This window comes from Bacillus badius NBRC 15713, assembly GCF_001591605.1.
Lineage (GTDB): Bacteria > Bacillota > Bacilli > Bacillales > Domibacillaceae > Pseudobacillus > Pseudobacillus badius.
In genome coordinates, this window is sequence record NZ_BCVF01000001.1 from 56,981 (window position 1) to 111,659 (window position 54,679).

Sequence of the window (54,679 nt, forward strand, 5' to 3'; positions counted from 1 at the left end):
GATACGGTCATTCAGGGATTAGAGGAAACGAAGGCCTGCATCATTATTTCTGATTTTTATGAGGAAATGTCCGATGTTATTCTTCATCGTCTTGGAAGGGGAACCACCAAGCTGAAAGGAAAAGGCGGGTTTACAGATTCGGAAAAAGAAGTGATTTATGTAGTTGTCACCCGGCTGGAGATCACCAAGCTCAAAAGCATTATCAATGATGTGGATCCGGATGCTTTTCTGACGATTATGAATACCCATGAGACAAGAGGCGGCCGTTTTAAGACAGCGATCCATTAACCAAGCCGGAGCTGCCAGGAGGCAGTTCCGATTTACTTTTCTTATTAGATGTTGTATACTTCATTTGATTTACAAATCGTAATCATTCTTATAAAGGAGACACTTCAATGAATCAACCACCTGTCATTGAAATTAAAAACGTGTCCTACCGTTATGACCGGGATAATGTGTTAGAGAACATTCAATTATCTGTCCCTAAAGGGGCTTTTTTAGGTTTAGTAGGTCCGAATGGCTCAGGAAAATCCACTTTGCTTAAATTAATTTTGGGCCTGTTAAAAGTGAAGGAAGGGGAAGTTTTCCTGTTTGGCACCCCTCAGAAGAGTTTTAAAAACTGGGATCGGATTGGCTTTGTCTCGCAAAAAGCCAATTCATTTAATACGGGCTTCCCTGCAACTGTCTATGAGGTAGTAGCGAGTGGCTTAACGAAGAAGCTGGGACTCTTCCGGCGGCCGGGAAGCAAGGAAAAGCAGGCGATTAAAGCGGCTGTAGAAGCAGTAGGGATGGAGGCGTTTCTTACCCGGAATATCGGGGAGCTTTCCGGCGGACAGCAGCAGCGGATCTTTATTGCCAGAGCGATTGTATCCAAACCGGATATTCTTATCCTCGATGAGCCGACTGTTGGAGTGGATAGCAAAAATGTCGAATCATTTTATAACATGCTTGCTTATTTAAATCAGCAGATGGGAATTACACTTTTGCTGGTGACACATGATATTGGCATTATTAGCGATAAAGTGACCCATGTGGCTTGCTTAAATAAATATTTGCATTTTCACGGCAGCATGCAGCAGTTTGAAACACTCGATGAAGAGGATTTGTCCGACTTATATGGACACGGCATTCATCTCCTTGACCATCATCACGAGCATCAGGGGGCAGATGTATGATTGAAGCAATCGGACAATATGAGTTTCTTCAAAATGCTTTTTTGACGGGCATGATTATCGGAGTGATTGCGCCGCTTCTAGGTGCGTTTATCGTTGTAAGACGGCTGTCGCTCATCGCGGATGCTCTTAGCCATGTAACGCTGGCCGGGATTGCGGCCGGATTGTACTTTAGCCAGACATTTACTTTTCTCGCCTGGCTTAATCCTATGTATTCGGGAATGGTTTTTTCGATTATCGGCTCTTTGTTCATTGAACGGCTGAGAACGGTTTATAAGCATTATCAGGAATTGGCCATACCGATTATTTTGTCGGGAGGCATAGGCGTAGGTGTGATCTTTATTTCATTGGCGGACGGCTTCAACACAGATTTATTCAGCTATTTGTTCGGCAGCGTCAGCGCTGTCAGCCGTGAAGACTTGTGGCTGATCTGCCTCATTAGCCTCATTGTGATAGCAACCGTTTATTTATTGTATAAGGAATTATTTTTACTGTCATTTGATGAAGAGCATGCTAAAGCTTCAGGCATACCGGCCAAGTCTATCCATTTTATATTTATCATTCTTGTGGCGCTTGTGATTGCAGCCTCTATGAGGATTGTCGGTGTCCTGCTTGTATCCGCGCTGATGACATTGCCGGTTGCTGCCGCTATGCGGATGGCCAAAGGCTTTAAGCAGACCATTGCTTATTCTGTCTTGTTTGGTGAAATCGCGGTGCTTGCCGGATTGGTTAGTGCCTTTTATTTGGATCTGGCTCCGGGCGGAACGATTGTTGTGGCCTCTATCCTGATTTTATTGCTCGTCATTGCGGCTAAAAAGTTTACAAAGGCGGGGTGAGAAAGCATGAATTTAACGGAAGCGGTTGAGCTTTTAAAGAAAAGGGGATATAAGCAGACCGGCAAGCGCGAAGATATGCTGGCGCTATTTGCGCGCAAAGATAAATATTTAACAGCAAAAGAAGTGCTGGAGGAGATGAAGGACAGCTATCCAGGACTTAGCTTTGACACGATTTATCGGAACTTAGCGCTGTTTGTAGAGATGGGGATTCTTGAGGAAACTGAATTATCTGGCGAGCGGCATTACCGTTTCACTTGCTCGCATAAGGAGCATCATCATCATTTTATTTGCCTCACTTGCGGCAAGACCCGGGAAATTCATTTATGTCCCATGGATCACATTCATGAGCTTCCCGGATATGAAGTGTCCGGCCACAAATTTGAAATTTATGGGTTGTGTCCGTCCTGCTCGCCAGCAAAAGAGGCCTAAAACCGCTGAATATCAAAAAAAGGATGCAAAAAAGCTTTATGCTTCTTTTGCATCCTTTTTCTATTGGTTAGCTTCTGTTGAGGGGAAGCGTTTTTTCTGTATGGACCCATTGATCCACCCACTGCTCTGCCTGTGTCCAATTATTGACGCGAATGACTCCCTCAGGCACCGGGTCCTGGTTATAGGGAGTATTGAATAAGAGCACAGGAATACGCAGTTCTTCATGAATGCTAACTGCATTATCATGTTTATCTTCAAAGAAAATGTCCACTCCATATTGCTTGGCTGCCTTGATTTTATCATGAGAGCCAATTAGCTCAATGCGATCATAAAGAATATCCTGCTTTTCAAACCATTGTTCAGTAATATCCATCAGGTGGCTTCTGCGGGCACTAATAAAAAACAGCTGAAATTGTTTTTTCCACTTTAAAAGGACTTCTTTCGCTCCTTCTGCAAGGGGAGAGCTGGAATAAATTGCTGGTTCTTTTTTGTTGAACCAATCGCTGAAGCGTTCTGCCGGAATATCAAGTGCTTCGGATAAATCGTATTTCTTTATATCATCAAGCGTAATATTTAAAGAAAAGTCCTCGTTAATGAACGGGATCAGACTCGTTGGACAAGTAACTGTTCCATCGATATCGATGCCAAACCGTTTTTCTTTCATCGTTCTTTGCTCCTTACGTTGTGAAATCTTTATCAAAGTGTATCATATTTTGGTGAAGATTGTTATGAAAGACCTTGGCGATCGGAATAATTTTAACGAAAATGCCAATACTATAAAGGCTCCTTAAATGATGATAGTGAGGGGATGAGTAGCAATGGATGATAATAAATTTGACAGAGACCCAATGCCCGCAGGCGAAACAGGGATGTATGAAGAGACAGCTGCTGAACTGACTGATCCGATTCCTTCACGTATCGATGATGAGGAAAGGATAGATGATGGAGAGGATAGAACTACGGGCGGCCGCGGTTTTGGATATGCCGGTTTAATCGTTTCTGTTCTCGCGTTGTTTATTATGCCGGTTCTGTTGGGGATTGTTGGCATCGTTCTCGGTTTCTTTGCAAGGAACAGAGGAGAGAGAATGCTTGGTGCTTGGGCAATTGGCGTAGGAGCTGCTGCTGTGATTATGGGGCTATTCGTTTTACCCTTTTTTTAGATAACACAAAAGCCTGGCATTTGCCAGGCTTTTTGCATGTTATGCATTTTGCGCTTCTGCTTCTTGTTTCCGGTAATATTCTTCAGCAATTTTGTCAATTTCTTTCTTCAGCTCTTCGACCATTGTTTCTTCCGGCACTTTGCGGACAATTTGTCCTTTGCGGAATAACAAGCCTTCCCCGCGAGCGCCAGCGATACCGATGTCAGCCTCACGCGCTTCTCCTGGTCCGTTGACAGCGCAGCCAAGCACCGCCACTTTAATAGGTGCTTTAATTTTCTGGATGTATTCTTCTACTTCATTAGCAATGCTGATCAAATCGATTTCGATCCGTCCGCAAGTTGGACAGGAAATTAAGGTTGCAGCATTGGAGGAAAGGCCAAAAGCTTTTAGCAGCTCTCGAGCTACTTTAATTTCTTCAACAGGATCTGCGCTTAAAGAGATGCGCAATGTGTTCCCGATGCCTTTGCTTAAAATGGCTCCAAGACCTGCGGCGCTCTTTACAGTTCCTGCAAATAATGTGCCGGATTCTGTAATGCCGAGGTGAAGCGGATAATCAAAGGCTTTAGCTGCTTTTTCATACGCTTCGATCGCCAGGTTTACATCTGACGCTTTCATGGAAACAATAATGTCATGGAAGTCAAGGTCTTCCAGAATCTTAATGTGGTGCAGTGCACTTTCTACCATTCCATCAGCTGTCGGGTAGCCGTATTTTTCTAAAATGCGGCGTTCAAGGCTTCCTGCATTGACGCCGATACGAATCGGAATGCCTTTCGCTTTGGCGGCATTCACTACAGCTTCCACTTTTTCGCGGCGGCCGATATTGCCCGGGTTAATCCGGATTTTGTCAGCTCCGCCTTCAATCGCTTTTAATGCGAGCTTATAGTCGAAATGAATATCGACAACGAGTGGAATATTAATTTGTTTTTTTATATCTGCGATGGCATTGGCCGCACGCTCATCAGGACAAGCAACGCGGACAATTTGGCATCCAGCTTCTTCAAGGCGGTGGATCTGCTCGACCGTTGCCTTTACGTCGTGAGTTTTAGTCGTTGTCATACTTTGGATAAATAGTTCATTGCTTCCGCCGATGGTTAAGTTTCCAACTTTCACCGGACGTGTATTTGAACGGTGGATAATTTCACTCAATGGTGATTCGCCCCTTTTCATTCTGTTAAAAAGCTGCTTCAGTCATCAATTGTACCAGTAATCGGGCAGGTCTGACAAGGAATTGACAGCGGAAAACGCTTTTCGCTTGCTGCCGTTTGCAGAACTTGGCTCCTTTGCTTTTTGCAGCCGTTATCTCCGGCCTTCATACAGAGGAAATTTGTATTGTTCGCCCGTGCGGATGCTGTCCGGCGAGATGCCTTGGTTTAATTCTTGAAAGTCAATAATGGCTGTTTCAATGTCTGCCGGAAGCTTTCCGCGATGCAAGTCGGCCAAAATGGAAAGGACCGTATCCCCCTGCTCCACCTTCATTTCTTTATAAGGAAGAGCGGGCAGTTCCTTCCTTTCTGCCTTCACTTTCTGCTGCTGCGGTTCTTCTATATGGGGCAGCGAGCCGTTGGTCAAGTCGTTCCAGAGACCGGCTGCGACTAGGATACAAGCAATAAAGATCAAGAAATTTTTCATCTCTCCACCTCTTTTTAGTACTATATGCTTGTCCTAAAGAAATAGAACAATAAAAGAGGCGGCAGATAGTTATTGTGCTTCCGGCTGCTTTTTCGCTTTTGGGAGCGGAATGGAGCGGACAGCAAGAAACAGCATCAGCCCCGTTAACAACCAATCAATAAGCAAGCTGAAAGGAAGAATAATGCCGGCTATGTGCAAAAGCGAAAAGAGGACAATCGCAGGCGTCATAGCATAAGCGGCCAGCCGCCAGCTTTGCCGGTAAAACAGCTTTCTGCCTGTTAGCTGCTTAAAAAGCATGCCGATAGCAGCAAAAATGGATACTTTGATAAAGTAAAGAGCTGCAGTGAATAAATAATAAATGATAAAGAGAACAGGAAAAATAATAGCCGAGTAGGCTTGAATGGACTGGATATAATCGATGATATCCTCTTTATGAATTGTTCCGATGCCTGGGAAATTATAAGAAATCGTTTGTACCTGCCCTCCGATGGATAAGACCAGTTCTGTCTTTAAAAGTCCCATGGCTTCGGTTTTTTTTGCGACATCCTCTGCTGACACCGTACCTGCAGGATCAAAAACGATATCAATCGTTCCTTTTTTCATCCAGATCGATTCCACTTCATTAGCCGTCAGCTGGCCTTGTTCGATCGTAAAGGGCGGCAGTTCTTCCTTTACCGCTTCTTTCAAGGATGACAGGCCGCTTGTTGCCAGCAGGCTGAATTGAATAATAAATGGCAGAGAAGCGATCAGCGTTAATAAAAAAACATAAGCGATGGTCTTGCCTATTCCTTGAAACCGAAAAAAAGAAATCATTTTGGGAGAATAGAGACTCTTCCATAGCTGCTGAAAAATATTCATATGTGAATCCTCCTTCTCGTTATTCTATTCTTAATTCTCTTCATTTTTCAAGCGCAGCGTCCTATTTTCTCTCTCTTTTTGTAATGAAAATGTAACATAACTCACCTAATGTTAATCAATTGTAAATTTTTCATTGAGAGCATTTACTTCTTCCTTGCAATTTATTAATAATTGTAGAGGGTTTGCAAGTTTTGTCGAATTCATTTTGATTAGGAGTTGAAAAGATGGGGATTAACGTCCAAGAAATGCTGTTCCAGTTTCTAGGAGGACTTGGTATATTTCTGTATGGGATAAAGCTCATGGGGGATGGACTGCAGCAATCTGCTGGGGATCGTTTGCGTGACATTCTCGACCGCTTTACGACTAACCCTTTGATGGGAGTTTTAGCGGGGATTCTTGTTACTGTCTTAATTCAAAGCAGTTCCGCCACTACGGTTATTACCGTTGGATTGGTCAGTGCCGGGTTTATGACTCTAAGGCAGGCAATCGGCGTTATTATGGGGGCTAATATAGGTACAACAGTTACGGCCTTTATTATTGGGATCGATGTGGGAGCTTATGCTTTGCCTATTCTAGCGCTTGGCGCCGTATTTATCTTCTTCTTTAAGAGCAAGAAGATGCATAATATGGGAATGATTCTTTTCGGTTTTGGTTCTTTATTCTTCGGTTTAGAGTTAATGAGCGACGGCATGAAGCCGCTGCGTTCACTAGAAAAGTTCCATGATTTAACAGTTAATATGAGTTCCAGCCCTATCTTAGGTGTCGTAGTCGGAACGATCTTCACTGTGATCGTTCAAAGTTCCAGTGCGACGATTGGAATCCTTCAAGGCTTATTTTCAGAGAATTTGCTTGATTTAAATGCAGCTTTGCCGGTTCTGTTCGGCGATAATATCGGAACGACCATTACAGCTATCCTAGCATCGATTGGGGCTTCAGTAGCGGCAAGACGGGCAGCGGCCACTCACGTATTATTTAACGTGATTGGAACGGTTATCTTTTTAATCATCCTGCCGTTGTTTACACAATTTATCCATTACCTAACCGGTATGCTGGATCTAGAACCCAAAATGGTCATCGCCTTTGCGCACGGTACGTTTAATGTGACGAACACATTAATTCAGCTTCCGTTCGTGGGAGTTCTTGCTATGATTGTAACGAAGCTGATCCCAGGGGAAGATACTGTGATTGAGTATAAAGCAAAGCATCTTGACCCAATCTTTATCGAACAATCTCCTTCCATTGCCCTTGGACAGGCGAAAGAGGAAGTGATCCGCATGGGACAATTCGCCGTGAAAGGGATGGAGGAAGTCCAGTTATACTTAAAAACAAAAAATCAAAAGCATGCTGATACGGCTACTCAAGTAGAAGAGGCTTTGAATAATTTAGATAAAAAAATTACTGATTATTTAGTTCATTTATCAGGCACCTCGCTTTCAGAAGCGGAATTAGAAAAGCACAATATGTTAATCGATGCGGTCCGGGATATTGAGCGCATCGGCGATCATTGTGAAAACATTGTTGAGCTGATCGACTATCAGCAGGCGAATAAAGTGAAAATCACCGATCAAGCAATGGCGGATTTAGAGGAAATGTTTGCTTTAACGATTTCCGCTGTGAATAAATCGGTGAAAGCGTTAGATGAGAACGACTTAAACTTGGCTAAAGAAGTAGCACAAAAAGAAGATCTAATTGATAAGATGGAGAGAAAGCTGCGCAAACAGCATATTCTGCGCATGAATGAAGGGCTTTGTACAGGACAAGCAGGCATCGTGTTTGTTGATATTATCAGTAACCTTGAACGGATGGGTGACCACGCTGTGAATATTGCAGAGGCAATTCTCGGAGTGAGAGATCTGTAGAGCAGCGACCATCTGAAAGGAAGCAGGAGCAGTCTTTTCCTTGAACAGGAGAAGGCTGCTTTTTTACTTATCGGCAAACATTATGGCCGCTTCTGTTCCAGCCTTTAAAGATCGTATGTTTTGCAAATGCATCCGGCAGGGGAAAAGAGTTTTCTGCGGGGCTGTAAGCTTTATTATTGATTAGCGCTTTCAGTTTTGTTACTCTTATTATTGAAAGTAGAGAAACAAATATTACATAGGGAGGAATTTATTATGGCATTTCAATTACCTGAATTACCTTATGCATATGATGCACTGGAGCCTCATATCGACAAGGAAACAATGAATATCCACCATACGAAACATCACAACACATATGTAACAAACTTAAACAAAGCACTTGAGGGCCAGGAGGAATTGGCAAGCAAGTCAGTTGAAGAAGTAATTGCCAACCTGGATGCTGTTCCAGAAAACGTACGCACAGCTGTACGCAACAACGGCGGCGGACATGCGAACCACTCTCTATTCTGGCAAATCCTTTCTCCAAACGGCGGCGGGGCGCCATCTGGCGAATTAGCTGATGCCATCAGCAGCAAATTCGGCAGCTTCGACAAGTTTAAAGAAGAATTCGCTGCTGCGGCTGCAGGCCGTTTCGGTTCTGGCTGGGCTTGGCTTGCTGTAAACAACGGTGAATTAGAAGTAACAAGCACACCAAACCAAGATTCTCCAATCATGGAAGGCAAAACACCGATCCTTGGCTTGGACGTTTGGGAGCATGCGTACTACTTAAATTACCAAAACCGTCGTCCTGATTACATCAATGCTTTCTGGAATGTTGTTAACTGGGATGAAGCAGCTAAGCGTTATCAAGCAGCAAAATAATCAATGCAAAAAGCGAGCCGGAGAACCGGCTCGCTTTTTTTGAATAACTTTGCCCTTTTCTCCAAACGCTATAATGGAGAAAGGGGGATGCATCTTGTCGATCATTCGAGAGAGGTTCCGCCACTTAGCGCTGTCGAAAGATCTTGGGCTGCTGCTGCTTATTGGTGGCTTGTACTCCCTGAGCGTGGCGTTGTCTAACACGTTTGTAAATATTTTTCTTTGGAAACAGTCGGGTCGATTTATTGATTTAGCTATCTATAATCTGACGGCGGTTATCTTTGAGCTGCTGGCATACATTGCTGCTGGTCAATGCGCCAAAAAGGTCGATCGTATCGTTGTATTGAGAATGGGCGTGTTATTTCTCGGCTTTTTCTATATAGCGGTCTTGTTAATCGGCGGCCAAGCTTCGGAATGGATTGTGCTGCTTGGTGCACTGCTTGGTGTCGGCTACGGTTTTTATTGGCTTGCTTACAATGTGCTGACTTTTGAGATTACAGAACCGGAGACAAGAGATTTTTTTAATGGATTTTTCGGCTCGCTGCTTTCTATGGGGGGAATGATTGGGCCGATCGCCGCTGGCTTTATCATTAGCCGTTTTACTTCGAATACGGGGTATTTTATCATTTTCGGCATCTCTCTTGGCTGCTTTGTGGCTGCTGTTTTATTAAGCCTGCTGTTAAAGCGCCGCCCTTCACGCGGCCGATTTCAATTGTTGGAAGTATGGAAGGAACGAGACCGTCATCCCGATTGGCGGCGGGTGCTGAATGCTCATTTTTTTCAAGGGTTGAGAGAGGGCGTATTTGTGTTCGTCATTTCTGTCTTTGTTTTTGTGACCACTGGAAGTGAGCTTGCGTTAGGAACGTATGGATTGGTGTATTCGGGTGTTTCATTTTTTAGTTACTCGCTCGCGGTCAAGCTCGTAAAGAAAGAACACCGCAAGAAAGTGATCTTTGCCGGCGGCGTCGCTCTTTTTCTGTCGCTGTTTTTAATCATTGTGAATTTGACATTCACAAAGCTGCTGATCTATGCGGCCATCATTGCGGTAGCTTATCCGTTCTTGCATGTGCCTTACGTGTCCATGACATACGATGTCATCGGGCGAAGCAGGGAAGCAGCGGAGAGAAGAGTGGAATACATCGTTCTCAGAGAAATCTTTATTAACGCCGGCCGGACAGTGTCGATCCTATCCTTTATTGCCGCGATCACCCTCTTTGACGAAAAAGTAAGCATTCCGGTGCTGCTCCTGATTCTCGGCGCCGGCCATAGTCTCATTTATTTATGTATTAGAAAGGTGAATACACAGCCTGTTAGAGACTTGGTGAACTAATCCAAGTCTCTTTTTAGGCTTGGATGTAGAAAAAAAGGAGGAAGTTGTTTAAAATGAGGAGTGAAGAATAATAGATTTTTAATAGAGAGGATAGTGAACGGTGAAAAAAACAAAGAGAAAGAAGAAGACACATGTTCCTTTTCGGATGAACATGATGTTTTTTGTTGTCTTTTTGCTTTTTTCGATCTTAATTTTCAGACTGGGGATTGTGCAAATTGTCCAGGGGGAAGATTATCAGCGGAAAATTGAGCGAACAGAAGACGTAACAGTAAATGCAAGTGTGCCGCGCGGGAAAATCTTTGATCGCAATGTCCAAGTTGTAGTAGACAATGTTCCGCAAAATGCGATCACGTATACACGGAAAAAAGGAGCTTCACAAGAGGAGATGCTGAAAACAGCGGAAAAGCTTGCGAAGCTGATTGATAAAGAAACGGATCAAGTGACTGAACGGGATAAAAAAGATTTCTGGATCTTAAAAAATGAAGAAAAAGCTAAAGAAAAAATTACCGATAAAGAATGGCAAAAGGCTCAGGAGAATGAAATTTCTTCGAAAGAGCTTTATCAGATGCAGATTGATCGGATTACGGAGAAAGATTTAAAAACACTGACAGAGGAAGACTTGGAAGTGCTGGCGATTTACCGTGAATTTACGTCCGGTTACGCTATGACTCCACAAGTGGTGAAAAACAAAAATGTAACGGAAGAGGAATATGCTATAGTTAGTGAAAACTTGGCATCGCTGCCAGGGGTAAACACAACAACGGACTGGGATCGTTCATATGCTTATGACAATACACTGAAAACCGTGCTCGGCAATATTTCTTCCTCCCGTGAAGGCCTGCCGAAAGAGATGGTAGACTTTTACCTTTCTAGGGATTACAGCCGCAATGACCGTGTCGGCAAAAGCTACATTGAATATCAATATGAGGAAGTGCTGCGCGGTCAGAAGACAAAGGTGAAAAATTTGACTGACAAGTCCGGAAATGTTCTTGATTCCCAAGTCGTACGGGAAGGTCAGCGTGGAAATGATTTAGTTTTAACGATTGATATGGACTTGCAGCTGGCAGTTGAAAAAATTATTGAAGAGGAACTCGGAAAAGCAAAGAGCCGAGGCGGCCATCCGCTGCTTGACAGGATCTTTGTGACGATGATGGACCCAAATACAGGCGAAATATTAGCGCTTGCCGGAAAGCAATATGAAGTGAAAAACGGCAAAGCGGAAATGAATGATTTTGCGCTTGGAAATTTGACGACTTCTTATACGATGGGCTCTGTTGTCAAAGGAGCAACAGTGTTAACCGGCTATATGACTGGAGCGATTCATCCAGGAGAAAGCCTTGTTGACCAGCCGTTAAAGTTTGCCGGATCAGGCGGAAAATCAAAAAGCTCCTGGTTTAACCGAGGAGGAGCCATGAGCATTAGCGATACATATGCTTTAATGCGTTCCTCTAACGTATATATGATGAAGACAGCAATGAGAATCGGTGGTGCCAAATATCGTCCGAATGGCCCTTTGAAGATTTCTCCGGACACGCTGCCGACGATGCGGCGCTACTTTGGCCAATTTGGTCTCGGTGTCCGTACTGGAATTGACTTGCCGAACGAGCAAATCGGCTTCCAAGGAGAATTGACACAGCCGGGTCTCGCCCTCGACTTTTCCATCGGACAGTTTGACACATACACGCCGCTTCAGCTTGCACAGTATGTATCCACGATTGCCAATGGCGGCTATCGGATGGAACCGCATATTGTGAAAGAAATTCGCCAGCCGATCGCCGAAAATGGAAAGCTGGGACCGGTAGTGGAAGAAATTAAGCCGGAAGTATTAAACCGCATTGATGCGACACCAGCACAGGTTAAACGTGTGCAGCAGGGCTTCCGCATGGTAATGCAGAGCTCTCAAGGAACCGCTCAAAAGTATTTCAGAGGTGCACCTTATAATCCCGCGGGTAAAACCGGAACAGCAGAAGGATTATATGACGGTCCGCAGCGTGAGAAATACATCGAAAGAGGCCAAGAGGTGCCGATGACTTGGAACGTTACCCTTGTTGGTTATGCTCCTCACGATAATCCGGAAGTGGCTTTTTCCGTTGTCGTGCCATGGGCTTATCAGCGCGGTGCCAACTCAGCATCTATCAATAATATTGTCGGCCGGAAAGCCCTCGACAAATATTTTGAGCTGAAAGCTGAAAGAGCGCAGGAAGAAAAGTCAGATGTTGTCATTGAAAAAGATATCCGAGCAAAAGATGAAGCTGACAATAAAGAGGATACAGACAATCAATAAAATGAGGATGAAGGAAAAACAGCCGGCTCATAGACGGCTGTTTTTTTGCAAGCCTTGTGGAAAGTGAGATTTACAAAACGTTAACATTCTATTAAAACCTGTTTAATAGTTCTCCGTTAATCTGTTTATTGTAAAGAACAATAAAATCTGACAAGTTAGCAGGGGGAGAACAGAATGAAAAAGATAAAAGTGTTGACTGGTTTAGCAATGATGAGCACCGCATTAGTGCTGGGTGCATGCGGCAGCACGAACGGTGAAGGAAAGGCTGAACAATCAGCAGAAGAAAATAAACAAATGCAAGGAAACATTCAAATCGACGGCTCCTCTACTGTTTTTCCGATTATGGAAGCTGTTTCTGAAGAATACATGATGGAAAAGCCTGACGTTAAAGTAACAGTCGGCTACTCTGGAACAGGCGGCGGATTCGAAAAGTTCATTGCTGGTGAAACACAAATGAGCAACGCGTCCCGCCCGATTAAAGATGAAGAGAAAGCATCTTTGGAAGAGAAAGGAATAGATTTTACTGAATTCAAATTAGCTTATGACGGTCTGTCCGTCGTTGTTAATAAAGATAATGATTGGGTCGACAGCCTGACTGTTGACGAATTGAAAAAGATTTGGGTAGATAACGGCAAAGCAAAGAAATGGTCTGATATTCGCAAAGGCTGGCCTGATAAAGAAATTAAGCTGTATTCTCCAGGAACAGATTCAGGCACCTATGATTACTTTGATGAAGTGATTCTTGACGGTGCGCAAATCGACAAAGCCGCTGTTCTTTCTGAAGATGACAACGTCCTCGTACAAGGCGTAACAGGAGAGAAGAACGGAATCGGTTATTTCGGCTATGCTTATTATCTTGAAAACAAAGACAAGCTAAAAGTTGTGCCAATTGACGGTGGAAAAGGTGCCGTTGAGCCGACAAATGAAACAATTAAAAGCGGCGAGTATGCGCCATTATCAAGACCATTATTCACTTATGCAGCCAACAAAGCTGTGGCAGAAGATGAAGCAGTTTATGATTACCTGAAATTTACGCTTGAGAATGCCGGCACGTTATCCGAAGAAGTCGGTTATGTGAAACTTCCAGAAGAAGAATATGAAAAAGCATTGAAAACGCTCGAGGGTTTAAAAAAATAATTTGAGAATAGATCTACAGGCGCAAGCGGGATAGAGACGATCTACCCGCTTGTCCAAGGTTGAAAGGAGTTTTCGTTTTGAAAGCGAACGAGGAGCAAAAGAGCCCGGTCCAACGCCTGCTTGACAAAAAAAATAAGAACGGTTTTTTAGGAAAGGGAGAAAAAGCCATCCCGGTGATCCTTTTTCTAATGGCGGCTGTCTCCGTTGTTACAACGATCGGAATTGTACTTACTTTAATTGTTGAGACATTTACCTTCTTTAAACAAGTGCCGTTAGCAGAGTTTTTAACGGCCAAAGTTTGGTATCCATTTTCAAAAACAGATGCTTCATATGGGATTTTGCCTTTATTCATCGGTACATTAAAAATTACTTTAATTGCGGCTTTAACAGCTGTTCCGATCGGCTTGGCCGTAGCTATCTATTTGAGTGAATATGCTTCCGAGAAGGTGCGGAAAGTCATGAAGCCGATATTGGAAGTGTTAGCAGGGGTGCCAACGATCGTTTACGGATTCTTTGCTTTAACGTTTGTTACTCCCATACTTCGGGCAGTGTTTCCTTCATTGGAAATGTTCAACGCCATCAGCCCGGGAGTCGTTGTTGGAATGATGATCATTCCGATGATCGTATCGCTTTCAGAGGATGCTCTGTCTTCTGTGCCTGACTCGGTGCGCCAAGGTGCGCTAGCGCTAGGAGCGACTAAATGGGAAATGACCTGGCGGGTTGCCTTTCCAGCGGCCTTGTCTGGGATCATTGCTTCTATTGTGCTCGCACTCTCCCGCGCAATTGGTGAGACAATGATTGTTTCCATTGCCGGCGGATCGACACCGTCTGCTTCGTTGGATTTAACCACTTCTCTGCAGACCATGACTTCTTACATTGTTCAAGTGAGCACGGGCGATGTGGGCTTCGGCACAACGATTTACTACAGCATTTATGCCGTCGGTTTTACACTGTTCTTGTTCACACTTGCTATGAACATATTGGCACAGAAAATCTCCAGAAGGTTCAGGGAGGAGTATTAATGGAGAACGTTCACAAAAAAATTCATACAGACGAGATGATCGGTAAAATTCCCGGCCGTTTGTTAAAAAATAAACTATATAAAGGACTCTTTTTCCTCGCTTCTTTTTTCACTTTTATTCTTTTAGTCGTGCTGCTTGCCAGAATTTTCTCGCAGGGTGCTTCGCATCTATCGCTGGATTTCCTGCAAAATTTTGCGTCAAGACGCCCGGAGCAGGCGGGAATTAAAGCAGCCATGATCGGTACGCTGTGGATGATGTCGGTCGTTGTCCCTGTTTCGTTGCTATTAGGGGTAGGAACGGCTATTTATCTGGAAGAATACGCGGGGAAAAATCGAATGACCCGCTTTATCCAAATGAATATTTCCAATCTGGCTGGTGTTCCGTCAGTAGTTTTCGGTTTGTTGGGGTTAACTCTTTTCGTTCGCGTCCTTTTTCTCGGCAATAGTGTCCTCGCCGCAGGACTAACGATGAGCCTGCTGATTCTTCCTGTTATTATCGTTGCTTCTCAAGAAGCCATTCGGGCGGTTCCGAAAGAGTTGCGGGAAGCGTCCTATGGGCTCGGAGCTACAAAGTGGCAAACGATTTTGCGTGTTGTGCTGCCTTCTGCTTTAGCCGGCATATTAACGGGAAGCATTCTCGCTTTCTCCCGTGCTATCGGGGAGACAGCTCCGCTAGTGGTCATCGGCATCCCGGCATTCGTCGCTTTTTTGCCTAAAAGTGTGTTTGATCAATTTACGGCCTTGCCGATGCAAATTTACAACTGGACGAGCAGACCGCAGGAGGAGTTTCACTTTCTTGCTGCCGCCGGAATTATCGTCTTGCTTATCATATTAATTTTAATGAATTCGGTGGCTGTATGGATTCGCAACCGTTACGAGAATAAGTACTGAGTGGACAACTGAAAGCAAACGAGGAGGAAATAAAATGGGAATAGTCGCCTTAAAAACAAAAACGAAAAAAATAAATGAACAGCCGCTTGTTGAACGCCAAACCGTGTACAGCACAAAGAACTGTAATCTTTGGTATGGGAACCACCATGCTTTGAAGAATATTAATCTGGATATGAAAGAAAGGGAAGTAACGGCTATCATCGGTCCTTCAGGCTGCGGGAAATCTACTTATATCAAGACGCTAAACCGCATGGTCGATCTTGTTCCAAATGTAAAAACAGCTGGAGTGATTGAATACCGGGGAAGAAATATTTTCAGCAAGGACTTTCATGTAGAAGAACTGCGCACGAGAGTGGGTATGGTATTTCAGAAGCCAAATCCTTTTCCAAAATCAATTTTTGAGAACATTGCTTTTGGTTTAAGAATTCATGGCATCAAAAATAAACAACTCATTCATGAAACGGTGGAGAAGAGCTTGCGCCAGGCAGCGATCTGGGATGAAGTAAAAGACAGACTTCACGAATCAGCTTATGGATTGTCCGGCGGACAGCAGCAGCGTCTTTGCATTGCCCGCAGCCTCGCGCTGGAGCCGGATGTGCTGTTAATGGATGAGCCGACTTCGGCCTTGGACCCTGTATCAACGTTAAAAGTAGAAGAGCTGATTCAAGAGCTGAAAGAAAAATACTCCATCATTATTGTGACGCATAACATGCAGCAGGCTTCGCGAATCTCCGATAAAACAGCTTTCTTCCTTAATGGAGAAGTGGTGGAGTACGATGATACGTATACTATCTTTAATCATCCCAAAGATCATCGCACGGAAGATTACATTACAGGCCGATTTGGCTAAATCGGCCATCAAAAAGGTTCGGAAAGAGCTCTTTCCGAACCTTTTCTGCTTTTTAATGGTTGTCAAGAACTTAGAGAGAATGGGAAACCTCGCTGAATAGAATGATTGTCCGAGAGCCTCTTCCTTCCTCGGAATGCTCTGCTGGTTGCTTTCTCTCTATTATGTAATGCTGCCTTCTTCATCATTAGTCATGTAAAGGAACAAGACCTGATGTTTGTCTGCGGAAAGCGAAGCCTCTGAAATGGCAATCAACCATTCTCCCCCACAAGCAAAACAAAAGAGGCTGCCCTTTAAAGGGCGGCCTCTTTACTTCGTTGTTAGAACGATAGCGATTTCCTTCATAGACATCGACTGGTGAACGGTATGCTCGCCCAATTGGAGCTTTTCCGCATAGCCGTTTTCTGTTAAGTAATCATTAAATGCTTGGCTGTCTTCGATGATTCCTGCTTTTTCAAGGAGCTGTCCGGCCTCAGAGGAAGACATGCCTGATTTGATATGCAAAGTATACGATTTTTTCTTCTTTGCGCTTGTTTTTTCTTTCGTTCGTTGCGGCGCTTGCTTGCCGTTCTCGGCAGTTAATTGGCTGAGTTTCTGCTGCAGCTTTTCATTTTCTTGCTTTTGTTTTGCCGCTTGTGCAGACGTCAGCACCACATACTGTTCTTTTTCCAGCTGTTTAATCATCGCCGTTTCAGACAACGAGGAAAAGCCGGTCGCTTGGGTGTAAATAAAGAGGGCAAGTGCAGCGGCCAGAAGACCAAACGCAAAGGCTCTCATTGTTTGCTGATTCATGCTATCATCCTTTTCCTTCATTTAGATAGGGAGTTAAAATTTGCCGGACCTGTGAAAGAGAAAGAGACGATTGTCTGGCGATATCTTCAAGTTTCACTCCTTGATAATAAAGGGAGATTACCTGATTCTTCAGTATTTCGTTGACAACGGCTGCCGTTTCGTCAGCGGCGGCTGTTTTCTGCAAAGAGGTGACGGGAGGCCCGATTAACAACTCTTCTTCCAGAACTTTAATTTTTTTCTTTAACTGATAAGTCTCTTGCAAAAACTGCAAGGACAAGTCTTCTACTTCTTTTTCCAGCAGGCGGGAGCGATCTTTAACGAAGAAGGACAGCAGTAAGAAAACAATGCCTGCCGCAGCCAGCCCAATGATTAGTCCATTCATTTCTTATTCACCTCATTGTTTATTATAACGTGATTGAGGGGGCATTCAAACTAGTTCTTTGCGGTGTTGGCTATCTTTTCAGCTGTTAAAAAAGAATTTTTGATTCAACTGCCGAATAGCAAAGTCGGACTAGCATTTGTACAAGAAAAGTGCTATTATAGAAAAGTCGTAAAGAAGATACAAATGTATTGAAAAGTTTGGAGGGAAAAAAAGATGCGCGTAAATATCACTTTAGCATGCACTGAGTGCGGTGATCGTAATTATATCTCTACTAAAAACAAGCGTAACAATCCAGATCGTCTTGAACTGAAAAAATATTGCTCTAGAGAAAAACGTGTTACTGCACACCGTGAAACAAAGTAAGCAGCGGGGATTTATTTCCTGCTGTTTTTTTGTGCGTATAATGACGCCCAGAAAGCCGCCCCCAGCAGGATAGACACGATACATAAACAAGCAAAAGAAGGAGGCTGTCTCTTGGTAAATAAACAAATTGTCAGGCGGCAAATAAAAGAAAAGCTGTCCATGCTAAATAAGCTGTCCTATGAGCAGCACTCTTTTCAAATTGCCCGCCAGCTGTTTTCTTTGAAAGAATGGAAAGAAGCAAGGACAGTCGCGGTGACTGTATCCAATGTTCCGGAAGTGGACACATGGCAGATTATCCGCCAAGGCTGGCTTGAGGGGAAAGAGATGGCGGTGCCAAAATGCCTGCCGGCTGAAAAGAAACTAACCTTCCAGCTGCTGTCCTCGTTTGCCGAATTAGAGAAGGTCTATTTCGGCTTGTACGAGCCTCGGATCGAGAGTACACCCCCGGTGGACCGCTCGCAGATGGATTTGATTCTTGTTCCGGGCCTGGCTTTCAGCCGTTCAGGCGGCCGGCTCGGCTTCGGAGGCGGCTATTATGACCGTTTTTTAACGGGCTATAGCGGAAGAACAGCTGCGCTTGCCTTCTCAGAGCAGCTGATCGCTGAATTGCCTACAGAGCCTCATGACCTGCCTGTTCAGCGGATTATCACAGAACAAGAAGTAATTGTTTGCGATTCGGCAAGTACACAGTCGTAGTCTGCGCTTTGCATTCACTTTTTCTATTCGTTATAGTTACTGTAATAAGAAAACGAATAAAGGCAGTGGTGAAATGGGTTCTTATGAAAACAACTTGTTTTGGAAGCTGGCGTATTTTCTGATCGTGGAGCAGGATTATCGAATTGTCCGGATGGAAGAGAATTATCAGGAGATTTTGTTTGAAAACTTATCTAATAAGCCGGCGCAGATCATTCGAATGGCATACAGCGAATTGGACTGGAGCAGCAAAATGCGCCGGGATATCGAAAGAGTGCTCACTGTCGGAGAAAGCATTCGCAAACAGTTGGGCAAGCGGGAATTAACGGTCGTCAACTTATGCTTGTCCCCCTATCCGCCAGTTGATGAATATGAAACTTATTTAAAAGAGCCGGCCTACTTCCCTAAGGGAGGACGGACGAAAGTGATCTCTATCTTGTTTTCCGAGGGACATAAGCATGAAGCGGCAAAATCATTGAGCGGCTTATTTCCAGGGGATTTGGAGGCGGCTTTTTTTGAACCTGGGTCTGAGGAAGAGACCGCTGCTTACCGAAGAGCTGCTCTCGTTCATTCAGTCAAAAAGAGCGAAGAAGAAAAGAAGGTGTTTCATGCTTCGGCTCCGTTCTTTTCCTACTTATTTATTGCTGTTCAAATCATTGTATTTTTTCTGCTGGAATTGAGCGGCGGCAGCACAAACTCAGCAACGCTTATCTATTTTGGAGCAAAATATAATCCGCTTATTCTTGAAGGAGAATGGTGGCGCTTTATTACACCAGTTTTTTTGCATATCGGTTTTTTGCATTTGCTCATGAATACTTTTGCTTTATACTTTCTTGGAACAGCCGTAGAAAAAATATATGGCCGCTTTCGGTTTTTGTTCATTTATTTATTTGCCGGGTTCGCGGGAACATTAGCCAGCTTCGTTATAAGCCCTAGCCTGTCAGCTGGAGCAAGCGGAGCAATCTTTGGCTGTTTTGGCGCCTTGCTTTACTTTGGGGTGATTTATCCGCGTTTGTTTTTCCGGACCATGGGCATGAATATCATTGTGTTGATCGTGATAAACCTGGTATTTGGTTTTTCCATGCCGGGAATTGATAATGCCGGGCACATTGGCGGTTTGATCGGCGGATTTTTAGCCGCAGGCGCTGTTCATGTTCCCGCTAAGACAAAACCTTTGATGCAGCTCGCCTTTCTTGCAGCGGCGCTTTTATTAACGATGGGCGGTCTTTATATCGGATTTTCCGTATAGCGAGCCATGCCCGGCAGCAAAAAAAACAACAGATAATTCGACAAAAAATAACAAAGGAGCTGTTGAACAAGTTGAAGACGATGTGGGATGTACAGCAGCTTTTAAAGCGGTATGGTATTTTTGTATATGTCGGCGACCGTCTGGCCGATTTAGAGCTGATGGAAGCGGAATTGAAAGATCTATATGATTCGAAGCTGCTTGATATAAAGGATTTTCAGCAGGCGCTGCTCATTGTCCGGCAGGAGCACAGGCTGGAAAGGGAAAAGAGAGGCTGCTAACAGCGACGATGGGGGAAATCAGCAGCTTCCATGCTGGAACCGCTGATTCAATAAAAAAGCAGGGCTTTCCCCTGCGTTCAGGAGCCGTTTAAAGCCGGTTCCTTTTTTATTGTCCAAAACCTAAAAAAATGGAACTTTTTTCTTTTGTGAATCGTATGATAAAGAGGAAGAAAAGGGGGAGTCTAAACTATTATTCTACAAAATCTCTGTTTTCTCTCGTTTGCTTTTTTGTAAAAAAAGTATTAAGATTAGCTATGATGTTTTTACAGTGAACGGTTTTTTATACAGAGTGATCGGTACGGTGTGTATTAAGGAGGTTATTGAATGAAAGGAACCTTACGCAACAATGTATCTTTAATCGCTGTTGTCGTTTTGTTCTTATGGATGAAAACGTATATTATCTATCAAACGAGCTTTAAAATGGAAATCGAAAATACATTGCAGGCATTTATACTCTTTATCAACCCATTGAGCTTTATTATGCTCATTATGGGGATTAGTATGTTCTTTAAGAGTGAAAAAGCTAGAAACCGTTATTTAATTATTGCAAGTTTCTTGCTTACTTTCCTGCTTTATGCAAACGTAGTGTTCTACCGTTTTTTCAATGACTTTATTACGATGCCGCTTTTATTTCAGACAAGCAACTTTGCGGATCTGGGCAATAGTGTCACGGAAGAATTTAAATGGTATGACATTTTCTATTTTATCGACTTGATTGTGCTCGTGGTGATCTTAAAGGTGAAGCCAAAGCTCGTAAACTTCGGTTCCATGACTAAAATGAATCGTCGCGCTTACTTTTTGGCTGCTGCTGCGATGTTCTTTTTAAATTTGGGTCTTTCTGAAATTGAACGCCCGCAGCTTTTAACGAGAACATTTGACCGCGAGATGCTTGTGAAGAACATTGGAACATTTAACTATCATATTTATGACGTGATTTTGCAATCGAAGTCGTCTGCACAGCGTGCGCTTGCCGATGGCAGCGAACTGGCGGATATTGAAAACTATTCAGACGCCAATTATGCGACGCCAAATGATGATTTGTTCGGCGTGGCGAAAGGCAAGAATTTGATTATGGTTTCTGTGGAGTCTACTCAGGAATTCGTGATGAATAATAAAGTGAACGGCCAGGAAATTACGCCGTTTATGAACCAGTTTGCTAAGGAAAGCTTGTACTTTAACAACTTTTACCACCAAACGGGCCAAGGGAAAACATCTGATGCGGAATTCCTGACTGAAAACTCGCTTTACCCGCTTAGCCGTGGAGCTGTTTTCTTTACTCATTCAGGCAATGAATTTAATTCTATGGCCGAAAAATTAAGTGAAAACGGCTATTTCTCCAACTCTATGCATGCAAACAACAAGAGCTTCTGGAATCGGGACATTATGTATAAATCTTTAGGCTATGAGCGCTTTTATGAAGCCGGGGATTATGATATCAATGAAGATAACAGTGTCAACTGGGGAATGAAAGATGTTCCGTTTTTCCAGCAATCTGTCCAGCATATGAAAGAGATGCCGAAGCCGTTTTATTCAAAAATGATTACTTTAACGAACCATCATCCGTTTTATTATGATGAGGAAGACAAGTTCATTGATGAATTTACTTCCAACAGCGGCACGCTGAACCGTTATTTCGTTACCGTGCGCTATACAGATGAGGCGTTAAAGAAGTTCGTGGAGGACTTGAAAGCTTCCGGACTTTATGAAAACTCCGTCATCGTTCTTTACGGAGACCATTATGGGATTTCAGAAAATCATAATGAAGCAATGAGCCAATATTTAGGCAAGGAAGTTACGCCGTTCGTTTCCACTCAGCTGCAAAAGGTGCCATTTATGATCCATGTTCCTGGCGTGAAAGGCAGAGTGATCGACAAGGTAGGCGGACAAATTGATGTTCGTCCAACGCTTCTTCACTTGCTCGGAATCAATACAAAAGATGATTTGCAATTCGGACAAGATTTGTTGTCTGAAGATCATGAAGACTTTACTGTATTCCGCGATGGCCGGTTCGTAACGAAAGATTATGTCTATGCTGACAACAAATGTTGGAGCAAAGCGACCGAACAGCCGACAGAAAAGAATTATTGCACGCCTTACATTGAAAAGGCGGCAACAGAGCTTGATTACTCAGACCGAATTATTTATGGCGATTTGCTTCGCTTCTATGATCCGGACTCTGCCAAAAAGCAATAAAAACATCCCTGCCGTTAAGCGGCAGGGATGTTTTTTTATTGCTTACTGTTGAATTCGGCGTAAAAGAAAAAATCCTCTGCTGCAAAAAGCAGCAGAGGATTCCGTTAAGAAAGTCAATTATCCGGCAGGGTATCCTTGGTGGATCACAGTCATAACTGTAAACCATCCGAATACTCCCAACGTGCCAAGTCCGAAAATAATGCCCAAAAGATTTTTGTTTTTCAAAGCGCTTACTGTGCTGAATAGGGCAAGAAGAGCTACTAGGGCAAAGATAATTACTAAGCCGTTCATAAACTAAACTCCTTTCTTAGATCACTCGATAATCATCCTTTAGAGATCATTATGTAAAATCAGTACATATTCATCACTATTCTATAGTTTTTTTGATTGTTTGTCGAGTTGAAAAATCATTGTTCTTTAAAAAGACACGATTGGCTGGTACGATAATGATAGTCACAATGAAAGGCAGGAGAAGGAATAATGAATTGGACGCAATTGCCGTTAGGCCCGCTGCAAACGAATTGCTACATATTGTCCGGCGAAGACGGAGAATGCATCGTATTTGATCCCGGAGCAGAAGGAGAGAAGCTGGTTCAATGGTTAAACGAAAATCGCTTACAGCCGCTGGCTGTTTTGCTGACGCATGCGCATTTTGATCATATTGGCGCAGTCGAGCAGGTAAGGCAGGCATTTAACGTTCCTGTTTACTTGCATAAAGAAGAAGCAGAATGGCTGACAGATCCCTCATTGAATGGCTCTGCCCGTTTTCAGTTTGGAGAAATCAGCAGCCAGCCAGCCGATCATCTCTTAGATGAGGAAGAATCGTTGACAATCGGAAGATTTTCTTTCCGGCTGTTCCATACACCTGGACATTCTCCCGGCAGTATTTCTTATTTTTTTGAGGAGGGGAATGCGGTATTTGCCGGCGACACGCTGTTTATGGGAAGTATCGGACGGACGGATTTACCGGGAGGCAATCACGAACAGCTGCTTCAGAGCATTCACAATCATTTGTTGACATTGCCGGAGGAAGCGATTGTCCTGCCTGGCCATGGTCCGGCCACTATGATTGGTGACGAAATGGAGCGCAATCCATTTTTAAACGGCTTCTAAAAATATAAAAGCTGTCTCTCGCATAGGCTGAAGACCTGAAGAGACAGCTTTTTTGGCATATTCTTAAATAAAAGAAAGGCATCCCAATGAAAAAGCCGGCCATAGCGGCCGGCTGGCAGTGCCATTGATTAATGGCCTGCTCCAGGAGTTACCATAAAGGTAGTCCAGTAGCTGTATCCACAGAAGAATACAGTTAAGTATGCTGCGAAAAGATACACGTACATACGTTCAGTTAAGTTTAAAAAGCCTACAATTAAGAAGAAACCTGTCTGGCCGAGGAATAGCAGCGCTGTTTTATTCATGTCGCCAAGATAGAACATGACAGCAAAGATTCCAGTCCAGAATGCTAATACGCGGAACATGCGATCCATTATGTATCCCTCCTTTATTCGTCACTCCATCAGTATCTTATTATAATGGAATGGCGCTAGTATTGTAAATATAACTTTCATACACTTTGTGACGATTAAGTGATATCTCTATCATATCATGCCGCTCCTCTTTATGCATATTCAAGAAAAAGGCCGTTATTTGGCTATGCGGCTGCAGCATTTGTCTTTTCTGAGGTTAATAAGCAGGAGGAAGCAAAAAAAGTTAAAAAAGAAAAAGGAATTTCTTCTATGTTGTCGAATAAAAACTAAGTGAACCGGAAAGAAAGGTGGTGAAAGCAACAACAATGGCAATTGAAGAAACGGTGGAACAACTTTTGCAAGAAGCTATTTCCCTCGATTCGACAGATATCCACTTCATCCCCCGCAAGCATAGCTACGCTGTCCACATTCGCTCCCACAGCCAATTAATTCCCCACAGTCAATTTTCAGTTCGTGAAGGAGAGAGACTCATCTCTCATTTTAAGTTTATGGCTTCTATGGATATCGGGGAGAAGAGAAAGCCCCAAAGCGGTTCGTTTCAACTTCAGATTTTAGGTTGTTTGATTTCTTTGCGCATTTCCACTTTGCCTACCGCCCTCTCAAAAGAAAGCCTTGTCATCCGGCTTCTTCCGCAGCAAGGAGTTCCGGATTTGCTTCAGCTTTCTTTGTTTCCTCATTCGGCAAGAAAACTGCTTGCCCTCCTGTCGCATTCGCATGGATTAATTGTTTTTACCGGTCCTACGGGCAGCGGCAAAACGACCACGCTTTACTCCTTAATCCAGCATACCGCCAGCCAGCACGGCCGCAATGTGATTACACTTGAAGACCCTGTAGAAAAGCAAAATGACCAATGGCTGCAAGTGCAGGTGAATGAAAAAGCGGGTGTCACTTATTCAGCTGGGCTAAAAGCCATTTTAAGGCATGATCCCGATGTGATTATGGTCGGGGAAATCCGCGATGAAGAAACGGCAAGGATAGCCATTCGAGCCGCCTTAACAGGGCATCTGGTTTTAACGACATTGCATACGCGTGACGCCAAAGGAGCCGTCATTCGCCTGCTGGAATTCGGCTTAAAGTGGCATGAGATTGAGCAAACCTTAATCGCCGTAACGGCCCAGCGTCTTGTCAATCTGTTATGTCCGGCGTGCGGGACAGCTTGTTCTTCCCGCTGCCTGTCAGAGAAGCAGCGCAAACAGGCGACTATTTATGAAATCTTAAGCGGGTCTAATTTAAAGGCGGTATTAAATGAAGCAAAAGGAGAAAAGAGCTTCTATCGCTATCCGCTGTTAAAACATTTATTAGGAAAGGGGATTGCCCTTGGGTATCTCTCTCAAAACGAATATGATCGCTGGGTATTTGAAGAAGAGAAGAGCAGGAAAATATCAAGGTGAGTTTATTTTAAGGCTGGGAGAGATGCTGAAGCAGGGGTTCCCGATGAGTGCGGCTCTTGAATTCTTGTTAATCAACTTTGACCGCAATCATCGTGAATCTATTCACTCCCTTCGCGCTGAATTGAACGCCGGTACACCTCTGCACGAGATTCTTCATTTGCTTGATTTCCCATCGATGATTTGCCTTCAAGTGTATTTTGCTGAAAAGCATGGCCGCCTGCCGGAAACGCTCATACAAGCTGGGGAGCACTGGAAGAAAACAGAGCAGGCGAAGGAAAAGTTAACTAAGCTGCTTCAATACCCGCTTTTTTTGCTTTTTCTTTTATTTTTGCTGTTGTTTTTGCTAAAGCACTTTTTAATGCCCCGGCTGGAAGACCTCTATGCGGCCCTCAATTTTTCTCCCGAGGGCAGTACGCTTCTTTTCATGGCTTTTCTGCAGAAAGGGCCCTCTCTGATTCTTCTAGCTGCTGCTGGCTGCGCAGCAGCTTCTCTTTCGTATTTCTTCAACTACCAACGGCAAACTCCTCAAATAAAAATCAATCGGCTAATGAAAATTCCAGTCCTCTCTACTTTCTTTGCTTTGTTTTTTCCCCGATTATTCGCTAAAGAAGTGTCTTATTTATTGGAAAGCGGTTTTGCTGTCAATGAAGTATTGCTGATTTTGCAAGAACAGACCGTGCACCCGATGATGAAGCATGTGGCGGCGGGGATAAATGGCTATTTAGTAACCGGGCATTCTTTGGCTGAAGCTGCCGAACAGGTTTCATGCTTTGTCCCCCAACTGCCGCGCATTATGCGGCATGGCGAGGCAAACAGCCGGCTTGCACAGGAACTGCTGTTATTTAGCCAATTTTGTGAGACGCTTCTCGAGAAGAAAATCAAGAAAGGACTGGCTATTTTGCAGCCGGCTATTTTCTTGTTTGTCGGCCTTGTAGTCATCGCTATCTATTTGTCGGTTATGCTGCCGATGTTTCAAATGATCGGTTCCGTTTAAAAAAGGAGGAGTGAGTTTGTGAAAAGAAAGCTTGTACGACAAAATGAATCAGGCTTTACGTTGATTGAAATGATGATCGTGCTGCTTGTTATTTCCGTCTTGTTATTCATTGCTATTCCAAATGTAGCTAAACAGAGCAAGAACATTAACAATAAAGGCTGCACGGCGTTTAAACATATGGTGCAGGGACAAGTCCAGGCTTACCGGATTGATTTAAAGAAATATCCGGCCTCAATTGCTGAAATGGTACAGGATGGCTATTTAAGAAACGATGAAACCGCTTGTCCGAACGGAGAACAGTTAAAAATTGGCGAAGATGGGGAAGTGTCGGTTGTTCAATAAAATGAAAAAAGCTATCAAGGAAGAACAGGGCTTTACAATGATTGAAACAATGGTTGTTCTTGCGGTTGTGCTCGTTGTGCTTTCGATCACTGTACTTTCATTTTCAAGGGGAGCAGCTGAGTTTGAAAAACGGCAATTCTTGAACCAGCTGCGGGCAGATCTTTTTCTCGCCCAGTCTCACGCCATAGCCAAACAGGAAACCGTCGAAGTAAGGTTTGCTTACGGGGGGAACCGTTATACGGTCCGCACACTTGCTTCGTCTTCTTCCTTTCTTGTCCAGCGGAATATACCCGATGCGATTCAATATATGGATGGTTCACTGGCGAAGCTGTCTTTTTTGCCCAATGGCAATACGAATAGTTTCGGCACTGTCTACTTTAAATATGGAGATCGGTACCTGTTCCTGGTTTTTCAAATTGGTAAGGGGAGATTTTATGTTAAAGAACAATGAAAAAGGTTTTACTCTGGCAGAGAGTCTGCTGTCTTTAATGATTATGGCAATGATAGCTGCTTTTATCTTGCCGCTGATGGTCCAAATGACCGGCCAGTCCAAAACGCTGTGGGAGCGCGAAAAAGGAATGAGGCTTTTATATGAAGAAAGCGGAAAGCGGCTGCAGGAAAGAGCAGATTTTTATGTTGCTTACGAAGGAGAGAGACAAAGCTATGAAATTTCCTGGGAAACAATCAGCGGCTCCGCCTGCTTTGAAGTGTCAGGGCGGGCGACATGCATCCGCAAACAATAAAGGATTCACGATGGTGGAATCGTTGCTTGTCCTCATGATCTTCATCAGCATTGCCGCGCTTTTTCCGCTGGTGTATGGAGCGCTTTATCGGACAGAAGAACAACTTGATCCGGAAAGAAGAGCAGAGTGGGAATTATTTATTTTACAGCTCAGGAAAGAAATGCACCTGTCGCACTCTCTGCAAATAACAGAAGAAAGGATTACCTTTGTCCAAGGGGCTGACCTCGTTTCCATTGAAAAATATCAAGAAGGAGTGAGGAGAAGAGTAGGGGGAAGGGGACATGAAATTATTTTACAGGAAGTGGTATCTATCCGTTTTTATTCATGCGGTTCGTTATTATGTGCAGAAGCGGCTTTTGAAAACGGCGAAAAGGAAGAGGCGCAGCTGCATTTATACCGGGGAGAGGCTATATGAAAGGCTTCGCTTCAAATGAAGATGGGGCAGTGCTGCCCTTTACGCTTCTGCTTTTTATGGTCGTGTGCACAGCAGCCTTATTTGGGACCGGCATTTTTGTGAGCAAGCAGCAAACCGCTTTGCTGTTAACAGATTATTATGAAACGAAAGTGATCGAGTTAATGGCTCTGCAAGAAATTCTTCCTCTTTTAGAAGGTGGAGAGGCTGTCTCGGGCAGTTATCGGACAGATCGGGGAGAGGTTATTTATGCGGCTGCCCCGAATGAGGGGGAAGAAGCGGTTGTGATTCATTTAAAGACCAATAAGCCGGAAACTTTCTTCACAACGAAAGTGGTGTACCATTTGACGGAACGCCAAATTATTAAGTGGATCGAATAAGATGCGTTTAAAGTGAAAGAAAGTTGGAGAAAATGACACCGACTGCAGGAGGCGGTGGGCATGAGCGAGTATATCAAATATTTTATGGAGGCATTTCTTGGTTATTTCGATGAACCGAAGCAGATAAGGAAAGAAAAACGCCGCCAAAGACAGGCGGAGCGCCCTGGCTTTTCTTTCCGGTGGTTCGGGCTGCTTCCTTGGGCGCTGCGCCAGCTCTTTCATAAAAGATGAGGGCTGGCGCCTTTTTTGTTTGCTTTGTGAGTGAATCATCTTTTTTCCCTATCGTTTATTCAAGAATGCAGATAAACAATGCCTCCATTGATAATACTGACATGAATCTTGGGGGCATACTGTTTCTCTAAGGCCGCTTTTTCAATAAAATAAGCTTCTGGTTTTTCCTCTTCTTCATAAAAATAATCAAGCAGCAAAAGATCCTCTTCCCATTCTTTTCGAGCTCTTACCGCCCAGTCATGGTTTTCTTGTTCGAGCCGGGATATTAAAAAACGCTGAAGCCGTTTCACACCGCTTTTAGGCTTAATTAAAGGGGTGATCGTAAACGAAAAATCAGGGATTTTTGATACGAGCAGCTTCCGGTTGAGCACATTCATAAATTCTTCCTGAATCGCTCCGTGAATTAAGCTGAGGCCCAGTGAATAGAAGATATCTTTTTTATGGTTCGCTTCATAAGACACCTTTATGTTGACGAGCAGCCAAGGATGAAGCGGCTGGCGGCTGCCTGATTTCCTTTGTTCGTAAAGCCGGATAAATCCCGTATGCCCTTTGGCCGATTGAAAGATTTGATGCAGCCGGGGAGTGCCGAAATGAATGCTTTCTCCTTCAATCTCTCCAGGAGCTTTGATCGGATCTGTTATAAGTGTTAAGGAAAGCGGCTCGCCTTTCATGCCGGTTTTTTCTGCATAATGCCAGTAAAAGGGCCTGTTCATCAGCTCTTTATCAATTTCGGGTGTCAGCTTAACGCTAAGAGAGCCTTCTGTAGATTCTAAAAAGGTGCATTCTGCCGCTTTGAAATAATTTTCAAGAAATAGATGAATTTCGTTTTTCATGCGATGTATCCTCCTCTTCTTGCCATTCATTTGCTAGTTCCATGACTGCTTCAAGGTTCTTCATTTTTACTCGAAGCTCGCCTTCGGTTCTTGAATGCTGGAAAATATCTGTAAGGTGTTCTTGCATGTTTGGAATATCCATTCTCTCTAAAATGGCATCCAGCTGGCCGACAGCCTGTTCAAATAAATGGATTTTTTCATAAAGAAGCTGTAAAATCCGATCTTCAATCGTGTCTGCAATGCTGAAATTATAAATTCGCACGTCTTTTGTTTGTCCAAATCGGTGAACACGGCCGATTCGCTGCTCAAGGCGCATAGGGTTCCATGGAAGATCAAAGTTAATGACGTGATGGCAAAATTGCAAGTTGAGTCCTTCACCGCCCGCTTCCGTGGCAATTAAAACTTGGGCATGCTTTTCAAAAAGCTGTTTCATCCAATCTTTTTTCCCGCGCTTAAATCCGCCGCGAAACGGAACGGAAGAGATGCCGTTTTGTTTAAGAAACCATTGCAGATAAAGCTGTGTAGCCCGGTATTCAGTGAAGATAATCACTTTATCGTTAATCGTTTGAATAAGTTCCAGCGCCTTCTCTGCTTTTGAATTGCGCGAGATCGCTTGTATATGCGTTAAAACGTCTTGAAAGCTCTGAGGAAACTCCAACTGGCTGCCATATAGTTTTTGGGCCATGTTTTTCAGTGTGAAAAAAACAGCTTCTTTGCTGCTGCACGCTTCCCGCTGCAGCGTGAGCAAGGAGAAAGAAGAACGCACCTCGTCGGGCTGGCTGCGAACAAAGGATTCGAGAGCCTGATAGAGCGAGCGCTCTTCCTCAGTGAACGCTACTTTTACTGACTCTACTTTTCTTTCTGTCCACTTCACTCCGGTATCCTGGCGGCGATTGCGAATCATGACTTTATTCATCAGCTTGATTAAATGATGGTGGTTTTGCACTTGGCGGTCCCCTTTTTTGAAGCGCTCCGTGAACTGTCCTTCGTTTCCGAGGTGGCCGGGTTTTAGCAATGAAACAAGATGAAACATTTCATCCAAGCGATTCTGAATCGGAGTCGCGGTTAAAAGCAGGCAGAATTTCTTTTTTAAATGGCGAACGAACTGATAGTTTTTAGTTTTATGATTTTTTAATTTATGAGCTTCATCGATGATGACTAAATCATATTCTTGTTCGTAAATTTTTTCTTTATGCGGGCTGCGTTTTGCTGTATCGATCGAAGAAATCACAATGTCGTGCTGATCCCAAGCATAAAACTTTTTCTGGGCGACAGCGGGAATATAAAACTTGGTAGCCAGTTCGCTCGCCCATTGAGAAACGAGAGAAGCAGGGGTTAAGATTAAAACTTTTTTGACAAGGCCCCGGATCAAGTATTCTTTTAATACCAGTCCGGCTTCAATTGTTTTTCCAAGACCAACCTCGTCGGCCAAAATTGCTTTTCCATTCATTTCTTCTACGACTCTCTTGGCTGCCTCAAGCTGATGCGGCAGAGGATTAAGCTCCGGCAAAAAGCCAGGAGCTAACAATCCTTCGAAATTCGGCACCATCATTCGTGTTTCCATATTTACAGTCGATTGAAAAAGCGGCCAATTTCCCCAAGGTCCGTCCTGTTCAATTCTTTTCTCTAATTCTTCTTCCCAGGCGTGATCAAAATAAATATCTACATTCATGTGAAAAACTCCTTTATAAAATAGGTTGCCGAAACCATGACTTTAATGGTAGGATGTAAGTGAACAAAATATTGTGTCTTTTTGTAAAAAAACGAACATTATTGATTTTTGCTAATCATATGTTCATAGTATGCCCATTTATCAATTAAATATAGCGAATGAAGGTAAGGGGAGAGACTGTATATACAGCGCCGAAGGAGCAAGCAAATTTTTGTGAATCTCTCAGGCAAAAGAACTCTTGCTGGACGCGGCTCTGGAGAGTGTTTCCCGAGGAAACCACCAAAGAAGACAGCCTGTTCGTCAGGTTAAACTTTCAGGTTCAAGGACAGAGAACAACTTGTATAAGCTGTTCTCTGTCTTTTTTTATGGAAAAATAACGAATTGAACCATCAGAATGACAAGGAAAGGGGCAAGAAAATGGGAGAATTAAAGCGTACGCCGCTATTTGAGCTGTATCAGCTGCATGGAGCAAAAACGATTGATTTTGGCGGCTGGGAGCTGCCTGTTCAGTTTTCGAGCATTAAGGAAGAACATGAGGCGGTTCGTACAAGAGCAGGCTTGTTTGATGTTTCACACATGGGAGAGATCGTCGTGAAAGGAAAGGAATCGCTGTCTTTCTTGCAAAAAGTGATGACAAATGATTTGTCAAAGCTGCAGCCCAATCAGGCAATCTATACGATTATGTGTAATGAAAAAGGCGGCTCGGTGGATGACTTGCTTGTTTATATGCTGGCTGAGCAAGATTATTTGCTCGTTGTCAATGCCGCTAATACAGATAAAGACTTTGCTTGGCTAAAGGAGCATCAAACAGAGAACGTCCATATTGAAAATGTATCAACAGACTGGGCGCAGCTTGCCATTCAAGGACCGGCAGCAGAAGAGATTTTGCAAAAGCTGGTTGAAGATGTGAATTTATCTGAGATCAAGCCGTTCAAATTCCGTCAGCATGTGCAGATGAACGGTGCAGCTGCCCTTGTGTCACGTACCGGCTACACGGGGGAGGATGGTTTTGAAATTTATAGCCGGAGTGAAGAGGCTCCTAAGCTATGGAAAGACCTTTTAGAAGCAGGCAAGGAAGAAGGGCTCCTTCCTTGCGGCCTTGGCGCACGGGATACGTTGCGCTTTGAAGCGAATCTGGCATTATATGGACAGGAATTGGCGGAAGATATTTCCCCTATTGAAGCTGGCTTAGGATTTGCTGTGAAGCTGAACAAAGGTGAGTTTATCGGCTCGGAAGTGCTAAAGGAGCAGAAAGAACATGGCCCGCAGCGGAAGCTCATTGGCCTGGAGATGATCGACCGCGGCATTCCGCGCCATGGCTATCCTGTTTTTTCAGGTGAAGAACTAGTGGGACATATTACAACAGGTACACAATCGCCAACATTAAAGAAAAACATTGGCCTTGCTTTGGTGAAGGCTGAATGGGCTGTGCCGGATCAGGAACTGTCCGTAGAGATTCGCGGCAAAAAGCTTGTAGCTAAAACTGTAAAGCCGCCATTTTATAAACGCTCAAAATAAGAGAAGAGGGAAGGGAATAGTATGAAGCATCGTTACTTGCCGATGACAGAGACGGATAAAAAGGAAATGCTTGCAGCAGTAGGTGTCCAGAGCATCGATGAATTATTCGCGGACATTCCGGAGAAAGTGCGCTTTCAAGGGTTATATGATATTAAGGAAGCTAAAGCTGAACCGGCGCTGAAAAAAGAATTGAGCGCTATGGCCGCGAAAAATATGAATGCTAAGCAATACGCCTCTTTTTTGGGAGCAGGTGTGTATGACCATTACACCCCATCCATTGTGGATCATGTTATTTCCCGCTCGGAATTTTATACGGCGTATACGCCGTACCAGCCGGAAATCTCCCAAGGGGAGCTGCAGGCTATCTTTGAATTCCAAACAATGATTTGTGAATTGACAGGCATGGATGTCGCCAATTCTTCGATGTATGACGGAGGCACGGCATTAGCAGAGGCGGCCATGCTAAGCGCGGGGCAGACAAAAAGAAAAAAAGTGCTCGTCTCAGAAACCGTTCATCCCGAGTCGCGTGACGTGTTGTGTATGTATGCGAAGGGGCAAAACATTGAAGTCGTGGTCGTTCCTCATAAAGAAGGCGTAACAGACATCAGCCAATTAAACGAATTGGTCGATGATGATACAGCAGCGGTCATTGTTCAATATCCGAACTTTTTTGGAGCGGTTGAATCACTGGCCGAAGTTGAAAAAGCAGCTCACGGGAAAAAAGCGATGTTTGTCGTTTCTTCCAATCCGCTGGCGCTTGGTGTGTTGACACCTCCAGGAAGGTTTGGAGCAGACATCGTTGTCGGCGATGCTCAGCCATTCGGTATTCCAGCCCAGTTTGGCGGCCCGCACTGCGGCTATTTTGCAGTAACGAAAAAACTGATGCGCAAAGTGCCGGGACGGCTCGTTGGCCAGACGCACGATGATGAAGGGCAGCGCGGCTTTGTACTGACATTGCAGGCGCGCGAGCAGCATATTCGCCGGGATAAAGCAACTTCCAACATTTGTTCTAATCAAGCGCTCAATGCGCTGGCAGCCAGCGTGGCCATGACGGCTTTAGGGAAAAAAGGCGTTCGTGAAATAGCTGTGCAAAATTTGCAAAAAACATCCTTCGCCCGGGAAACACTCAAGCAAAACGGCTTGGACATTGTATTTGACGGACCGGTGTTTAATGAATTTGTTGTCCGCTTAAGCAAGCCGGTAAAAGAAGTAAATAACAAGCTGCTTGAAAAAGGCATCATTGGCGGCTATGATCTTGGTCTTTCTTACAGTGGTCTTGATCATTGTATGCTTGTCGCCGTTACAGAACTGCGCACGAAAGAAGAAATTGAACTTTTTGCAAAAGAATTGGGGGATAGCCATGAATAACAAAGACCAGGCGCTTATTTTTGAACTATCGCAGCCGGGCCGTGTAGGCTACAGCTTGCCCGAACTGGATGTGCCGGAAGCAGATATATCATCTCTTTTGCCGGATGGATATGTGCGGGAGGAGGAGCCGGAACTGCCGGAAGTGTCTGAACTTGATATTATCCGCCATTATACGGCGTTATCCAAAAGAAATCACGGCGTAGATTCTGGGTTTTATCCGCTGGGTTCTTGCACAATGAAATACAATCCGAAAATCAATGAAGACGTAGCCCGCTTTGACGGTTTTGCCCACATTCATCCGCTTCAGCAAGAAGAGACTGTACAAGGCGCGATGGAACTGATGTATGATTTGCAAGAGCATTTGAAGGAGATCACCGGCATGGATGAAGTGACGCTTCAGCCGGCAGCCGGCGCCCATGGAGAATGGACGGGATTGATGATGATCCGTGCCTTCCATGAAGCTAACGGGGATGTAAACCGCACGAAAGTCATTGTTCCTGATTCTGCGCATGGCACAAATCCAGCTTCAGCAACGGTGGCAGGCTTTGAAACAGTAACCGTGAAGTCCGGGGAAGACGGGCTGGTTGATTTAGAGGATTTAAGACGGGTAGCTGATGAAACAACAGCGGCACTCATGCTTACTAATCCAAATACACTCGGCTTATTTGAAGAAAACATTTTAGAGATTGCCGAAATTATTCATGGCGTGGGCGGAAAAGTATACTATGACGGAGCCAATTTAAATGCGGTTATGTCAAAAGCCCGCCCAGGAGATATGGGGTTTGACGTTGTGCATTTAAACCTTCACAAAACCTTTACAGGCCCTCATGGCGGGGGAGGCCCCGGTTCTGGTCCGGTTGGTGTGAAGAAGGATTTGATTCCTTACTTGCCAAAGCCGGTGCTTGTGAAAGAAAAGGGCGTATATCATTTTGAGTATGACCGTCCGCAATCCATCGGGCGTGTGAAGCCGTTTTACGGAAACTTTGGAATTAACGTCCGAGCGTATACCTATATCCGCTCAATGGGACCGGACGGCTTAAAAGCAGTCACCGAATATGCCGTGTTAAATGCCAACTATATGATGCGCAGGCTGGCTCCTTATTTCGACCTGCCGTTTGACCGCCATTGCAAGCATGAGTTTGTGCTGAGCGGCAAGCGCCAAAAGAAGCTCGGCGTCCGGACGCTTGATATTGCTAAGCGCCTGCTTGACTTCGGCTTCCATCCGCCAACCATTTACTTCCCATTAAATGTGGAGGAGTGCATAATGATTGAACCGACAGAAACCGAGTCAAAAGAAACGCTTGATGCGTTCATTGATGTCATGATTCAAATTGCCAAGGAAGCAGAGACTAATCCGGAAATTGTCCAGGAAGCGCCGCACACGACTCTTATTGGCCGCCTTGATGAAACGGCCGCAGCCCGCAAGCCGGTTCTTCGGTACGAGAGAGATTTGCAGAACGCTTAAATATAAAAAAACTGCCTACAGGCAGTTTTTTTTACTTGCTTTTTACTTTTCCGGTCCAGCGTTTAAAGCCGCCTTCTAATTGATAAAGGTCACGATAGCCTTTTTTGTATAGCGTCTGGGCCGCTCTGCCGCTGCGAATGCCGCTTTGGCAATATAAGTAGACAGGCTTGTCCGGGCGGATTTCTTTCATGCGCCCCTTCATTTGTGTCAGCGGAACGTTGCGTGCGCCTAAAATATGGCCGGCTTCGAATTCATTCGGTTCACGGACGTCAATAAGCTGAGCCTTGCGGTATCCTTTAATGAAATCTTCCTGAGAAAGCGTAGTGACCGCTTTTTTCTGGGAAAAGTACATATATAAAGTATACAAAATAATGGCGCCTAAAATAGCAGCTATTGTATAAAGCAATGGATACACCCCTTCCTAGTAAAACATGCGCTGATTTCTATTATAAACGCGGCTGCGGGAAGAATCAAAAGAAATAAACGAACAATCAGGCGGTTGGCCAGGGCTTGCCGTTCGCCTGTCCGAATTCTTCATCAAGATTCGCCCTGTTTCTTTGCCATGTCTATCCCTTGAGAGCTGAACATTTTCCGTCTGGCCGATAAGGCAGGGGACAGACTTTGTCTATAATCTTGAATGATAACTCTTTGTTTTTGTCGCTGCTTTTGATACACTAAGTGGGTGAATTCATCATAAAAAAGGCGGCAATCATCATGAAAAAAGAAACGTGGAAGTTTGTCGACTCCGGCCGTCAAACGGCAGAGTTCAACATGGCGATGGATGAGGCGCTGTTAGAGTGGCACAGTGAAGGCAAAATCCCGCCAGTGATAAGATTTTATGGCTGGGAGCCGGCAGCGCTGTCCATCGGCTATTTTCAAAAAGCAGCTAAAGAGATTGATTTAGATGCGGTCAAACGGCACGGTCTCGGTTTTGTACGCCGTCCTACAGGCGGCAGAGGGGTGCTTCACGAGCATGAACTGACATACAGCGTAATTGTTACAGAAGAGCATCCCAATATGCCTGCAGGTGTGACAGAAGCGTACCGGGTGATATCTGAAGGTATCTTGAAAGGATTCCATCACCTTGGATTAGAAGCCTATTTCGCTGTTCCGCGGACTGAAGAGGAAAAGGATAGTTTAAAAAACCCGCGTTCTTCCGTTTGCTTCGATGCCCCAAGCTGGTATGAACTAGTGGTAGAGGGCCGAAAGGTAGCAGGAAGTGCGCAAACGAGGCAAAAAGGCGTGATTTTGCAGCATGGCTCCATCTTGCTGGATCTTGATGAAGACAAGCTGTTTAGTTTATTTACATATTCAAACGACCGTGTGAAAGAGCGGATGCAGCGGGCATTTAAAAGCAAGGCTGTTGCCGTGAACGACATCAGTCCCCATAAAGTGACTTATGAGAAGGCTGGCGAAGCCTTTAAAAAAGGATTTCAGGAAGGCCTTGGAATAACGCTTGAGCCTTATGAGTTTACTTCAGAAGAAATTGCTTATATCGAGCGGCTTGCTAAGGAAAAATACGCTTCAGATGAATGGAATTTTAAAAGGTGAATCATCAGGCGGAAGAGAAACCGGCCTTTAGGCCTGTTCTCTTTTTTTGCGAAAAAATGAAAAAAGTGGAATAAAAGGACAGCGCGAAAATTTTTCTTGCTTTCGAATATCGCTGTGTTTTCTTATGAAATCCAGCTTTTGATCGGAAAGGAAGCTCTTTTTCACCTTGACAAAAAAATGTTTTTAACTCAATATATAGTAATGTATTCATAAAAACAAACACAATATATTGTGTTTGTTTAGTTTTTACTTCAAAAGTGTGGGTATACCATAATTAAATGCCTATGAAATATTATGCAGAAGAAAAGGAGCTGTGATTATGTCTGTTGCGTCACAAAAGAATATGTCCCTCAACGTTGACAGATTGAACAAAGACATCAGCGTCTTCCCTCAAGTTCATCCTGTTACCCCCGATATGAAGATCACTCATAAAGGGGTTTCACGTCTTGTTATGATCGACCGCTATTCGTTTAAAGACACGGAGAAAGTCACGTTAACAGAAGGCGATTTTGTTGTGTTAACGATTAAAGAGGATCCAAAATTCCCGGCCAGAGGAGTTGGCTTCATTACAAGCATCGACTGGCAGGAAAAAAAAGCAGAGGTGCTTGTTGATGAAGAGTTCCGCGGTGCTTTAGATGACCCGAAGGAACAAGAAACGGGTTTGATTCGCCGTCCGTTGGATGTCATTGAAAAACCTCTTGAAATTTATTACGAGCAAATTGCTAAGCGCAACGCAACAGGTCTTGCTTCTGTAGAAAAAACGGAAGAAAAGCGAAAAGAGTGGTTCGAGAAATTTTATCAAGAGCTTGTGAACTTAAACTTTATTCCAGCGGGACGCGTTCTTTATGGAGCGGGAGCACAAACGGACGTTACATACTTTAATTGTTATGTCATGCCGTTCGTTCCTGATTCACGCGAAGGCATTTCGGAACACCGGAAACAAGTAATGGAAATTATGAGCCGCGGCGGCGGCGTTGGCACGAATGGTTCTACTCTTCGTCCGCGCAACACGCTTGCCAAAGGCGTAAATGGAAAGTCCTCAGGATCGGTTTCCTGGCTTGATGATATTGCCAAGTTAACGCACCTTGTAGAGCAAGGAGGCTCCAGACGCGGAGCACAGATGATTATGCTGGCGGATTGGCATCCAGATATCGTAGAATTTATTATTTCCAAAATGCAAAATCCGCGTATTTTACGTTATTTGCTTGAAAATACACAAGATGAACAAATTAAAAAAGCAGCGAAGGACAAGCTGAACTTCAAGCCGCTCACTGAACGTGAAGAAGCGATGTATCAAGGTGTGGTGAATTATAAAAACATTCCGGGATATGGCGGCTTCAGCGCTGAAATTATTAAGGAAGCAGAAGAGAAATTAAGAACGGGCGGAACATATACAGTTCACAATCCTGAATTCTTAACAGGAGCCAATATTTCTATCTGCTTAACGAAGGAATTTATGGAAGCGGTCGAGAAAGACGCGGAGTACGAGCTGCGATTCCCGTCTGTTGAAACATACAGCAAAGAGGAAATGGCTTACTATAATGAAAACTGGCATAAAGTCGGTGATGTGCGCGAGTGGGAGAAGCAAGGACACGCTGTGCGGACATACCGCAAGATGAAGGCGCGCGAGCTATGGAACTTGATTAATATTTGTGCGACATATTCTGCAGAGCCAGGCATTTTCTTTATTGATAACGCCAATGATATGACGAATGCTAAAGCGTACGGCCAGCAGGTCGTAGCTACGAATCCGTGTGGTAAATAGCTTGCCTCACGTTAAACATTGCGGAATAAAGCGGGAACCCTGAGATGGGAATCCGAACCGAAGGCTGAAGGCAAAGCTTCAGTCAGGGGCAACGCATAGATGGTGAACCTGCCTGGCAGAATATAATCCATCCACGAGGCCGCAACGTTGCATACCTGATAAAGAGGTGGAATTTTTTAATGGTATGCAATGAAAATGTATGCTGAACTTACAGGAAATCAACTGTAAGAACTATCGGATAAAAAGCTGATAGGATAACAAAAGCGAGCATTGGAGCAGCCGCTCGCACCATTTTCTGTTTGTAACTTAGCTGCTGTGAACCTGGCAGAAATGGCAGACAGAGAAACAAAAACAGTGAATTTTGAAAAGCTTAAAGAAACGGTCCGCACCGGGGTACGGATGCAGGACAACGTCATTGATGCGACTCCTTACTTCCTTGAAGAAAATAAGAAGCAGGCCCTTGGTGAACGCCGTGTTGGCCTCGGGGTCATGGGGCTTGCCGATTTATTGATCTACTGTGAAAAAGAATACGGTTCTCCTGAAGGAAATGAACTCGTAGATCAAGTCTTTGAAACAATTGCTACGACGGCTTACAAAGCGTCTGTAGAGCTGGCAAAGGAAAAAGGCAGCTTCCCGTTCCTTGAAGGAGAAACAGAAGAGGAAACGAATCGTTTGCGCCGAGCATTTATCGAAACAGGCTACATGAAGAAAATGCCGGAAGATGTTCGTGAAGCGATTCTTGAAACAGGCATCCGTAACTCCCATCTTCTTACAGTAGCGCCGACAGGCTCTACAGGAACGATGGTGGGCGTGTCGACGGGCTTAGAGCCTTACTTCTCCTTTACGTATTACCGGAGCGGACGCTTAGGTAAATTTATCGAAGTGAAGGCGGATATTGTAAAAGAATACTTAGACCGCCATCCAGACGCAGATCCGAATCATCTGCCGGAGTGGTTTGTGACTGCTATGAGCCTGTCTCCAGAAGCCCACGCTGATGTTCAATGTGTCATCCAGCGCTGGATTGACAGCTCTATCTCCAAAACAGTCAACGCGCCGCGCGGCTATACAGTAGAACAGGTAGAAAAAGTGTACGAGCGCCTGTATAAAGGCGGTGCAAAAGGCGGAACGGTCTATGTGGACGGCAGCCGTGATTCGCAGGTATTAACATTAAAAGCAGAAGAAAACAGCTTTGACGAGCAAGAAGAAACAAAAGCGAAGGAGCATGAAAACCATGTCGTGCTCGTTGATACCATTCAAGAAATCCGCTCGACTAACGTGACGATCGGCAGCGAAGTCGGGAATACATGCCCGGTTTGCCGTAAAGGAACCGTGGAAGAAATGGGCGGATGCAACACATGCACAAACTGCGGCGCTCAGCTGAAATGCGGTTTGTAAAAGCCATAAAACAGCTCCTGAACAAGGGGCTGTTTTTTTGTTGCTACCTGTCTGGGCACTTGCAAGAAATTTCTTCTAGTCCAAGCTTTTGCCGCTTACATATATATAAAGAAAGCAGAAGAGAGGCGGAAGCATGCACATTGATGGAATATTTTCCGGCGGCGGCATTAAAGGGTTTGCTCTTATCGGCGCTTATGAGGCCATTGAGAGCAGAGGCTTGAGATTTGTGAGGCTGGCGGGAACGAGTGCTGGCGCTATTATGGCCGCTTTGATTGCAGCCGGTTATACGAGTACAGAATTGAAGAGCATCATAAAGGGAGTAGACGGAAAGGAATTGCTCGATGATACACTGTTCGATCTGCCTTTTGTGCGTTGGCTGAAGGTGTATTTTTCACTGGGGTTATATAAAGGAAAAAAGCTGGAGCAGTGGATTGACGGCTTGCTTATGAAGAAAGGCATTCGTTCCTTCGGCGACCTGGCTCCGGGAGCTTTGCGGGTTGTGACATCGGATATTACCAATGGGCGGATATTGACACTGCCGGATGACCTGCCTGCCTACCGGATTAATCCGCAGACATTTTCGATTGCTCGCGCAGTGCGGATGAGCTGCACGCTCCCGTACTTCTTTCAGCCTGTCAAGCTGCCTGGACCACACGGCAAGGCACTTATTTTAGATGGAGGGATGCTAAGCAATTTTCCGCTCTGGCTATTTGATGAAGAAAAAAAGAAAAAACGGCCAGCGCTTGGCATTAAATTAAGCACCAAAACAATGAGAATGCCGCGCCAGATTCATAACGGCGCCGACTTATTCGGCGCCATGTTCCATACGATGAAAGACGCCCATGATGCCAGGTATATTTCCAAAAGGCATGCAAACAATATCGTATTTATTCCTGTAGAAGGAACATCAGCTACTGACTTTGGGCTGTCAGACGAAAAAAAAGACGCCCTCATTCAAATAGGGCGCGGGTATACAGAGGCCTTTTTAAAAAGGTGGTGCTACTGACAACCGGGTGTCATGAGGACGCCCGGTTGTTCTTTTTGCCTTTTTTTCCGTCGATAACCGTCAAATGATTGGTTTTTTTTCTTCGAAACGGTTTTTTCTTTTTCGGAGAAGCAACCGAAGAAGAGACGGGATTTCGCCGCTTTTGTTTTTGCAGCCGTTTCTTTGATTCCTTCGCTGCTTTGGCAAATGCTTTGTCCTCAGTGCCACCGCCAAGGCGTTTTCTGATAACTAGGCGGTAGATGAAATAAATAACGGCAGCCGTAACCGCAAGAATAATAAGCTGTTTTGCTAAAGCTCCAGGTGAGTAAAGCAGCATGGAAATTAAGCCAATGGCCGCGAGCCCCACGAGTGTATAGGCAATGACTGACCGGATTGTCAAAAAAGCCACCTCCTAGCGAACTGTTAAATAAGCTGTTATTTACATATTAGACAATTTCCTCTGTGCTTAATCCTTTTTTGGCGCTCTCTTCCATTGTAAGCAGCTTCTCAAAAGAAGCAATCGCCACTTCCACTTGATCATCCTCTGGTTCTTTCGTTGTCAGCAGCTGAAGCCACAAACCCGGGTAGCCGAGGTAGCGGAGCACAGGGATATCCCGGAGTTTATTCGTCAACTGCAGCACTTCAAATGAGATGCCGAGAACAACGGGAATCAGAGCGATCCGATTTAATATTCTTACATAAAGCGGATCAGTGGGGACGAGCATGTAGACAAAAACACCGACAATTACTGTAAATAAAATAAAACTGGAGCCGCAGCGGTAGTGAAGACGCGAAGCCGACTGCACGTTTGCCACTGTTAGCGGGAGCCCGCTTTCAAATGCGTTGATCACCTTATGCTCCGCTCCGTGATATTGGAACACTCGTTTGATGAGTGGAGTTAAAGAAATTAAGTAGATATAGGCAAGCAAGAGAACAAGCTTGAAAAATCCTTCCATCAAGATCTGGGCAAAGTCACCCGTGAAAATCGGACGTGTCAGCTCTGCCAGAAGGACTGGAACCAGTGTGAATATAAACTTTCCAAATAGGAAAGACAGAATGCCAACAGCGGCGACACTGAGGATCATCGACCATTTAGACGGCTCTGCCGCCGCATGGAGTTGTTCGTCTTCCTTAGGATCTACGTCATAACGCTCCTGAGCAAAATTTAAATGCTTGGAGCCGGTCGCTGCTGCATCCAAGATTGCAAAAATCCCGCGAAGAAAAGGAATTTTTTTAAATTTTTGCAGAACAGGCTTCGGTGTTCTTGGCAAATGGAAGAATTCAATCGAACGGTCTTTTCGGCGAATAGCCGTTACTGTATGATGCTTCCCTCCAAACATGACGCCTTCTACCAGCGCTTGCCCGCCGTAAACCGGCTTTTGTTCACTCATCTTATACCCTCTTTCATTATTAACAGATGTGAAAATGTAAAAAGCTTCTATATACATATTCTATCCGTTATTAAGCAAAAATAAAAGCTGAATCACTTAGTAATCTTTTTTTGTGCCGTTTAACTTATTTTTGGAGGTGTACCATGGAAAACAAGCAAGGAGAAGAGCAGAAAGCGCGGTTTCCTTTAAGCTATGCGTTGGTCATTGGATTGTTCGGGGGAATTATATGGGGCGGATTAGCACAGCTGGCTGCTTACTTTCATTTTATGACGATTGATCTGAATGCGGTCGTTAAATATGTGAATATCCCAAAAATCCAGAGCGGCATGTGGAGAGTGATCGCGGGCATGCTCTTTCACACGGGTGTATCGCTGATCCTTGCCGCCATATATTATTTCTTGTTGAAAAAAAGCAAAACAATCTGGGCGGGCGTGCTTTTCGGCGTGTTTCTTTGGATTTTTGTATTTATGATGATTCACCCGCTGTTAGCCAGCATCCCTTCTTGGCAAAAGCTGAATGGCAATACGTTATCCACTACGCTTTGTCTGCTTGTTCTGTACGGTTTATTTATCGGCTATTCGATCTCCTACGGATATGAACAGCATCTTTTGAAAGAAAAGAGGCTGAGTGCTTGGAAAAAGACAAACGCCTAAGTAGTTTTTGTAATTTTAAATATGTTAAAATATTCATGTAACTAAATTTGTGGAGCGGAGAAATTACATGAAGAACATTCTCTTATTAAACGGGCCGAATTTAAATCGGCTGGGGAAGCGGGAGCCTGAGATTTACGGAAGGGAAACCTTGCAGGATCTTGAAAAACGAATTATTGCTAAAGGAGAAGAATGGGGCGCATCTGTCAGGGCCTTTCAATCCAATCACGAAGGGGAATTAATTGACAGGATTCATCTGGCTGCTGATGAAAAAATGGATGGCATTATCTTCAACCCGGGAGCCTTTACACATTACAGCTATGCGCTTAGGGATGCGGTTGCTTCTGTTCCGGTGCCGGTTATTGAAGTGCATATCAGCAATATTCATAGCCGTGAACCATTCCGGGAGCATTCGGTCATTGCGCCTGTAGCTGCCGGGCAAATTGCTGGGCTTGGGGTTATCGGTTATGAATTGGCTCTGCAGGCAATTATACATATTCAAGGGAAGGGAGAAACAAATGATTAAAATAGAGAAGCTGCGTGCGCAGATGAAAAAAGACGGAATTGACGGCATGCTCGTAATGAGCCCTTATAATCGCCGCTACTTAACAAACTTTACAGGTTCGGCAGGTGCGGTCCTTATTTCCGAAGAAAAAGCGACTTTTATTACAGATTTCCGCTATGTAGAGCAGGCGGGGAAACAGGCGGAAGGATTTGAGGTTGTCCAGCACCAGGGAACGCTGTATGAAGAAGCGGCATTGCAAGCCCAAAAGCAGGGGATCAAGCGGCTTGGATTTGAAAAAGCTTATACAACATTCCAATCCTATGAAACGCTTAAAGGGCTTTTTAAAGAAGAATTAGTTCCTGTGAGCGAAATGATTGAAAAATTGCGCTTGATTAAGGATAATTCAGAGATTAAGATATTAAAGGAAGCAGCCGATATCGCCGATGCAGCCTTTAAGCACATCATTGAATTTATTCAGCCTGGCATGACAGAGCTGGAGGTTTCAAATGAGCTGGAGTTCTTTATGAGAAAGTGGGGAGCCGCTTCTTCTTCTTTCGATACGATTGTAGCTTCTGGCAAACGCTCAGCTTTGCCTCATGGTGTAGCAAGCAGTAAAGTGATCGAAAAAGGCGATATGGTGACATTGGATTACGGAGCTTATTACAAAGGGTACGTCTCTGATATTACCCGTACCATTGCTGTCGGAGAACCAACTGAGCAAATGAAGGAAATTTACCAAATTGTCCTCGACGCTCAAGAAAAAGGGATGGAGCAAATTAAAGGCGGCTTGACTGGGAAAGAAGCAGATGCCATTACCCGGGATTATATTGCGGAAAAAGGATACGGGGAATATTTTGGCCATTCAACGGGCCATGGCATCGGGCTGGAAGTTCATGAAGGGCCGGCGCTTTCTTTTCGCTCTGACACGGTTCTTGAGCCTGGGATGGTCGTTACGGTTGAGCCGGGCATTTATCTGCCGGGCGTTGGCGGCGTACGCATTGAAGATGACACATTGATCACAGAAACAGGCAATGAAACGCTCACGCATTCCACAAAAGATTTACTCATTCTTTAAGGAAACAGGAGGAAATACAACATGATTTCAGTAAATGATTTTCGTACAGGTTTAACAATTGAGGTAGACGGCGGACTTTGGCGCGTAGTCGATTTCCAACATGTTAAGCCTGGAAAGGGAGCGGCGTTCGTTCGTTCTAAGTTGCGCAACCTGCGCAATGGCAACATTCAAGAAAAAACATTCCGCGCAGGGGAGAAAGTAGGAAAAGCCCAAATTGACCACCGCAGAATGCAATACTTGTATGCAAACGGCGATCAGCATGTCTTCATGGACAACGAGTCTTATGAGCAAATCGAATTGCCTGCTTCCCAAATTGAACACGAACTGAAATTCTTAAAAGAAAACATGGAAGTTTCCATTATGATGTACCAAACAGAAACACTCGGAGTCGATCTTCCGAACACAGTAGAATTAAAAGTGATTGAGACAGAGCCTGGCATTAAAGGCGACACGGCTTCAGGCGGAACAAAGCCGGCAACAGTTGAAACGGGTTTAACTGTTCAGGTGCCGTTCTTCGTGAATGAAGGCGATGTTCTGATCATTAACACAGATGACGGAAGCTATATTTCCCGCGCTTAAGAAAGCTAAAGCTGTTCCTTTTCAGGAGCGGCTTTTTTATTTTGCTTGTAGAGGGGACTGTTGATTTCCATTTCAGTCGCTTCGCTTTCCGCGCCTTCCATTTCAATTAACAGAGCTGACAAAGGTAGGGTAGCCGTATAACGAAGATTGTTTGAAAATAGATAGATCAAACGCTTGAGCGTGTATTCGCAGAAGCAAAAGAAAAGCATGGCATACGTTGAACGATGTGAAGGGAACTTAAAAATTGCCGAGGCAGGCGACGCTTGCTTTTGCTGCCATTAATCTGAAGAAAATGGCCAATTAGGCTTGGCAGGGTCCGAAAATGAATTGAATCATCGACTAGCAGAGATCTATCTTTCTCTCGAATGACTTGAAAACCATCTAAAAATGAAAAGTGGTTCGGAATGAGATCATTCCAAACTACTTTTGCCGACAAATTGAATGGCCGGAGTGATCCGGCCATTTTTTCTTTTGATCTTTATGAGTCGGCATATCTTTCAATTCAATACATACATTGAATAAAAAGGAGGAGAAAAAGGAGGAAGCGTTCATGGAAACGATATATGCTTATTTGCCGCAAACGTTAAAGGAGACCATCTATGCCATGCCATCCGATCTGAAAAGTAAAATTGAAGAAATCAGGGTGCGCGTTGGCAAACCGCTTGAGGTGATTGCCGGCCGCCCTTTTCACTTGCCGCATGTCGTTACTTTTGAAGAGGGACAAGCGCTTGTCAATAAATTAAGTCAGCATTCATTTTATGCGTTGGATGAAGAGTTAAGGTGCGGATATTTAACCATCGAGGGAGGACACCGTGTTGGCTTGGCGGGCAAAGTCATTCTTGAAGAAGGGAAAGTAAAAGCGCTGCGTTACCTCTCTTCTTTCAATTTAAGGATTGCCAGGGAAAAGCCGGGTGTGTCCCATCCGCTGATCCCCTGGCTTTTTGATGAGAAGTGGAAGAATACATTGATTATCGGGGCTCCTCAAACAGGAAAAACGACTTTGCTGAGGGATTTAGCCAAAACAGCAGCCACAGGGATGGAGAAATATAATATTCCCCCGGTCAAAGTCGGCATTGTGGATGAACGGTCAGAAATTGCCGGCTGTGTTAAAGGAATTCCGCAGCTTGATGTCGGTTTGCGGACGGATATCTTAGATGCTTGTCCAAAAGCAGAAGGGATGATGATGATGATCCGCTCCATGAGCCCGGACATATTAATCGCAGATGAAATTGGGAGGGCAGAAGATGGACAGGCCGTCGCCGAAGCCATCAATTCCGGCATTGCCTTAATGGCTACGGCCCACGGTTCAAATTATGCCGAAGTGATTCGCCGTCCTATTGTGCAAGCGATGATAGAGAGCGGAGCGTTTGAACGGTTTATTGAACTTTCCGCGGAAAAAGGCGAGAGGTCTTTGAAGGTTCTCGATCAATCCGGACATGAACTTGCGGCTCCGGAAAGGGCAGCCCAATGAAATGGCTGGGGGCGCTGCTTATATTATTTGCTTCGGTTTGGCTGGGGGCGGAACAATCAAAGAAACTAAGTGACAGGCCAAAGCAAATCCGTTTCATTCGATCGGCGCTGCAAACACTGGAAGCAGAAATTGTATATGGCCTTACCCCTTTGCATGAGTCGGCCAGAAAGTTGTCTGAACGGCTGCCGCCGCCTGTCAGTGAACTGTTTGCTCTCTTCAGCGAATTGCTGACGTCGACTGAGTTGGATGCCAGTGAGGCGTGGAAGCGGAGTTTAGCAAAGGTCTGGCCCCGAACTGCGCTCATGGAAAGTGAGCGGGCCATTTTATTGGAGTTTGGAGAAACGGTTGGCAAGCATGATCGCCTGACAGAGCAAAAGCAAATTTTAGTCACGTTAAAGCATCTGGAACGGCAAGAGGAAGAAGCGTGTGAAAAGCAAAAAAAATATGGAAAAATGATGAGAAGTTTGAGCTTAATGGGCGGTCTGTTAATCGTGCTTCTGCTGTTTTAGCAGGAAGGAGGAAGAAAGTGGGCATTGAGGTGGAAATGATTTTTAAAATTGCCGGTGTCGGTTTAGTCGTGGCATTCCTCCATACGATTTTAGAACAGGTAGGGAAGAAAGAGTATGCCCAGTGGGTGACGCTGCTCGGTTTCGTCTATATTTTGTTTCTGATTGTTTCTATCGTAGAGGAATTGTTTGACAAGATCAGGGAAGTATTTTTATTTCAATGACGGGAGAGGAAAACCATTGAGATTATCCAAATAGCTGCGATTGTTCTTGTGACAGTTTTTTTGGCTCTTCTCTTGCAGGAACAACAGCCTGTTTTTGCTTTCTTGCTCGTAATGTTTGTCGGGAGCGGGTTGTTTTTATTTTTGGCGGACAGAATTGCTGAGATTATTCTCATGATTAAAAAACTGGCGGCACGGGCGGATATAGAGTTTGCCTATGTGGAGACCGTTTTGAAAATCATTGGTATTTCTTACATTGCCGAATTTGCTGCTCAAATTACAAAAGATGCCGGACAAGAGGCGCTGGCCGCCAAAATGGAATTGGCGGGCAAGGTCATTATTTTATCAATGGCAGTGCCTATTTTGACCATCTTAATAGAAACCATTTTAACGATGCTTCCTGGAAAGTGAGGGGCCTGTCTATGATCTTCCAGTATAGAAACCCGGATAGAGAGAGGCAGCCGAAAGAAGGCGGTGAGCGAGATGAGGTTCTGCCAAAAAATCGCTTTGCTATCTCTGCTTCTCCTATCCTTTATCTTTCATTCGGCGCAAGCGGAATCTAAAGAAGAAAGCCCGGATATTGGAGTGATAGCTGAGGAACAGCTCGGACAGCTTGGAGTCAATGATCTGTCCGTCTATTGGGATCAGCTGTTAAAAACATACGGGCAGTATTTGCCGGAAACACAGCAACAGCCACTGACCGATCTTTTTAAAGGAGGACAAGCATTTTCGATCAGCGCCTGGTCAAAAGGGCTGCTGAGCTTTGTTTTTCATGAATTGTACGCCAACGGGAAATTGCTTGGCACCCTCATCTTATTAACGGTTTTTTCTGTTTTCTTGCAAATTCTTCAAAATGCCTTTGAACAGGGGACTGTGGGCAAAACGGCTTACAGCGTCGTTTTGATTGTTCTGCTCATTCTGGCGTTGAATAGCTTTCGGCTGGCTATGGAATATGCGGGGGATGCCGTCGATCAAATGATCCAGTTTCTGCTGGCACTGATGCCCATTTTGCTGGCGCTGCTAGCTTCGACGGGAGGAGCCGTTTCCGCAACGGTTTTTCATCCGTTTCTGCTGTTTCTGATGAATGTTAGCGGTCTTGTTATTCAAAAAGTGGTGCTGCCGCTCTTGTTTTTTTCTACTTTGCTTAGCGTAGTCAGCTTGTTTTCCGAGCACTATAAAGCAACGAAACTGGCAGATTTGCTCCGCCATTGGAGTGTCGGCCTTTTAAGTGTATTTATGGCGGCCTATTTAGCGATTGTATCTATCCAAGGCTCTGCTGCCGCAGTTGCAGACGGACTCGCGATTCGAACAGCCAAATTTTTTGCCGGCAACTTTATCCCTGTTGTCGGGAAGATGTTTACCGAAGCGGCTGATACAGTCATGAGTGCCTCTTTGCTGTTAAAGAATACGATTGGAATTGCCGGCGCCGGGATCTTGCTATTGATTGTTGCCTTTCCGGCTTTAAAGATCTTTGCCCTTGTTCTTGTTTATAAAGTAGCTGGCGCAGTCCTGCAGCCGCTTGGTGACGAAACGATGACAGAGTGCTTAGAGATCATCGGAAAAAATATGACGTACGTATTTGCGGCATTAGTCATTGTTTCCTTTATGTTTTTGTTATCGATCGTTATTCTTGTTGCCGCTAGCAATGTAACGATGATGATTCGCTGAGGAAAGGAACGAAGCCTATGGCTTTTTTAACGGATTGGCTTGAGAACGTGATTGCTTTTCTTTTGTTAGCGGCTGTGATGGATTTGCTCATGCCGTCCAACCGTTTTCAGCAGTATGCAAAAGTTGTGATTGGTCTGCTTTTGCTATTTGTTATGCTGCAGCCTTTATGGAAAATTCTTTCTGTGAATATAGAAGAAGAGTTGTCAAATTGGACAGAGCGCACCATAACCAACCAGCAGGCCGCAACAGCCGTGGACAGCAAAAAAAGCGGCTTGGAGTCCGCCAAGCAAGTCTTTATTTTAGAGCAGAGCGAGCAGCAGTTGAAGTCACTTGCAGAAAACGAGCTAAAACAGAGGTTTCATAAACAAATTATGGATATCAATCTTCAGGTGAAGGAATGGAAAGATTCCATGCCTGAGCATATTGAGCATATTGATGTGTACGTGGCTTCGCTTTCAGCTGGCGGGGAGGAGTCTTATGTCCAGGAGGTTCGCATTGATTCTTCTGAAAAACCAGAGTCTAACCGGAAGGAAGAGAGAAATTTAGCTGCTTTTCTCTCAAAAAAGTGGAATATTCCAATAGAGCAATTGAATATTCATATGGTAGAGGAGGGGGACAGCCTTGAGTGATCGTAAAGGCCGCTTTGATTGGTTGCAATCCTTAATTCCATCTAAAAAAAGCGGAGAGGAGAAAACAGCAAATAAAGCAAAATGGATGGCCATTGCCGCCATTATCGGCATCAGTTTCATGCTTCTAAGTGATTTGAAGGATAGGGAAGAAATAAAAGCTGTCCTCCCGCAAGACTCTTCTGAGGAGGGAAATGAACAAACGGCACCGGAAAAAGAGGATTTTGAGGCAGCTTATGAAAGAGAGCTTACCGCTGCTTTAGAACAAATGGCCGGCGTCAGTAATGTAACAGTTGTAGTGACCATTGAAGCATCTGAGAGGAAAATTTTCGAAAAAAATACAGCCGTGAAAACACAAGAAACGAAAGAGCAGGATAAGAAAGGCGGGGAACGCACAATTACTGATCAGACAAGGGACGAGGACCTAGTAATGGTAAAGAAAGACGGCGGGGAAGCTCCAGTCATTCAGGAAATGAAAAAACCAGATATCCGCGGTGTGCTCATTGTCGCCGAGGGAGCGGAAAATATTCAAGTGAAAAAGTGGATCATTGAAGCTGTCACAAGGGTGTTAAATGTACCGAGCCACCGCGTGGCAGTCATGCCGAAAAAACCAAAGGAGGACATGTAAATGTTATTAAAAAAGCAAACAGTCTGGCTGCTGACAATGTTGAGTTTAGTTGTTGTTCTATCTGTCTATTATATTACCTCCCCCGAACAATTGTCTCCGGAAACGGCTGCCCCTGTTGAAGAAGGAGAACTAAAGACTGAAATGGCGGAAGAACAAGCGGGCGGCAGCAAGGCAACAATGGAAGAAGCAAAGAGCGCAGCCGGCGATAAACAAGCAGAAATTATTACGGAGTCTGCCGGTGATGAAGCATTTGATATGCTTCGTTTAGAAGTACAGGATGACCGGAATAAAATGAAAGAAGAATTAACGGCGAAGGTGGCATCAGCTGACCTTTCTGCCGAGGACAAAAATACAGCTTATGAGGAAATGGAAAAGCTGACGGAATTGGCGACAAAAGAAAACGTGCTTGAAACGCTGATTAAGTCTAAAGGATATTCAGATGCCCTTGTGCGGGCGGATGGAGAGAATATTCGCATCACTGTAAAATCCAACGAGCATTCAGCAGCAGCAGCGAATGAAATTATTCGGATGGCGAAGGACGAGCTTGGCAAGCAGCAGCCGATCGCTGTTGAATTCCAGCCGGTTAAATAGCTGAAAAGGCACCCTGCCGGAACAGGTGATCACCTGCTCCGGCAGGGGTTTTTTATGAAAGCGCGATTTATTATTTCATCTTTATAAAAAAAGGGATAAAATGAACAATACAAGCTTCAATTAACTTTTCAGTTGAAGTCTTACTAGATATTATCGTAAGATATTAGTATCTAGTCATAATCTTTCAAGGGGTGTCCATTTAATGAAAGTACAGGAAATTAGAAAACTTATTAAGCTTGTTGACCAATCGTCCATTGAAGAGTTTGTATTCGAAACTGAAGGAAGTAAAATAGAAATGAAGAAAAATACAGGTGTGACTTATTCTCCTGCGCCGCAAGCAGTACCGGCACAAGAGCCTGTCCAAGCAGCAGCACCTGCTCCTGTCCAGGCAGCACCGGCAGTTCCAGCAGCGGAACCGGCTGTTCAAGAAACAGCAGCACCGGAAGCGCCGCAACAAGCTGCTTCCAATGAGAATTTACATAAGATTACTTCTCCGATGGTTGGAACGTTCTATCAATCCCCTTCTCCGGACGCAGATGTGTATGTCAAAGCAGGATCAAAAGTTTCAGCGGATACAGTCGTATGCATCGTAGAAGCAATGAAGCTTTTCAACGAAATTGAAGCGGAAGTAGAAGGAGAAATTGTAGAGGTTCTTGTAAAGGACGGGCAGTTAGTCGAATACGGCCAACCGTTATTTTTAGTGAAACCTCAATAAGGGAGAGAGCGGAATGATTAACAAGTTATTAATTGCCAACCGCGGCGAAATCGCAGTGCGGATCATCCGCGCCTGTAAGGAACTCGATGTGGAAACAGTGGCTGTTTATTCTGAAGCCGACAAAGAAGCACTCCATGTTCAGCTTGCTGATGAAGCATACTGCATTGGACCGACAGCTTCCAAAGACAGCTATTTAAATTTCACGAATATCGTGAGCGTGGCTAAGCTGACGAATTGCGATGCTATTCATCCGGGCTATGGTTTTTTGGCAGAGAATGCTGACTTCGCAGAGTTGTGCCGCGAATGCAACATTATTTTCGTCGGGCCGTCACCGGAAGCTATTACGCAAATGGGAACAAAAGACGTAGCTCGCGAGACGATGGAAAAGGCTGGAGTGCCGATTGTTCCAGGCTCGAACGGGATCATTCAGTCGATTGAGGATGGTCTTTCTACGGCGGAAGGGATCGGTTATCCGGTTATTATTAAGGCAACAGCAGGCGGAGGCGGAAAAGGCATCCGTGTTGCCCGCAATGAAGAAGAGCTCAAAAAAGGGATCAACATGACCCAGCAAGAGGCAGCGACGGCATTTGGAAACCCGGGCGTCTACTTAGAGAAATTCATTGAGGATTTCCGCCATGTTGAAATTCAAGTGCTGGCAGATACGCATGGGCATGTGATTCATCTTGGAGAGCGCGACTGTACAATTCAGCGCCGCATGCAAAAGCTGTTGGAGGAAACGCCTTCTCCGGCGCTGGATGAAACTGTCAGGGAAGAAATGGGGAACGCTGCTGTAAAAGCTGCACAAGCTGTTAACTACACGGGAGCCGGCACAGTAGAGTTTATTTATGACTACCAGCAAAGAAAATTTTATTTCATGGAAATGAATACGCGCATCCAGGTAGAACATCCTGTAACGGAAATGGTGACAGGCGTAGACTTGATTAAAGAACAAATTCGGGTAGCCTCAGGCCAAGAGCTGTCTTTGAAGCAAGAGGATGTCGAATTCACAGGCTGGTCGATTGAATGCCGGATCAATGCGGAAAATCCTGAGAAAAACTTTATGCCATCTCCGGGCAAAATCACGGATTATATGCCGCCGGGAGGCTTTGGGGTCCGCGTGGATTCAGCTGCTTATCCAGGGTATACCATTCCGCCGTACTATGATTCTATGATTGCTAAGTTAATTACATACGGAGCTACGCGCGAAGAAGCCATTGCCCGTATGAAAAGAGCGTTAAGCGAGTTTGTTATTGAAGGAATTCATACAACGATTCCTTTCCACATCAGACTGCTTGAGCATGAGCAGTTTGTCGGCGGGGATTTTAACACGAAGTTTCTTGAGAAATATGACATAATGAAAGCGGAGGTGTAATCAATGGCAGAAAACAATCAAACAGCTAATCAAGTATTAGAAATGAGCAATGGGGATAACGGACTGGGCCGAATCGAAATTGCGCCGGAAGTTATTGAAGTTATTGCCGGCATTGCCGCTTCTGAAGTGGAAGGCGTAGAAAAAATGCGCGGAAGCTTCGCCTCTGGTGTAGTTGAGCGCCTCGGCAAGAAAAATCACGGAAAAGGCGTTCGTGTTGATTTGACAGAAGAAGGCATCAAAATTGATGTCTATTGTGTGATCGCATTTGGGGTATCCATTCCGAGTGTGGCCCAAAAAATTCAAGATAGCATTCGCCAAGCATTATTAAATATGACAGCGTTAGTGGCAGAAGAAGTAAATATCCACGTTGTCGGCATTCAATTCGAAACAAAAAACAGTGAAAGCGATTTCGCTCCGGAAGTGTAAGCGGGAAAAAACCAAAGGGAGAGCCCTTTGGTTTTTTCTATGAACCAGGTTTTTTCATCAGAAGATGTGACTTCCTTTGAATATATGCTATTATCTTTTTATAATGCAGAAAAAGGCTAAATAAAGGAGCTAGAAACACATGAAAAGACGTACAGCACGTGAAAAAAGCCTGCAGGCGCTTTACCAAATTGATGTAAGCGGCGCGGAGCCGGAAGCAGCGATTACAAACGTTCTCGAGGAAGCACCAGCCGATGAGTATTTACACAAAAGTGTAATAGGAACCATCGAGCATAGAGAGGAAATCGATGAGCTCATCAAGGCTCATTTAGAAAAATGGTCCTTTGACCGTCTGGCTAAAGTGGACCGGAACATTTTGCGTCTTGCCGTGTTCGAAATGAAATACGGAGAGGACGTACCAGAGAAAGTAGCAATTAATGAAGCGATTGAACTTGCTAAACAATTTAGCGATGAACAATCCGGCAAATTTATTAATGGGGTTTTATCAAGGATTAAAGAATCCTTGTAATGGATTGAAGAAGAAAGGGGAAAGCAACAATGACAGCAGCTATTATTGATGGGAAGAAAATTGCAAGCGATATTCGCAAGGAATTAAAACAGGAAATCGAAGAACTTCAAGCGCAAGGGGTCACTCCTGGATTAGCCGTTATTTTAGTAGGAGACGATCAAGCTTCACATACATACGTGCGCAATAAAGACAAGGCGTGTGCGGAAGTGGGCATTCATTCCGAGATCTACCGCTATTCGGCCGACCTGTCTGAAGAGGAGCTTCTGCAGAAGGTGGAAGAGTTAAACGCTGATCCGGCTATTCATGGTATTCTCGTTCAGCTTCCTTTGCCGGCTCACTTGTCCGAAGATAAAGTCATTGACGCGATTTCTCCGGAGAAGGATGTAGATGGTTTTCATCCGGTGAACGTTGGGAAAATGGCGATCGGCAAGCCGGCTTTTTATTCTTGCACTCCTTACGGCATTATTAAAATGCTGGAAAGAGAAAATATTTCGCTAGAAGGCAAGCATGTCGTTGTTGTTGGGCGGAGTAACATCGTTGGCAAGCCAGCAGCTCTCCTGTCATTAAAAGAGAGTGCAACTGTCACAGTTTGCCATTCACGAACAAAAGACCTCTCTGCTTTTACACGGCAAGCCGATGTAGTCATTGCGGCAGTTGGAAAGGCAAAGTTTTTGAAGAAGGACGACTTTAAGCCGGGAGCGGTCGTTATTGATGTCGGGATGAACCGGGACGAAAACGGCAAATTATGCGGCGATGTGGACTTTGAAAGTGCAAAGGAAACAGCCGGCGCCATTACTCCAGTGCCAGGCGGGGTCGGACCAATGACGATCACGATGCTGCTTTACAATACTGTGCAATCGGCGAAACAAACAGCAGGGCGGACTGTTAAATAATCTTTCATATGAAAAGCTGTCTCTTAATCATGTTATAATGAGGAGG

62 protein-coding genes, 2 pseudogenes and 2 riboswitches (1 of these 66 only partly in view) are annotated in these 54,679 nt (G+C 44.5%); of the genes and pseudogenes, 51 read left to right on the top strand and 13 right to left on the bottom strand.

Annotated elements, in window-relative coordinates; translation table 11 throughout:
• The 4 genes from BBA02S_RS00300 to BBA02S_RS00315 form a co-directional block, all read left to right on the top strand.
• On the top strand, positions 1-288 hold the 3' end of the coding sequence (locus BBA02S_RS00300; RefSeq protein WP_041098205.1) for a YitT family protein. 585 nt of this gene lie to the left of the window's left edge; the window shows 288 of its 873 coding nt (coding positions 586-873); the start codon falls outside the window, past its left edge; the stop codon is at positions 286-288.
• Positions 289-395: 107 nt separating this feature from the next.
• The gene (locus tag BBA02S_RS00305) at positions 396-1,175 is read left to right on the top strand and encodes a metal ABC transporter ATP-binding protein (RefSeq protein WP_041097268.1); all 780 of its coding nucleotides are present in this window, start codon (positions 396-398) and stop codon (positions 1,173-1,175) included.
• Positions 1,172-2,008 (top strand): metal ABC transporter permease, encoded by an 837-nt coding sequence (locus BBA02S_RS00310; RefSeq protein WP_041097266.1) that lies wholly within the window; start codon positions 1,172-1,174, stop codon positions 2,006-2,008. Before BBA02S_RS00305 ends, BBA02S_RS00310 begins: the two co-directional genes overlap by 4 nt.
• A 6-nt stretch (positions 2,009-2,014) precedes the next feature.
• Positions 2,015-2,437, top strand: a complete 423-nt coding sequence (locus tag BBA02S_RS00315; protein WP_041097264.1) for a Fur family transcriptional regulator — start codon at positions 2,015-2,017, stop codon at positions 2,435-2,437.
• Positions 2,438-2,504: 67 nt separating this feature from the next.
• Here the strand turns inward: BBA02S_RS00315 and BBA02S_RS00320 are convergent, their stop codons facing one another.
• Positions 2,505-3,101 (bottom strand): 5' nucleotidase, NT5C type, encoded by a 597-nt coding sequence (locus tag BBA02S_RS00320; RefSeq protein ID WP_041097262.1) that lies wholly within the window; start codon positions 3,099-3,101, stop codon positions 2,505-2,507.
• Between the two features lie 154 nt (positions 3,102-3,255).
• Here BBA02S_RS00320 and BBA02S_RS00325 point away from each other — a divergent pair, with 154 nt between their 5' ends.
• Positions 3,256-3,597 carry a hypothetical protein gene (locus BBA02S_RS00325; protein ID WP_041097259.1) on the top strand — a complete coding sequence of 114 codons (342 nt, stop codon included), beginning with the start codon at positions 3,256-3,258 and terminating at the stop codon, positions 3,595-3,597.
• A gap of 39 nt (positions 3,598-3,636) precedes the next feature.
• Here BBA02S_RS00325 and ispG read toward each other — a convergent pair whose 3' ends face one another.
• The 3 genes from ispG to BBA02S_RS00340 all read right to left on the bottom strand — a co-directional run bounded on the left by ispG (position 3,637) and on the right by BBA02S_RS00340 (position 6,084).
• On the bottom strand, positions 3,637-4,734 hold the full coding sequence (gene ispG, locus BBA02S_RS00330; protein WP_231557152.1) for a flavodoxin-dependent (E)-4-hydroxy-3-methylbut-2-enyl-diphosphate synthase: 1,098 nt from the start codon (positions 4,732-4,734) through the stop codon (positions 3,637-3,639).
• Between the two features lie 159 nt (positions 4,735-4,893).
• Entirely contained in the window at positions 4,894-5,226 is a 333-nt protein-coding gene (locus tag BBA02S_RS00335) for a hypothetical protein (RefSeq protein ID WP_041113278.1), read from the bottom strand.
• A gap of 69 nt (positions 5,227-5,295) precedes the next feature.
• Positions 5,296-6,084 (bottom strand): DUF1189 domain-containing protein, encoded by a 789-nt coding sequence (locus BBA02S_RS00340; RefSeq protein WP_041113279.1) that lies wholly within the window; start codon positions 6,082-6,084, stop codon positions 5,296-5,298.
• A gap of 224 nt (positions 6,085-6,308) precedes the next feature.
• Here BBA02S_RS00340 and BBA02S_RS00345 point away from each other — a divergent pair, with 224 nt between their 5' ends.
• From BBA02S_RS00345 to pstB, 8 genes are all read left to right on the top strand, one after another.
• Entirely contained in the window at positions 6,309-7,943 is a 1,635-nt protein-coding gene (locus tag BBA02S_RS00345) for a Na/Pi cotransporter family protein (protein WP_041113280.1), read from the top strand.
• A 252-nt stretch (positions 7,944-8,195) separates the two neighbouring features.
• Positions 8,196-8,804, top strand: a complete 609-nt coding sequence (sodA, locus tag BBA02S_RS00350) for a superoxide dismutase SodA (protein ID WP_041097249.1) — start codon at positions 8,196-8,198, stop codon at positions 8,802-8,804.
• Positions 8,805-8,898: 94 nt separating this feature from the next.
• Positions 8,899-10,131, top strand: a complete 1,233-nt coding sequence (locus BBA02S_RS00355) for an MFS transporter (RefSeq protein ID WP_041113281.1) — start codon at positions 8,899-8,901, stop codon at positions 10,129-10,131.
• Positions 10,132-10,276: 145 nt separating this feature from the next.
• Positions 10,277-12,415, top strand: coding sequence for a peptidoglycan D,D-transpeptidase FtsI family protein (locus BBA02S_RS00360; RefSeq protein WP_459559602.1), 2,139 nt, complete (start codon positions 10,277-10,279; stop codon positions 12,413-12,415).
• A gap of 174 nt (positions 12,416-12,589) precedes the next feature.
• On the top strand, positions 12,590-13,552 hold the full coding sequence (locus BBA02S_RS00365; protein ID WP_041097242.1) for a PstS family phosphate ABC transporter substrate-binding protein: 963 nt from the start codon (positions 12,590-12,592) through the stop codon (positions 13,550-13,552).
• Between the two features lie 77 nt (positions 13,553-13,629).
• Positions 13,630-14,574 (top strand): phosphate ABC transporter permease subunit PstC, encoded by a 945-nt coding sequence (pstC, locus tag BBA02S_RS00370; RefSeq protein WP_041097240.1) that lies wholly within the window; start codon positions 13,630-13,632, stop codon positions 14,572-14,574.
• On the top strand, positions 14,574-15,464 hold the full coding sequence (gene pstA / locus BBA02S_RS00375) for a phosphate ABC transporter permease PstA (protein ID WP_082028132.1): 891 nt from the start codon (positions 14,574-14,576) through the stop codon (positions 15,462-15,464). Before pstC ends, pstA begins: the two co-directional genes overlap by 1 nt.
• A 34-nt stretch (positions 15,465-15,498) precedes the next feature.
• Positions 15,499-16,314: a phosphate ABC transporter ATP-binding protein PstB gene (pstB, locus tag BBA02S_RS00380; RefSeq protein ID WP_041097238.1), complete on the top strand. Its 816-nt coding sequence runs from the start codon at positions 15,499-15,501 to the stop codon at positions 16,312-16,314.
• A 306-nt stretch (positions 16,315-16,620) separates the two neighbouring features.
• On the opposite strand, the gene BBA02S_RS00385 is transcribed toward pstB, so the two are convergent.
• The gene (locus BBA02S_RS00385; RefSeq protein WP_052475126.1) at positions 16,621-17,103 is read right to left on the bottom strand and encodes an endolytic transglycosylase MltG; all 483 of its coding nucleotides are present in this window, start codon (positions 17,101-17,103) and stop codon (positions 16,621-16,623) included.
• A 4-nt stretch (positions 17,104-17,107) separates the two neighbouring features.
• Positions 17,108-17,485: a hypothetical protein gene (locus tag BBA02S_RS00390; protein ID WP_041113282.1), complete on the bottom strand. Its 378-nt coding sequence runs from the start codon at positions 17,483-17,485 to the stop codon at positions 17,108-17,110.
• 213 nt (positions 17,486-17,698) lie between these two features.
• Here BBA02S_RS00390 and rpmG point away from each other — a divergent pair, with 213 nt between their 5' ends.
• The 5 genes from rpmG (at position 17,699) to BBA02S_RS00410 (ending at position 22,261) form a co-directional block, all read left to right on the top strand.
• Entirely contained in the window at positions 17,699-17,848 is a 150-nt protein-coding gene (rpmG, locus tag BBA02S_RS20065) for a 50S ribosomal protein L33 (RefSeq protein WP_077247170.1), read from the top strand.
• 111 nt (positions 17,849-17,959) lie between these two features.
• The gene (locus tag BBA02S_RS00395) at positions 17,960-18,544 is read left to right on the top strand and encodes a 5-formyltetrahydrofolate cyclo-ligase (protein WP_041113283.1); all 585 of its coding nucleotides are present in this window, start codon (positions 17,960-17,962) and stop codon (positions 18,542-18,544) included.
• Between the two features lie 73 nt (positions 18,545-18,617).
• Positions 18,618-19,790: a rhomboid family intramembrane serine protease gene (locus BBA02S_RS00400; RefSeq protein ID WP_041113284.1), complete on the top strand. Its 1,173-nt coding sequence runs from the start codon at positions 18,618-18,620 to the stop codon at positions 19,788-19,790.
• A 71-nt stretch (positions 19,791-19,861) separates the two neighbouring features.
• A complete protein-coding gene (locus BBA02S_RS00405) occupies positions 19,862-20,068 on the top strand; it encodes a YqgQ family protein (RefSeq protein ID WP_041098199.1) in 207 nt (68 codons plus the stop codon).
• 324 nt (positions 20,069-20,392) lie between these two features.
• On the top strand, positions 20,393-22,261 hold the full coding sequence (locus tag BBA02S_RS00410) for an LTA synthase family protein (RefSeq protein ID WP_041097230.1): 1,869 nt from the start codon (positions 20,393-20,395) through the stop codon (positions 22,259-22,261).
• Between the two features lie 117 nt (positions 22,262-22,378).
• On the opposite strand, the gene BBA02S_RS20070 is transcribed toward BBA02S_RS00410, so the two are convergent.
• On the bottom strand, positions 22,379-22,552 hold the full coding sequence (locus tag BBA02S_RS20070; RefSeq protein WP_041097228.1) for a DUF2759 domain-containing protein: 174 nt from the start codon (positions 22,550-22,552) through the stop codon (positions 22,379-22,381).
• Between the two features lie 189 nt (positions 22,553-22,741).
• On the opposite strand from BBA02S_RS20070, the gene BBA02S_RS00415 reads away from it, so the two are divergent.
• Positions 22,742-23,374: an MBL fold metallo-hydrolase gene (locus tag BBA02S_RS00415; protein WP_041097226.1), complete on the top strand. Its 633-nt coding sequence runs from the start codon at positions 22,742-22,744 to the stop codon at positions 23,372-23,374.
• 128 nt (positions 23,375-23,502) lie between these two features.
• Here the strand turns inward: BBA02S_RS00415 and BBA02S_RS00420 are convergent, their stop codons facing one another.
• A complete protein-coding gene (locus tag BBA02S_RS00420; RefSeq protein WP_041097224.1) occupies positions 23,503-23,745 on the bottom strand; it encodes a DUF2626 domain-containing protein in 243 nt (80 codons plus the stop codon).
• A gap of 305 nt (positions 23,746-24,050) precedes the next feature.
• On the opposite strand from BBA02S_RS00420, the gene comGA reads away from it, so the two are divergent.
• The 8 genes from comGA to BBA02S_RS20075 are packed head-to-tail and all read left to right on the top strand — an operon-like array spanning position 24,051 to position 28,238.
• Positions 24,051-25,136 (top strand): competence type IV pilus ATPase ComGA, encoded by a 1,086-nt coding sequence (gene comGA, locus BBA02S_RS00425; RefSeq protein ID WP_041113285.1) that lies wholly within the window; start codon positions 24,051-24,053, stop codon positions 25,134-25,136.
• Positions 25,087-26,130 carry a competence type IV pilus assembly protein ComGB gene (gene comGB / locus BBA02S_RS00430; RefSeq protein WP_041113286.1) on the top strand — a complete coding sequence of 348 codons (1,044 nt, stop codon included), beginning with the start codon at positions 25,087-25,089 and terminating at the stop codon, positions 26,128-26,130. The genes comGA and comGB overlap by 50 nt, the downstream gene beginning before the upstream one ends.
• Positions 26,131-26,148: 18 nt before the next feature.
• Complete coding sequence (comGC, locus tag BBA02S_RS00435; RefSeq protein ID WP_041097219.1) at positions 26,149-26,472, top strand: competence type IV pilus major pilin ComGC; 324 nt, start codon at positions 26,149-26,151, stop codon at positions 26,470-26,472.
• Position 26,473: 1 nt separating this feature from the next.
• A complete protein-coding gene (comGD, locus tag BBA02S_RS00440) occupies positions 26,474-26,923 on the top strand; it encodes a competence type IV pilus minor pilin ComGD (RefSeq protein WP_169799344.1) in 450 nt (149 codons plus the stop codon).
• Complete coding sequence (locus BBA02S_RS20920) at positions 26,907-27,215, top strand: type II secretion system protein (protein WP_041097214.1); 309 nt, start codon at positions 26,907-26,909, stop codon at positions 27,213-27,215. Before comGD ends, BBA02S_RS20920 begins: the two co-directional genes overlap by 17 nt.
• Positions 27,216-27,225: 10 nt before the next feature.
• Positions 27,226-27,630 (top strand): competence type IV pilus minor pilin ComGF, encoded by a 405-nt coding sequence (gene comGF, locus BBA02S_RS00450; RefSeq protein ID WP_041097212.1) that lies wholly within the window; start codon positions 27,226-27,228, stop codon positions 27,628-27,630.
• Positions 27,627-28,007: a hypothetical protein gene (locus BBA02S_RS00455; RefSeq protein WP_041097210.1), complete on the top strand. Its 381-nt coding sequence runs from the start codon at positions 27,627-27,629 to the stop codon at positions 28,005-28,007. The genes comGF and BBA02S_RS00455 overlap by 4 nt, the downstream gene beginning before the upstream one ends.
• 60 nt (positions 28,008-28,067) lie before the next feature.
• On the top strand, positions 28,068-28,238 hold the full coding sequence (locus BBA02S_RS20075; protein WP_082028129.1) for a YqzE family protein: 171 nt from the start codon (positions 28,068-28,070) through the stop codon (positions 28,236-28,238).
• Between the two features lie 59 nt (positions 28,239-28,297).
• Here the strand turns inward: BBA02S_RS20075 and BBA02S_RS00460 are convergent, their stop codons facing one another.
• Together BBA02S_RS00460 and BBA02S_RS00465 are read right to left on the bottom strand one after the other, a co-directional pair.
• Entirely contained in the window at positions 28,298-29,071 is a 774-nt protein-coding gene (locus BBA02S_RS00460; protein ID WP_041097208.1) for a YqhG family protein, read from the bottom strand.
• Positions 29,043-30,743 carry a DEAD/DEAH box helicase gene (locus BBA02S_RS00465; protein ID WP_041097206.1) on the bottom strand — a complete coding sequence of 567 codons (1,701 nt, stop codon included), beginning with the start codon at positions 30,741-30,743 and terminating at the stop codon, positions 29,043-29,045. Before BBA02S_RS00465 ends, BBA02S_RS00460 begins: the two co-directional genes overlap by 29 nt.
• A 158-nt stretch (positions 30,744-30,901) precedes the next feature.
• Positions 30,902-30,991: riboswitch (glycine riboswitch) on the top strand.
• A 3-nt stretch (positions 30,992-30,994) separates the two neighbouring features.
• Positions 30,995-31,074: riboswitch (glycine riboswitch) on the top strand.
• Positions 31,075-31,160: 86 nt separating this feature from the next.
• On the opposite strand from BBA02S_RS00465, the gene gcvT reads away from it, so the two are divergent.
• The 3 genes from gcvT to gcvPB are packed head-to-tail and all read left to right on the top strand — an operon-like array spanning position 31,161 to position 35,094.
• A complete protein-coding gene (gcvT, locus tag BBA02S_RS00470) occupies positions 31,161-32,261 on the top strand; it encodes a glycine cleavage system aminomethyltransferase GcvT (protein WP_041113288.1) in 1,101 nt (366 codons plus the stop codon).
• A 21-nt stretch (positions 32,262-32,282) separates the two neighbouring features.
• Positions 32,283-33,629, top strand: coding sequence for an aminomethyl-transferring glycine dehydrogenase subunit GcvPA (gcvPA, locus tag BBA02S_RS00475; protein WP_041113289.1), 1,347 nt, complete (start codon positions 32,283-32,285; stop codon positions 33,627-33,629).
• Positions 33,622-35,094, top strand: coding sequence for an aminomethyl-transferring glycine dehydrogenase subunit GcvPB (gene gcvPB / locus BBA02S_RS00480; protein WP_041097199.1), 1,473 nt, complete (start codon positions 33,622-33,624; stop codon positions 35,092-35,094). Before gcvPA ends, gcvPB begins: the two co-directional genes overlap by 8 nt.
• Positions 35,095-35,125: 31 nt before the next feature.
• Here gcvPB and BBA02S_RS00485 read toward each other — a convergent pair whose 3' ends face one another.
• Entirely contained in the window at positions 35,126-35,446 is a 321-nt protein-coding gene (locus BBA02S_RS00485) for a rhodanese-like domain-containing protein (RefSeq protein ID WP_052475158.1), read from the bottom strand.
• Positions 35,447-35,808: 362 nt separating this feature from the next.
• Between BBA02S_RS00485 and BBA02S_RS00490 the strand changes: the two genes are divergently transcribed.
• From BBA02S_RS00490 to BBA02S_RS00510, 4 genes and pseudogenes are all read left to right on the top strand, one after another.
• Positions 35,809-36,645, top strand: coding sequence for a lipoate--protein ligase family protein (locus tag BBA02S_RS00490; protein ID WP_041097194.1), 837 nt, complete (start codon positions 35,809-35,811; stop codon positions 36,643-36,645).
• Between the two features lie 319 nt (positions 36,646-36,964).
• Positions 36,965-38,404, top strand: a pseudogene (locus BBA02S_RS00500) (vitamin B12-dependent ribonucleotide reductase); the annotation flags it as partial.
• A gap of 279 nt (positions 38,405-38,683) precedes the next feature.
• Positions 38,684-39,805 (top strand): annotated as a pseudogene (locus BBA02S_RS00505) (ribonucleoside-diphosphate reductase); the annotation flags it as partial.
• 133 nt (positions 39,806-39,938) lie between these two features.
• The gene (locus BBA02S_RS00510) at positions 39,939-40,811 is read left to right on the top strand and encodes a patatin-like phospholipase family protein (RefSeq protein ID WP_041113291.1); all 873 of its coding nucleotides are present in this window, start codon (positions 39,939-39,941) and stop codon (positions 40,809-40,811) included.
• A gap of 10 nt (positions 40,812-40,821) precedes the next feature.
• Here BBA02S_RS00510 and BBA02S_RS00515 read toward each other — a convergent pair whose 3' ends face one another.
• Together BBA02S_RS00515 and BBA02S_RS00520 are read right to left on the bottom strand one after the other, a co-directional pair.
• Complete coding sequence (locus BBA02S_RS00515; RefSeq protein ID WP_052475125.1) at positions 40,822-41,190, bottom strand: SA1362 family protein; 369 nt, start codon at positions 41,188-41,190, stop codon at positions 40,822-40,824.
• Positions 41,191-41,236: 46 nt separating this feature from the next.
• On the bottom strand, positions 41,237-42,181 hold the full coding sequence (locus BBA02S_RS00520; protein ID WP_041097188.1) for a DUF1385 domain-containing protein: 945 nt from the start codon (positions 42,179-42,181) through the stop codon (positions 41,237-41,239).
• Between the two features lie 143 nt (positions 42,182-42,324).
• Here BBA02S_RS00520 and BBA02S_RS00525 point away from each other — a divergent pair, with 143 nt between their 5' ends.
• The 17 genes from BBA02S_RS00525 (at position 42,325) to folD (ending at position 54,633) form a co-directional block, all read left to right on the top strand.
• A complete protein-coding gene (locus tag BBA02S_RS00525; RefSeq protein ID WP_041097186.1) occupies positions 42,325-42,834 on the top strand; it encodes a YqhR family membrane protein in 510 nt (169 codons plus the stop codon).
• 67 nt (positions 42,835-42,901) lie between these two features.
• Positions 42,902-43,357 (top strand): type II 3-dehydroquinate dehydratase, encoded by a 456-nt coding sequence (gene aroQ, locus BBA02S_RS00530; RefSeq protein ID WP_041097184.1) that lies wholly within the window; start codon positions 42,902-42,904, stop codon positions 43,355-43,357.
• Entirely contained in the window at positions 43,350-44,411 is a 1,062-nt protein-coding gene (locus tag BBA02S_RS00535; RefSeq protein WP_041097182.1) for a M24 family metallopeptidase, read from the top strand. Before aroQ ends, BBA02S_RS00535 begins: the two co-directional genes overlap by 8 nt.
• Positions 44,412-44,432: 21 nt before the next feature.
• Positions 44,433-44,990 (top strand): elongation factor P, encoded by a 558-nt coding sequence (gene efp, locus BBA02S_RS00540; protein WP_041097180.1) that lies wholly within the window; start codon positions 44,433-44,435, stop codon positions 44,988-44,990.
• Positions 44,991-45,540: 550 nt separating this feature from the next.
• Complete coding sequence (gene spoIIIAA / locus BBA02S_RS00545; RefSeq protein WP_041097178.1) at positions 45,541-46,461, top strand: stage III sporulation protein AA; 921 nt, start codon at positions 45,541-45,543, stop codon at positions 46,459-46,461.
• Positions 46,458-46,970: a stage III sporulation protein SpoIIIAB gene (gene spoIIIAB / locus BBA02S_RS00550; RefSeq protein ID WP_041097175.1), complete on the top strand. Its 513-nt coding sequence runs from the start codon at positions 46,458-46,460 to the stop codon at positions 46,968-46,970. The genes spoIIIAA and spoIIIAB overlap by 4 nt, the downstream gene beginning before the upstream one ends.
• A gap of 35 nt (positions 46,971-47,005) precedes the next feature.
• Positions 47,006-47,191, top strand: a complete 186-nt coding sequence (gene spoIIIAC / locus BBA02S_RS00555) for a stage III sporulation protein AC (RefSeq protein WP_370511053.1) — start codon at positions 47,006-47,008, stop codon at positions 47,189-47,191.
• Positions 47,192-47,206: 15 nt separating this feature from the next.
• Positions 47,207-47,599, top strand: coding sequence for a stage III sporulation protein AD (spoIIIAD, locus tag BBA02S_RS00560; protein ID WP_255211735.1), 393 nt, complete (start codon positions 47,207-47,209; stop codon positions 47,597-47,599).
• A gap of 72 nt (positions 47,600-47,671) precedes the next feature.
• Positions 47,672-48,856, top strand: a complete 1,185-nt coding sequence (spoIIIAE, locus tag BBA02S_RS00565; protein ID WP_041097169.1) for a stage III sporulation protein AE — start codon at positions 47,672-47,674, stop codon at positions 48,854-48,856.
• Positions 48,857-48,873: 17 nt separating this feature from the next.
• Positions 48,874-49,485, top strand: a complete 612-nt coding sequence (spoIIIAF, locus tag BBA02S_RS00570) for a stage III sporulation protein AF (RefSeq protein ID WP_041113292.1) — start codon at positions 48,874-48,876, stop codon at positions 49,483-49,485.
• The gene (spoIIIAG, locus tag BBA02S_RS00575; protein WP_041097165.1) at positions 49,478-50,110 is read left to right on the top strand and encodes a stage III sporulation protein AG; all 633 of its coding nucleotides are present in this window, start codon (positions 49,478-49,480) and stop codon (positions 50,108-50,110) included. The genes spoIIIAF and spoIIIAG overlap by 8 nt, the downstream gene beginning before the upstream one ends.
• Entirely contained in the window at positions 50,111-50,701 is a 591-nt protein-coding gene (locus tag BBA02S_RS00580; protein WP_041097163.1) for a SpoIIIAH-like family protein, read from the top strand.
• A 202-nt stretch (positions 50,702-50,903) separates the two neighbouring features.
• The gene (gene accB, locus BBA02S_RS00585; protein WP_041113293.1) at positions 50,904-51,416 is read left to right on the top strand and encodes an acetyl-CoA carboxylase biotin carboxyl carrier protein; all 513 of its coding nucleotides are present in this window, start codon (positions 50,904-50,906) and stop codon (positions 51,414-51,416) included.
• Between the two features lie 13 nt (positions 51,417-51,429).
• Complete coding sequence (gene accC / locus BBA02S_RS00590; RefSeq protein ID WP_041097159.1) at positions 51,430-52,788, top strand: acetyl-CoA carboxylase biotin carboxylase subunit; 1,359 nt, start codon at positions 51,430-51,432, stop codon at positions 52,786-52,788.
• A gap of 3 nt (positions 52,789-52,791) precedes the next feature.
• On the top strand, positions 52,792-53,214 hold the full coding sequence (locus tag BBA02S_RS00595; protein WP_041097157.1) for an Asp23/Gls24 family envelope stress response protein: 423 nt from the start codon (positions 52,792-52,794) through the stop codon (positions 53,212-53,214).
• Positions 53,215-53,353: 139 nt separating this feature from the next.
• Complete coding sequence (gene nusB, locus BBA02S_RS00600) at positions 53,354-53,740, top strand: transcription antitermination factor NusB (RefSeq protein WP_041097155.1); 387 nt, start codon at positions 53,354-53,356, stop codon at positions 53,738-53,740.
• 29 nt (positions 53,741-53,769) lie between these two features.
• A complete protein-coding gene (gene folD, locus BBA02S_RS00605; RefSeq protein WP_041097153.1) occupies positions 53,770-54,633 on the top strand; it encodes a bifunctional methylenetetrahydrofolate dehydrogenase/methenyltetrahydrofolate cyclohydrolase FolD in 864 nt (287 codons plus the stop codon).
• Positions 54,634-54,679 lie beyond the last annotated feature (46 nt).

What these genes read in the sequence shown, in the direction of transcription:
- BBA02S_RS00305 (WP_041097268.1), top strand. Translation starts at nt 396, where the DNA reads ATGAATCAACCACCTGTCATTGAAATTAAAAACGTGTCCTACCGTTAT.
- BBA02S_RS00310 (WP_041097266.1), top strand. Translation starts at nt 1,172, where the DNA reads ATGATTGAAGCAATCGGACAATATGAGTTTCTTCAAAATGCTTTTTTG.
- BBA02S_RS00315 (WP_041097264.1), top strand. Translation starts at nt 2,015, where the DNA reads ATGAATTTAACGGAAGCGGTTGAGCTTTTAAAGAAAAGGGGATATAAG.
- BBA02S_RS00320 (WP_041097262.1), bottom strand. Translation starts at nt 3,101, where the DNA reads ATGAAAGAAAAACGGTTTGGCATCGATATCGATGGAACAGTTACTTGT.
- BBA02S_RS00325 (WP_041097259.1), top strand. Translation starts at nt 3,256, where the DNA reads ATGGATGATAATAAATTTGACAGAGACCCAATGCCCGCAGGCGAAACA.
- BBA02S_RS00335 (WP_041113278.1), bottom strand. Translation starts at nt 5,226, where the DNA reads ATGAAAAATTTCTTGATCTTTATTGCTTGTATCCTAGTCGCAGCCGGT.
- BBA02S_RS00340 (WP_041113279.1), bottom strand. Translation starts at nt 6,084, where the DNA reads ATGAATATTTTTCAGCAGCTATGGAAGAGTCTCTATTCTCCCAAAATG.
- BBA02S_RS00345 (WP_041113280.1), top strand. Translation starts at nt 6,309, where the DNA reads ATGGGGATTAACGTCCAAGAAATGCTGTTCCAGTTTCTAGGAGGACTT.
- sodA (WP_041097249.1), top strand. Translation starts at nt 8,196, where the DNA reads ATGGCATTTCAATTACCTGAATTACCTTATGCATATGATGCACTGGAG.
- BBA02S_RS00360 (WP_459559602.1), top strand. Translation starts at nt 10,277, where the DNA reads ATGAACATGATGTTTTTTGTTGTCTTTTTGCTTTTTTCGATCTTAATT.
- BBA02S_RS00365 (WP_041097242.1), top strand. Translation starts at nt 12,590, where the DNA reads ATGAAAAAGATAAAAGTGTTGACTGGTTTAGCAATGATGAGCACCGCA.
- pstA (WP_082028132.1), top strand. Translation starts at nt 14,574, where the DNA reads ATGGAGAACGTTCACAAAAAAATTCATACAGACGAGATGATCGGTAAA.
- pstB (WP_041097238.1), top strand. Translation starts at nt 15,499, where the DNA reads ATGGGAATAGTCGCCTTAAAAACAAAAACGAAAAAAATAAATGAACAG.
- BBA02S_RS00385 (WP_052475126.1), bottom strand. Translation starts at nt 17,103, where the DNA reads ATGAATCAGCAAACAATGAGAGCCTTTGCGTTTGGTCTTCTGGCCGCT.
- BBA02S_RS00390 (WP_041113282.1), bottom strand. Translation starts at nt 17,485, where the DNA reads ATGAATGGACTAATCATTGGGCTGGCTGCGGCAGGCATTGTTTTCTTA.
- rpmG (WP_077247170.1), top strand. Translation starts at nt 17,699, where the DNA reads ATGCGCGTAAATATCACTTTAGCATGCACTGAGTGCGGTGATCGTAAT.
- BBA02S_RS00400 (WP_041113284.1), top strand. Translation starts at nt 18,618, where the DNA reads ATGGGTTCTTATGAAAACAACTTGTTTTGGAAGCTGGCGTATTTTCTG.
- BBA02S_RS00410 (WP_041097230.1), top strand. Translation starts at nt 20,393, where the DNA reads ATGAAAGGAACCTTACGCAACAATGTATCTTTAATCGCTGTTGTCGTT.
- BBA02S_RS20070 (WP_041097228.1), bottom strand. Translation starts at nt 22,552, where the DNA reads ATGAACGGCTTAGTAATTATCTTTGCCCTAGTAGCTCTTCTTGCCCTA.
- BBA02S_RS00415 (WP_041097226.1), top strand. Translation starts at nt 22,742, where the DNA reads ATGAATTGGACGCAATTGCCGTTAGGCCCGCTGCAAACGAATTGCTAC.
- BBA02S_RS00420 (WP_041097224.1), bottom strand. Translation starts at nt 23,745, where the DNA reads ATGGATCGCATGTTCCGCGTATTAGCATTCTGGACTGGAATCTTTGCT.
- comGA (WP_041113285.1), top strand. Translation starts at nt 24,051, where the DNA reads ATGGCAATTGAAGAAACGGTGGAACAACTTTTGCAAGAAGCTATTTCC.
- comGB (WP_041113286.1), top strand. Translation starts at nt 25,087, where the DNA reads ATGATCGCTGGGTATTTGAAGAAGAGAAGAGCAGGAAAATATCAAGGT.
- comGD (WP_169799344.1), top strand. Translation starts at nt 26,474, where the DNA reads ATGAAAAAAGCTATCAAGGAAGAACAGGGCTTTACAATGATTGAAACA.
- BBA02S_RS20920 (WP_041097214.1), top strand. Translation starts at nt 26,907, where the DNA reads ATGTTAAAGAACAATGAAAAAGGTTTTACTCTGGCAGAGAGTCTGCTG.
- comGF (WP_041097212.1), top strand. Translation starts at nt 27,226, where the DNA reads ATGGTGGAATCGTTGCTTGTCCTCATGATCTTCATCAGCATTGCCGCG.
- BBA02S_RS00455 (WP_041097210.1), top strand. Translation starts at nt 27,627, where the DNA reads ATGAAAGGCTTCGCTTCAAATGAAGATGGGGCAGTGCTGCCCTTTACG.
- BBA02S_RS20075 (WP_082028129.1), top strand. Translation starts at nt 28,068, where the DNA reads ATGAGCGAGTATATCAAATATTTTATGGAGGCATTTCTTGGTTATTTC.
- BBA02S_RS00460 (WP_041097208.1), bottom strand. Translation starts at nt 29,071, where the DNA reads ATGAAAAACGAAATTCATCTATTTCTTGAAAATTATTTCAAAGCGGCA.
- BBA02S_RS00465 (WP_041097206.1), bottom strand. Translation starts at nt 30,743, where the DNA reads ATGAATGTAGATATTTATTTTGATCACGCCTGGGAAGAAGAATTAGAG.
- gcvT (WP_041113288.1), top strand. Translation starts at nt 31,161, where the DNA reads ATGGGAGAATTAAAGCGTACGCCGCTATTTGAGCTGTATCAGCTGCAT.
- gcvPA (WP_041113289.1), top strand. Translation starts at nt 32,283, where the DNA reads ATGAAGCATCGTTACTTGCCGATGACAGAGACGGATAAAAAGGAAATG.
- gcvPB (WP_041097199.1), top strand. Translation starts at nt 33,622, where the DNA reads ATGAATAACAAAGACCAGGCGCTTATTTTTGAACTATCGCAGCCGGGC.
- BBA02S_RS00485 (WP_052475158.1), bottom strand. Translation starts at nt 35,446, where the DNA reads ATGTACTTTTCCCAGAAAAAAGCGGTCACTACGCTTTCTCAGGAAGAT.
- BBA02S_RS00490 (WP_041097194.1), top strand. Translation starts at nt 35,809, where the DNA reads ATGAAAAAAGAAACGTGGAAGTTTGTCGACTCCGGCCGTCAAACGGCA.
- BBA02S_RS00510 (WP_041113291.1), top strand. Translation starts at nt 39,939, where the DNA reads ATGCACATTGATGGAATATTTTCCGGCGGCGGCATTAAAGGGTTTGCT.
- BBA02S_RS00520 (WP_041097188.1), bottom strand. Translation starts at nt 42,181, where the DNA reads ATGAGTGAACAAAAGCCGGTTTACGGCGGGCAAGCGCTGGTAGAAGGC.
- BBA02S_RS00525 (WP_041097186.1), top strand. Translation starts at nt 42,325, where the DNA reads ATGGAAAACAAGCAAGGAGAAGAGCAGAAAGCGCGGTTTCCTTTAAGC.
- aroQ (WP_041097184.1), top strand. Translation starts at nt 42,902, where the DNA reads ATGAAGAACATTCTCTTATTAAACGGGCCGAATTTAAATCGGCTGGGG.
- BBA02S_RS00535 (WP_041097182.1), top strand. Translation starts at nt 43,350, where the DNA reads ATGATTAAAATAGAGAAGCTGCGTGCGCAGATGAAAAAAGACGGAATT.
- efp (WP_041097180.1), top strand. Translation starts at nt 44,433, where the DNA reads ATGATTTCAGTAAATGATTTTCGTACAGGTTTAACAATTGAGGTAGAC.
- spoIIIAA (WP_041097178.1), top strand. Translation starts at nt 45,541, where the DNA reads ATGGAAACGATATATGCTTATTTGCCGCAAACGTTAAAGGAGACCATC.
- spoIIIAB (WP_041097175.1), top strand. Translation starts at nt 46,458, where the DNA reads ATGAAATGGCTGGGGGCGCTGCTTATATTATTTGCTTCGGTTTGGCTG.
- spoIIIAC (WP_370511053.1), top strand. Translation starts at nt 47,006, where the DNA reads ATGATTTTTAAAATTGCCGGTGTCGGTTTAGTCGTGGCATTCCTCCAT.
- spoIIIAE (WP_041097169.1), top strand. Translation starts at nt 47,672, where the DNA reads ATGAGGTTCTGCCAAAAAATCGCTTTGCTATCTCTGCTTCTCCTATCC.
- spoIIIAF (WP_041113292.1), top strand. Translation starts at nt 48,874, where the DNA reads ATGGCTTTTTTAACGGATTGGCTTGAGAACGTGATTGCTTTTCTTTTG.
- BBA02S_RS00580 (WP_041097163.1), top strand. Translation starts at nt 50,111, where the DNA reads ATGTTATTAAAAAAGCAAACAGTCTGGCTGCTGACAATGTTGAGTTTA.
- accB (WP_041113293.1), top strand. Translation starts at nt 50,904, where the DNA reads ATGAAAGTACAGGAAATTAGAAAACTTATTAAGCTTGTTGACCAATCG.
- accC (WP_041097159.1), top strand. Translation starts at nt 51,430, where the DNA reads ATGATTAACAAGTTATTAATTGCCAACCGCGGCGAAATCGCAGTGCGG.
- BBA02S_RS00595 (WP_041097157.1), top strand. Translation starts at nt 52,792, where the DNA reads ATGGCAGAAAACAATCAAACAGCTAATCAAGTATTAGAAATGAGCAAT.
- nusB (WP_041097155.1), top strand. Translation starts at nt 53,354, where the DNA reads ATGAAAAGACGTACAGCACGTGAAAAAAGCCTGCAGGCGCTTTACCAA.
- folD (WP_041097153.1), top strand. Translation starts at nt 53,770, where the DNA reads ATGACAGCAGCTATTATTGATGGGAAGAAAATTGCAAGCGATATTCGC.